37 protein-coding genes are annotated in these 41,966 nt (G+C 73.1%); 26 read left to right on the plus strand and 11 right to left on the minus strand.

Going from position 1 to position 41,966, the window contains the following annotated elements:
* Positions 1-230 precede the first annotated feature (230 nt).
* The 5 genes from AB0P06_RS30940 (at position 231) to AB0P06_RS30960 (ending at position 4,952) form a co-directional block, all read left to right on the plus strand.
* Positions 231-716, plus strand: coding sequence for a DUF1453 domain-containing protein (locus AB0P06_RS30940; RefSeq protein ID WP_363613163.1), 486 nt, complete (start codon positions 231-233; stop codon positions 714-716).
* 34 nt (positions 717-750) lie between these two features.
* Entirely contained in the window at positions 751-1,941 is a 1,191-nt protein-coding gene (locus AB0P06_RS30945; protein ID WP_363613165.1) for a histidine kinase, read from the plus strand.
* A gap of 45 nt (positions 1,942-1,986) precedes the next feature.
* The gene (locus tag AB0P06_RS30950) at positions 1,987-2,703 is read left to right on the plus strand and encodes a response regulator transcription factor (protein ID WP_363613167.1); all 717 of its coding nucleotides are present in this window, start codon (positions 1,987-1,989) and stop codon (positions 2,701-2,703) included.
* Positions 2,704-2,826: 123 nt separating this feature from the next.
* Positions 2,827-3,285, plus strand: a complete 459-nt coding sequence (locus AB0P06_RS30955) for a DUF485 domain-containing protein (protein WP_363613169.1) — start codon at positions 2,827-2,829, stop codon at positions 3,283-3,285.
* Positions 3,282-4,952, plus strand: coding sequence for a cation acetate symporter (locus AB0P06_RS30960; RefSeq protein ID WP_363613171.1), 1,671 nt, complete (start codon positions 3,282-3,284; stop codon positions 4,950-4,952). The genes AB0P06_RS30955 and AB0P06_RS30960 overlap by 4 nt, the downstream gene beginning before the upstream one ends.
* 77 nt (positions 4,953-5,029) lie before the next feature.
* Here the strand turns inward: AB0P06_RS30960 and AB0P06_RS30965 are convergent, their stop codons facing one another.
* Positions 5,030-5,719 carry a response regulator gene (locus tag AB0P06_RS30965; protein ID WP_363613173.1) on the minus strand — a complete coding sequence of 230 codons (690 nt, stop codon included), beginning with the start codon at positions 5,717-5,719 and terminating at the stop codon, positions 5,030-5,032.
* Positions 5,719-7,290 carry a sensor histidine kinase gene (locus tag AB0P06_RS30970; RefSeq protein WP_363613175.1) on the minus strand — a complete coding sequence of 524 codons (1,572 nt, stop codon included), beginning with the start codon at positions 7,288-7,290 and terminating at the stop codon, positions 5,719-5,721. Before AB0P06_RS30970 ends, AB0P06_RS30965 begins: the two co-directional genes overlap by 1 nt.
* Before the next feature lie 339 nt (positions 7,291-7,629).
* Between AB0P06_RS30970 and AB0P06_RS30975 the strand changes: the two genes are divergently transcribed.
* From AB0P06_RS30975 to AB0P06_RS30985, 3 genes are read left to right on the plus strand one after another with little or no spacing between them, the layout of a single operon-like run.
* Positions 7,630-8,466, plus strand: a complete 837-nt coding sequence (locus tag AB0P06_RS30975; protein ID WP_363613177.1) for an ABC transporter ATP-binding protein — start codon at positions 7,630-7,632, stop codon at positions 8,464-8,466.
* Positions 8,456-9,334 (plus strand): ABC transporter permease, encoded by an 879-nt coding sequence (locus AB0P06_RS30980; RefSeq protein ID WP_363613179.1) that lies wholly within the window; start codon positions 8,456-8,458, stop codon positions 9,332-9,334. The genes AB0P06_RS30975 and AB0P06_RS30980 overlap by 11 nt, the downstream gene beginning before the upstream one ends.
* A gap of 35 nt (positions 9,335-9,369) precedes the next feature.
* The gene (locus tag AB0P06_RS30985; RefSeq protein WP_363613181.1) at positions 9,370-10,443 is read left to right on the plus strand and encodes an ABC transporter substrate-binding protein; all 1,074 of its coding nucleotides are present in this window, start codon (positions 9,370-9,372) and stop codon (positions 10,441-10,443) included.
* Positions 10,444-10,533: 90 nt separating this feature from the next.
* On the opposite strand, the gene AB0P06_RS30990 is transcribed toward AB0P06_RS30985, so the two are convergent.
* Together AB0P06_RS30990 and AB0P06_RS30995 are read right to left on the minus strand one after the other, a co-directional pair.
* Positions 10,534-11,436: a sucrase ferredoxin gene (locus AB0P06_RS30990; protein WP_363613183.1), complete on the minus strand. Its 903-nt coding sequence runs from the start codon at positions 11,434-11,436 to the stop codon at positions 10,534-10,536.
* Positions 11,437-11,649: 213 nt separating this feature from the next.
* Positions 11,650-14,100: a DNA topoisomerase IV subunit A gene (locus AB0P06_RS30995; protein WP_363613224.1), complete on the minus strand. Its 2,451-nt coding sequence runs from the start codon at positions 14,098-14,100 to the stop codon at positions 11,650-11,652.
* A gap of 227 nt (positions 14,101-14,327) precedes the next feature.
* Between AB0P06_RS30995 and AB0P06_RS31000 the strand changes: the two genes are divergently transcribed.
* The 3 genes from AB0P06_RS31000 (at position 14,328) to AB0P06_RS31010 (ending at position 18,585) form a co-directional block, all read left to right on the plus strand.
* The gene (locus tag AB0P06_RS31000; RefSeq protein ID WP_363613185.1) at positions 14,328-15,689 is read left to right on the plus strand and encodes a pitrilysin family protein; all 1,362 of its coding nucleotides are present in this window, start codon (positions 14,328-14,330) and stop codon (positions 15,687-15,689) included.
* Entirely contained in the window at positions 15,686-17,077 is a 1,392-nt protein-coding gene (locus AB0P06_RS31005) for a pitrilysin family protein (RefSeq protein WP_363613187.1), read from the plus strand. Before AB0P06_RS31000 ends, AB0P06_RS31005 begins: the two co-directional genes overlap by 4 nt.
* A 314-nt stretch (positions 17,078-17,391) precedes the next feature.
* A complete protein-coding gene (locus AB0P06_RS31010; protein ID WP_363613189.1) occupies positions 17,392-18,585 on the plus strand; it encodes an RtcB family protein in 1,194 nt (397 codons plus the stop codon).
* 141 nt (positions 18,586-18,726) lie between these two features.
* Here the strand turns inward: AB0P06_RS31010 and AB0P06_RS31015 are convergent, their stop codons facing one another.
* Entirely contained in the window at positions 18,727-19,008 is a 282-nt protein-coding gene (locus AB0P06_RS31015) for an HPr family phosphocarrier protein (RefSeq protein WP_363613191.1), read from the minus strand.
* A gap of 301 nt (positions 19,009-19,309) precedes the next feature.
* Here AB0P06_RS31015 and AB0P06_RS31020 point away from each other — a divergent pair, with 301 nt between their 5' ends.
* The 4 genes from AB0P06_RS31020 (at position 19,310) to AB0P06_RS31035 (ending at position 24,827) form a co-directional block, all read left to right on the plus strand.
* Positions 19,310-22,186 (plus strand): GNAT family N-acetyltransferase, encoded by a 2,877-nt coding sequence (locus tag AB0P06_RS31020; RefSeq protein ID WP_363613226.1) that lies wholly within the window; start codon positions 19,310-19,312, stop codon positions 22,184-22,186.
* A 94-nt stretch (positions 22,187-22,280) separates the two neighbouring features.
* Positions 22,281-22,880, plus strand: a complete 600-nt coding sequence (locus tag AB0P06_RS31025; protein ID WP_363613193.1) for a DUF5998 family protein — start codon at positions 22,281-22,283, stop codon at positions 22,878-22,880.
* Between the two features lie 41 nt (positions 22,881-22,921).
* On the plus strand, positions 22,922-24,109 hold the full coding sequence (locus AB0P06_RS31030; protein ID WP_363613195.1) for a nucleotide pyrophosphatase/phosphodiesterase family protein: 1,188 nt from the start codon (positions 22,922-22,924) through the stop codon (positions 24,107-24,109).
* Positions 24,110-24,170: 61 nt separating this feature from the next.
* Positions 24,171-24,827, plus strand: coding sequence for a thymidine kinase (locus AB0P06_RS31035; RefSeq protein ID WP_363613197.1), 657 nt, complete (start codon positions 24,171-24,173; stop codon positions 24,825-24,827).
* 3 nt (positions 24,828-24,830) lie between these two features.
* Here the strand turns inward: AB0P06_RS31035 and AB0P06_RS31040 are convergent, their stop codons facing one another.
* Positions 24,831-25,580 (minus strand): VOC family protein, encoded by a 750-nt coding sequence (locus AB0P06_RS31040; RefSeq protein ID WP_363613199.1) that lies wholly within the window; start codon positions 25,578-25,580, stop codon positions 24,831-24,833.
* A 153-nt stretch (positions 25,581-25,733) separates the two neighbouring features.
* On the opposite strand from AB0P06_RS31040, the gene AB0P06_RS31045 reads away from it, so the two are divergent.
* Entirely contained in the window at positions 25,734-26,594 is an 861-nt protein-coding gene (locus tag AB0P06_RS31045; protein WP_363613201.1) for a sulfurtransferase, read from the plus strand.
* 77 nt (positions 26,595-26,671) lie between these two features.
* On the opposite strand, the gene sepH is transcribed toward AB0P06_RS31045, so the two are convergent.
* Positions 26,672-27,745 carry a septation protein SepH gene (sepH, locus tag AB0P06_RS31050; RefSeq protein ID WP_363613202.1) on the minus strand — a complete coding sequence of 358 codons (1,074 nt, stop codon included), beginning with the start codon at positions 27,743-27,745 and terminating at the stop codon, positions 26,672-26,674.
* 624 nt (positions 27,746-28,369) lie between these two features.
* Here sepH and AB0P06_RS31055 point away from each other — a divergent pair.
* Entirely contained in the window at positions 28,370-29,140 is a 771-nt protein-coding gene (locus tag AB0P06_RS31055) for a hypothetical protein (protein WP_363613204.1), read from the plus strand.
* 34 nt (positions 29,141-29,174) lie between these two features.
* On the opposite strand, the gene AB0P06_RS31060 is transcribed toward AB0P06_RS31055, so the two are convergent.
* Positions 29,175-30,497: a D-arabinono-1,4-lactone oxidase gene (locus AB0P06_RS31060; protein ID WP_363613206.1), complete on the minus strand. Its 1,323-nt coding sequence runs from the start codon at positions 30,495-30,497 to the stop codon at positions 29,175-29,177.
* Positions 30,498-30,600: 103 nt separating this feature from the next.
* On the minus strand, positions 30,601-31,866 hold the full coding sequence (locus AB0P06_RS31065) for an MFS transporter (protein ID WP_363613208.1): 1,266 nt from the start codon (positions 31,864-31,866) through the stop codon (positions 30,601-30,603).
* A gap of 129 nt (positions 31,867-31,995) precedes the next feature.
* On the opposite strand from AB0P06_RS31065, the gene AB0P06_RS31070 reads away from it, so the two are divergent.
* Together AB0P06_RS31070 and AB0P06_RS31075 are read left to right on the plus strand one after the other, a co-directional pair.
* A complete protein-coding gene (locus AB0P06_RS31070; RefSeq protein ID WP_363613210.1) occupies positions 31,996-33,153 on the plus strand; it encodes a ferrochelatase in 1,158 nt (385 codons plus the stop codon).
* A gap of 21 nt (positions 33,154-33,174) precedes the next feature.
* Complete coding sequence (locus tag AB0P06_RS31075; protein WP_363613212.1) at positions 33,175-33,984, plus strand: inositol monophosphatase family protein; 810 nt, start codon at positions 33,175-33,177, stop codon at positions 33,982-33,984.
* 152 nt (positions 33,985-34,136) lie between these two features.
* Here AB0P06_RS31075 and AB0P06_RS31080 read toward each other — a convergent pair whose 3' ends face one another.
* Complete coding sequence (locus AB0P06_RS31080; protein ID WP_363613213.1) at positions 34,137-34,322, minus strand: hypothetical protein; 186 nt, start codon at positions 34,320-34,322, stop codon at positions 34,137-34,139.
* A 443-nt stretch (positions 34,323-34,765) separates the two neighbouring features.
* On the opposite strand from AB0P06_RS31080, the gene AB0P06_RS31085 reads away from it, so the two are divergent.
* The 4 genes from AB0P06_RS31085 (at position 34,766) to AB0P06_RS31100 (ending at position 38,937) form a co-directional block, all read left to right on the plus strand.
* Positions 34,766-35,419, plus strand: a complete 654-nt coding sequence (locus tag AB0P06_RS31085) for a response regulator transcription factor (RefSeq protein ID WP_363613214.1) — start codon at positions 34,766-34,768, stop codon at positions 35,417-35,419.
* A 221-nt stretch (positions 35,420-35,640) separates the two neighbouring features.
* The gene (locus AB0P06_RS31090; RefSeq protein WP_363613228.1) at positions 35,641-36,801 is read left to right on the plus strand and encodes a HAMP domain-containing sensor histidine kinase; all 1,161 of its coding nucleotides are present in this window, start codon (positions 35,641-35,643) and stop codon (positions 36,799-36,801) included.
* A gap of 242 nt (positions 36,802-37,043) precedes the next feature.
* A complete protein-coding gene (locus AB0P06_RS31095) occupies positions 37,044-38,027 on the plus strand; it encodes an acyl-ACP desaturase (protein WP_363613216.1) in 984 nt (327 codons plus the stop codon).
* 610 nt (positions 38,028-38,637) lie between these two features.
* Positions 38,638-38,937 carry a DUF4193 domain-containing protein gene (locus AB0P06_RS31100; RefSeq protein ID WP_148642658.1) on the plus strand — a complete coding sequence of 100 codons (300 nt, stop codon included), beginning with the start codon at positions 38,638-38,640 and terminating at the stop codon, positions 38,935-38,937.
* 281 nt (positions 38,938-39,218) lie between these two features.
* Here AB0P06_RS31100 and AB0P06_RS31105 read toward each other — a convergent pair whose 3' ends face one another.
* A complete protein-coding gene (locus AB0P06_RS31105) occupies positions 39,219-39,668 on the minus strand; it encodes a DUF3093 domain-containing protein (protein ID WP_363613218.1) in 450 nt (149 codons plus the stop codon).
* Between the two features lie 144 nt (positions 39,669-39,812).
* Here AB0P06_RS31105 and AB0P06_RS31110 point away from each other — a divergent pair, with 144 nt between their 5' ends.
* The 3 genes from AB0P06_RS31110 (at position 39,813) to AB0P06_RS31120 (ending at position 41,734) form a co-directional block, all read left to right on the plus strand.
* Positions 39,813-40,397 (plus strand): PaaI family thioesterase, encoded by a 585-nt coding sequence (locus AB0P06_RS31110; RefSeq protein ID WP_363613230.1) that lies wholly within the window; start codon positions 39,813-39,815, stop codon positions 40,395-40,397.
* Positions 40,394-40,861 carry a dUTP diphosphatase gene (gene dut / locus AB0P06_RS31115; protein ID WP_363613220.1) on the plus strand — a complete coding sequence of 156 codons (468 nt, stop codon included), beginning with the start codon at positions 40,394-40,396 and terminating at the stop codon, positions 40,859-40,861. Before AB0P06_RS31110 ends, dut begins: the two co-directional genes overlap by 4 nt.
* A 69-nt stretch (positions 40,862-40,930) precedes the next feature.
* Positions 40,931-41,734, plus strand: a complete 804-nt coding sequence (locus AB0P06_RS31120; RefSeq protein WP_363613222.1) for a DUF3710 domain-containing protein — start codon at positions 40,931-40,933, stop codon at positions 41,732-41,734.
* Positions 41,735-41,966 lie beyond the last annotated feature (232 nt).

The following is a 41,966-nucleotide window of genomic DNA, read 5'->3' on the forward strand; positions in this document are numbered from 1 at the left end:
TCGGGGAAGCTCAGGATGGCAACAGGGCCGAAGAGTGCAGCGTGAACGTCAGATTCCTCCGGCAGGACCTGGACGTTGATGTTCGGCTGTTCGGCCCTCCACCCCTGGGTGGAGGGCCCGCGCGCTGCCGGTTCCACCCCCGGTCCACCCCGGCTCCGATCACCGGGCGGCGCCGGATCCGTAGCGTCGGAGAGGTCAGCCCAGCCCTTCCCGTCGGGACGGAGAGTCCGATGACCGGCCTCGTCAACGTACTTGTGATCATCGCGGTGATCGCCCTGGTGGCCCGCCGCCAGCTGCGCGCCCAGCGTCTGGACACCGAACGCCGCTTCTGGCTGCTGCCGGTGATCCTGGCCGTGCTCGCGCTGCGCGACCCGCGGCTGGTCGACCAGGCGCACCCCGGCCTCTCGGTGGCGCTGCTGGCCGCCTCGCTGCTGGCCGTGCTCGCGATGGGCTGCGTCTGGGGCTGGACCGTCCGGCTCTGGCACGGCAAGGACGGCGCGGTCTGGGCGCAGGGCACCAGGGCCACCGTGGCCGCCTGGGCCGGCCTGATCGCCATCCGGCTGGGCCTGTACGGCCTCGGAGCCGCGCTGCACGTCCACCAGGGCGCCAACGCGCTGCTGCTCGGCCTGGCGGTCCTGCTGCTGGTCAGGGCCGGCGTGGTGAACTGGAGGGCACGGACCCTGGAGAGCCCGCACCGCGTCGGCCTGGCCGGCTGAACCGCCGCCGTCCACCGGTCGGTCCGATGAGCCGATGAGCCGCCGAATCCAGGAGGAGGTACCCGTGCCCGGGTGGAACCGGACCCGCTGGCCGTCCCGCGAGGGGCTGGAACGGGAGCCCGAGAGCCCGGCCCGGCGGACCCTCTCGCTGATCGGGCGGACCGTGCTGGTCGCCACCGTGGTCTGGGGGACGTATTCCGGGGGCGGGTACAGCGGCTGGGGCGCGGTCGCGGTCGGGGCCGGACTGGTCGCGACGGTCGCGCAGGCGGCGGCCTTCCTGCGGGTCAGCCGCGAGCAGCTGCTCCGGCCCACGCTCGCGCTGGCCGTCACCCTGGTCGGCAGCGGCTGGCTCGCCGAGTGGGGGCGGGCCCACCTGCTGGCCGACTTCGTCTGGGGCGGGCTGGCGCTCACCGCGCTGGTCCGGCTGCCGTCCGTCGCCGCGCTCGGCACGGCGGTGGCGGGCTTCGGCTCCTACACGGTGGCCGGCTGGGAGAACTGGCTGGGCATCACGGCCACGGTCGGCGGGCTCGGGCTGCTGGGCTACCTGCTGCGGATGGACACCGAGGCGCGCGGCACGGCCCGCCGGCTGCTGGCCCAGGAGCGCGCCGCCCGGGCCGCCGAGGCGGAGAGCGCGGCGCTCGCCGAACGGGCCAGGATCGCCCGGGAGATCCACGACGTCCTGGCCCACAGCCTCTCCGCGCAGCTCGTCCACCTGGAGGCGGCCCGGCTGATGCTGGACGCCGGGACCGACCGGGAGCAGATCCGGGAGCGGGTGGTGGCGGCCCGGCGGATGGCGCAGGACGGCCTGGCCGAGACCAGACAGGCGCTCTCGGCGCTGCGTGGCGAGTTCACCCCGGTGGGGGAGTTCCTGGTGGAACTGACGGGCCGGGAGCGGGCCGCGCTCACCGTCACCGGCACACCGCGCCCGCTCGCCGCCGAGGCCGGGCTGGCGGTTCGGCGCACGGCGCAGGAGGCGCTGACCAACGTCCGCAAGCACGCGCCGGGCGCGCGGTGCACGGTCGAACTGCGCTATCTGCCGGGGGCGGTGGAGCTGGAGGTGCGCAACGTCCGTGCCCCGCGCGGCGAATCGCCCGGTGAGCTGGCGGCCAGTGGCAGCGGGTACGGTCTGCTGGGGATGCGCGAACGTGCGGAACTGCTCGGCGGCACCCTGCTGGCGGGCCCGGAGGAGGGCGGCTGGCGGGTGCTGCTGCGGCTGCCGGGGTGAGCGGGCGGTACGAGGCGGATGAGCGCGGATGAGCGAGGTGGACACGTGAACGGGGAGCGGCCGACCAGGGTGCTGGTCGCGGACGACCAGACGGTGGTGCGCGAGGGCATCGTGATGCTGCTCGGGCTGCTGCCGGGCATCGAGGTGGTCGGCGCCGCCGCCGACGGCGAGGAGGCCGTCGCCCTGGTGGAACGGCACCACCCCGACGTGGTCCTGATGGACCTGCGGATGCCGCGCTGCGACGGCGTCGAGGCCACCCGCCGGATCCGGGCCGCCCACCCGGAGACCGAGGTGGTGGTGCTCACCACGTACGCCGACGACGACTCGCTGTTCCCGGCGTTGCGGGCCGGCGCGCGCGGCTACCTCACCAAGGACGCGGGCGGCGAGGAGATCGCCCGGGCCATCGCGGACGTCCGCTCGGGTGCGGCCGGGCTCTCGCCGCAGGTGCAACTGCGCCTGCTGGAGCGGCTGGCGGACGCCGGACCGGTGGCCCCGGCCGCTCCCGGGGCTTCGGCGGGCGCCGGGGCGTCGGCCGCCGCCGACCGGGGCGAGCTGCCCGACGGGCTGACCGCCCGGGAGGCCGAGGTCCTGGCGCTGATCGCCGAGGGCCTCTCCAACACCGAGATCGCCCAGCGGCTGTTCGTCAGCCCGGCCACCGTGAAGACGCACATCAACAACCTGTTCGCCAAGACCGCCGTCCGCGACCGGGCGCAGGCCGTCGCGTACGCCTTCCGACACGGAATCACGAGTACGCAGCAGTAGTCGGATGAGTGCCAGTCGGATGATCGATCACCTCATTGAGTGAACGTATCTGTATCCGGCGTTGGCGGTGCCCGGGGGCGCCCATCATGGTGTCGGTCAGACGACCCCGGCTCAGGAGCAGTAGTGCCACAGCAGCAGACGAGCAGCCCGGAGCAAGGGCGGCGATTGGACTCGTGGGCCGCTCAGGCCGCCGCCCCCGGCCAATCGGCCCAATCCGCCCCGCCCGTCCCCACCCGGTCGGCGCAGTCCGCCCCCGGCCGGGCCGCCGACAGCAGCGCGGTGTACCGCGCCGTCCAGGGCAGCGAGGCCTTCCAGGAGATCCGGCGCAGCTACCGGTCCTTCGTCTTCCCGGCCTGTGGGGCCTTCCTGGGCTGGTACCTGCTGTACGTCGCGGCCCAGGCGGGCGCGCCCGGTGTGATGCGCCGTCCGGTGGCCGGTCCGATCAATGTGGCGTGGCTGCTGGGCCTGCTCCAGTTCGCCTCCACCTTCCTGCTCACCTGGCTCTACGCCCGCCACGCGCGCACCCGGCGCGACCGGGCCGCCCTGGAGCTCCGCTGGGACACCCAGGACCAGCTGCGATGACGACCGCCACCCCGCCTCCCGTCGCCGCCACCGGCGACCACCACGACCTGGCCATCGTGCTGTTCGCCGTCATCGTCCTGGTCACCCTGGGGATCACCCTCTGGGTGGGCCGCCGGGGCGGCGCCGCCGAGGACTTCTACGTCGGAGGGCGCGACTTCACCCCGCTGCAGAACGGCTTCGCGCTCTCCGGGGACTACCTCTCCGCCGCCTCCTTCCTCGGTGTCGCCGGGCTGATCGCGCTGTACGGCTACGACGGCGCGCTCTACAGCATCGGCTTCCTGGTCGCCTGGCTGGTGGTGCTGATGCTGGTCGCCGAACTGGTCCGCAACGCCGGCCGGTACACCCTGGCGGACGTGCTGGCGCTGCGGCTGCGCCGCCGCAAGGTCCGGGCGGCGGCCGGCGGGGCCAGCGTGGTCGTGACCCTGCTCTACCTGGTCGCCCAGATGGTCGGCGCGGGCAGCCTGGTCGCCCTGCTGCTCGGCACCAGCAGTGCCCAGGCCCGGACATGGACCATCGTGGCGGTCGGCGGTCTGATGATCATCTATGTCACGGTCGGCGGGATGCGGGCCACCACCTGGATCCAGATCGTCAAGGCGTTCCTGCTGATCGCCGGATCGGTTCTGCTCACCGTGCTGCTGCTGATCCGGTTCCACGGGGACGTGGCCGAGCTGATGCGCCAGGCGGCCCAGCACAGCGGCGCCGGACAGCGCTACCTGGAGCCGGGGCTCAAGTACGGCGGGAGCTTCACCAGCCGGCTGGACTTCTTCAGCCTGGGCCTGGCCCTGGTGCTGGGCACCGCCGGTCTGCCGCACATCCTCTCCCGCTTCTACACCGTGCCGACCGCCCGGGCCGCCCGCCGCTCCACGATGTGGGCGATCGGGCTGGTCGGGAGCTTCTACCTGATGGCCATCGCGCTCGGCCTGGGCGCCACCGCACTGGTCGGCTCCGGCGAGGTCCGGCACGCCAACGCGGCGGGCAACACGGCCGTTCCGCTGCTGGCCCTGGTCCTCGGCGGCGGCAACGGCAGCACCGGCGGGGTCGTGCTGTTCGCGCTGATCTCGGCGATCGCCTTCGCCACCATCCTCGCCGTGGTCGCCGGGCTGACCCTGGCCTCCTCGGCGGCCTTCGCCCACGACATCTGGGCGGGCGCCTGGCGCGGCCGTCCGCGCCGCGGACAGGGCGCGGTTCCGGCCTCCCGGCAGTCGGACGGGGAGGCCGTCGAGCACGAGGAGGTCGGCGTCGCCCGGATCGCGGCGGTGGGGATCGGGGCGATCGCGATCGTGCTCAGCCTCTTCGCCCAGCAGCTGAACGTCGCCTTCCTGGTCGGTCTGGCCTTCGCCGTCGCGGCCTCCGCCAATCTGCCGGTGCTGCTCTACAGCCTGTTCTGGCGGCGGTTCACCGCCCGGGGCGCGGTCTGGTCGGTGTACGGCGGGCTGATTCCGGCGGTGCTGCTGGTGGTCTTCTCACCGGTGGTCTCCGGCACCAGGACGGCGCTCTTCCCCGGGATGGACTTCCACTGGTTCCCGCTGGAGAACCCGGGAGTGGTCTCCATCCCGCTCGGCTTCCTGGCCGGCTGGATCGGGACGATGACCTCGGCCGAGCCGGCCGATCCGGACCGCTACGCCGAGCTGGAGGTCCGCGCCCTGACCGGCGCCGGTGCCGCCTGAGAAGCCGCTCCGCACCGAACGGCGACGGTGAACCCCGGTGGGGCCTCGGGCCCGCCGGGGTTCACCACGTCCGGGTCTCACGCCCTGACGGCCAGTCCGTAGCGGTGCTCGGGCCGCCCGGTGTCGCCGTACCGGAGGGTGAGCCGCAGCCGGCTGTCGCGTTCCAGTTGCTTGAGGTAGCGCTGCGCGGTGGACCGGCTCAGCCCGGTGGCGTCGGCGACCTCCTGCGCCGAGAGCGGCTGGGCGGCCCGGCGGAGCACCCCGAGCACCAGGTCGGTGGTGGGCGCCGAGTGCCCCTTGGGCAGGGCGGTGGCCGGGGAGGCGGTACCGCGCAGGGTCGCGAAGAGCCCGTCCACCTCGTCCTGCCCGGCCTCGCGTGCGGCCGGCCCGGCCAGCGCGTGCCGCAGCTGCGCGTACGCCACCAGCTTCTCCCGCAGCCCGCCGAAGGTGAACGGTTTGACCAGGTACTGCAACGCGCCGTGCTGCATCGCCGCGTGCACGGTGGAGACGTCGCGGGCGGCCGTCACCATCATCACGTCGCAGCTCACCTGCCGTTCGCGCAGCCGCCGTACCAGGGCGAGCCCGGTCTCGTCCGGCAGATGGTGGTCGAGCAGCAGGAGGTCCACCGGGCGGCGCTCCAGCGCGGCCAGCGCCTCGCCGGCCGAGTGCGCCGTGCCGGTCACCCGGAAGCCGGGCACCTTGGCCACGTACGCGGCGTGCACATCGGCGACCCGGAAGTCGTCGTCCACCACGAGTACGTCGATCATCACGCCTCCACGAGCGGTGCGGCGGGCAGGGCCCCGGTGCGCAGGGCCTCGGGCAGTTCCACGGTGAACCGGGCGCCGCCGAGCGGTCCGGTGTCGAGCACGATCCGGCCGCCGGTCCGTTCGACCAGCCGCCGGACCATCGCCAGCCCCAGCCCGCGCGGCCGGTGCGCCGGCGCGTCCTTGCTGCTCCACCCCTCCTCGAAGACCTGCTCACGCAGACGCTCCGGAACGCCCGGTCCGCTGTCCGCGACCTCGACCAGCAGGGTGGAGCCGGCCGCCGCCAGCGTCACCGCCACCTGCCCGCCCCCGCCGGGCGCCAGCGCGTCCACGGCGTTGTCGACCAGATTGCCGAGCACGGTGACCAGCGTCCGGGCGTCCACCACCGCGTCCGGCAGATGCGCGGCCGGGGCGACCACCAACCGGACCCCGCGCTCGCCCGCCACCGCGGACTTCCCGGCCAGCAGCGCCGCGACGTGCGGGTCCTGCACCTGTTCGGCGATCCGCGCCGCGACCGCCGCGTGCGAACCGGACTGCTCCGAGATGAACTCCACCGCCTGCTCGTGCCGGCCCAGTTCCAGCAGCCCCAGCAGGGTGTGCATCCGGTTGGCGTGCTCGTGGTCCTGCGCCCGCAGCGCCTCGGTGAGACTGCGGGTGGTGTCCAGCTCCCGGACCAGCGACTCCAGCTCGGTCCGGTCGCGCAGCGTCACCACCGCGCCGCCCTCGGCCGTCGCCATCCGGTTCACCACCAGCACCCGGTCGTCCCGGACGGCCGGCAGATCGGCGCCGGTGATCCGCCCGGTCAGGACATCGGCCAGCCGCCCGGCCGGCAGCACCTCGTCGATCGGCCGGCCGGCGCAGTCGTCGGGCAGGCCGAGCAGCCGGCCCGCCTCGTCGTTGGCCAGCCGGATCCGGCCCCCTTCGTCCAGCGCCACCATGCCCTCACGGATCCCGTGCAGCATCGCCTCGCGCTCGACCAGCAGCGCCGAGATGTCCGCCAGCGCGATGTTGTGGGTGCGGCGCTTCAGCCGTCGGGCCAGCGCCAGGGTGGCGACGGTGCCCGCGGTGAGGCCCGCGCCCGCGCAGAGCAGGATCCCGGTGAGCATCTTCAGCAGCCGGCGCCGGATCGAGTCGTCGCTGATGCCCACCGACACCTCGCCGACGATCCGCCCGTCGGCGACCCGCAGCGGCACCTTGCCGCGCGCGGTGCGCCCCAACGTGCCCTCCTGGATGGCGGTGATGCTGCGCCCGCTCAGCGCGGGCTCGGGATCGGTGCTGACCCGGTGGCCGATCCGGACCGGGTCGGTGTGCGAGAGCCGGATCCCGTCCAGGTCGGTGACCACGACGAAGCTGGCGCCGGTGGCCAGCCGGATCTGCTCGGCGTTGCGCTGGGCGGCGGCGGAGTCGCGGTCCTCGGCGGCCCGGGCGATCGTCTCGTCGGCGGCGGTGGCCTGGGCGATCGACAGCGCGCGCTGCATCGCGTCGTGGTCCAGCTCGGAGCTGACCGGTGCGAGGAACAGTCCGGCGGTGACGATGGTGACGCCGACGGTGACCACCGTCTGGCCGAGCAGCAACTGGGCGAAGACCCGGCGGGGCCATCGGGGACGGTGGGTCAGGCGGGGCCGATGGGACGGACGAGGCCCGTGTGGGCGGTGGGGGCGGTGGGGGCGCGACATCCGGGCCTCCTCTCGGCAGCGGACGGGCGGGTGGTGCGGCTGGTGCGCGCGGCAGGGGTGGTGGCACACCCTATGTTTCCGACGTGTTTCTGTCAGCCGCGCCCCCCGTTGTTGTAGCGGAAGCAAAACGAGCAGAACACCCCTCAACGCGGAGAACCCGCAGTACGCCGAGAAGCCTCCCGCCACCCCCCGGGCCACTCCTAGCCTCCCGGAGCAAGCACAGACCCGGGAGGTCATATGAGCACAACCCCGGCGCCGGTCCCGGCGATCGAGCTGACCGGCGCGACCAAGCGGTTCCGCACCCCCTCCGGGGCCCTGCACACCGCCGTCCGCGATCTCGGCCTCACCGTCGCCGAGGGCGAGTTCGTCGCCGTCGTCGGCCCCACCGGCTGCGGCAAGTCCACCACGCTGACCCTGGTCAGCGGCCTGGAGGAGCCCACCGAGGGAGAGGTCCGGGTGTACGGCGAGCCGGTCGACGGGATCAACCCGCAGGTCGGCTTCGTCTTCCAGCAGGACGCCGTGTTCCCCTGGCGGACCGTTCTGTCGAACGTCACGGCCGGCCCGCGCTTTCGCGATGTTCCCGCCACCGAGGCCCGGGAACGGGCCCGGGACTGGCTGGCCCGGGTGGGCCTGGGCGCGTTCGAGGACCGCTATCCGCACCAGCTGTCCGGCGGTATGCGCAAGCGCGTCGCGCTCGCCCAGACCTTCGTCAACGAGCCGAAGATCCTGCTGATGGACGAGCCCTTCTCGGCGCTGGACGTGCAGACCCGCGCCCTGATGTCCGACCAGCTGCTGGAGCTGTGGGCCGGTGCGGGCACCGCCGGCAACGCGGCCTCGGTCGTCTTCGTCACGCACGACCTGGACGAGGCGATCGCGCTCGCCGACCGGGTCGTGGTGATGACGGCCGGCCCGGCCACCGTCAAGGAGATCTTCACCGTCGACCTGCCGCGCCCGCGCACCGTGGAGGCCGTCCGGCTGGAGCCGAGGTTCGTCGAGCTGTACCGCGAGATCTGGGCCTCGCTCGGCGAAGAGGTGCGCATCACCCGGGAGAGAGGAGCGGGTCGTGCCGCTTGAGACCGCTTCGACCGCCGCCGTCGCCGGGAAGCCCCCGGCCGTCGCCGCCAGCAGAACCGAGGCCCGCCAACGGGCCGCCCGCAACCGGAGACTGGGGGTGTACGGGGCCCGGGGCGCGGTGCTCGTCGCCTTCCTCGGCCTCTGGGAGCTCTGCGCCCGGGCCGAGGTCGTCGACCCGTTCAACTTCTCGCAGCCGTCGAAGATCTGGGCGCAGATCTGGCAGTGGACCACCCACGGCACGGCGCAGGGCTCGCTGGGCGAGCAGATCGGCTACACCCTCTACGAGGCCCTCACCGGCTGGGTGATCGGCGTCACCGGCGGTGTGCTGCTGGGCATCGCGCTCGGCCGGATCCGCTTCCTGGCCGATGTGTTCGGGCCCTACATCAAGGTGCTGAACGCCATTCCGCGGATCGTGCTGGCCCCGATCTTCCTGATCTGGTTCGGTCTCGGCCCGGCCTCCAAGGTGGCCTCGGCGGTGGTCCTGGTGTTCTTCCCGGTGTTCTTCAACGCCTTCCAGGGCGCCCGCGAGGTGGACCGCAACCTCGTCGCCAACGCCCGCATCCTGGGCGCCGACAACCGCAAGGTCACCCTTCAGGTGGTCATCCCCGCAGCCACCACCTGGATCTTCACCAGCCTGCACGTCAGCTTCGGCTTCGCGCTGATCGGCGCCATCGTCGGCGAGTACATCGGCGCGACCAAGGGTCTCGGCCTGCTGGTCGCGGCCGCCCAGGGCACCTTCAACGCGGCCGGTGTGTACGCCGCCATGACGATCCTCGCGGTCGTCGCGCTGCTCACCGAGGGGCTGCTGACCTTCGCCGAGAAGAAGCTGTTCCGCTGGAAGCCCGCCGACTCCGGCGACGGCCGCTGACCCCCACCCCCGTTCCGTAGAGAGGCACCCCACCCATGCGCCGCAACCCGATCGGCAGAACCACCGCAGCCGCCCTCGCCGCCGTCCTCCTCCTCCCGCTCGCCGCCTGCGCCAACGACGCCGCCTCCTCGCACAACGGCGCGGCCCCGGCCGGCCGGCAGGTCGACGGGCCCAAGGTCAAGATCATGGTCGGTGGCCTGGACAAGGTCATCTACCTGCCCGCCATGCTCACCCAGCGCCTCGGCTTCTTCGCCGACGCCGGTGTCAACGTCGAGCTGATGAGCGAGCCCGCCGGCGTCAACGCCACCACCGCGCTGCTCGCCGGGGACGTCCAGGGCACGGTCGGCTTCTACGACCACACCATCGACCTCCAGGCCAAGGGCAAGAACGTCGAGTCCGTGGTCCAGTTCTCCCAGGCCCCGGGCGAGGTCGAGCTCGTCTCCACCAAGCAGGCCGAGGCCATCAGGTCCGGTGCGGACTTCAAGGGCAAGAAGCTCGGCGTGACCAGCGTCGGTTCCTCCACCGACTTCCTCACCAAGTACCTCGCCGTCAAGAACGGCACCGCGGTGGCCGAGTTCAGCCCGATCGCGGTCGGCGCCGGCCAGACCTTCATCGCCGCCCTCCAACAGGGCAGCATCGACGCCGGTATGACGACGGACCCGACGGTCGCGACCGTCCTCGACAAGGGCCTCGGCAAGATCCTCTACGACATGCGGACCCCCGAGGGCTCGCGCGAGGCGCTCGGCGGCCTCTACCCCTCGTCCTCGCTCTACATGAACACCGACTGGGTGGAGAAGAACAAGGACACCACCCAGAAGCTCGCCAACGCGTTCGTGAAGACCCTCAAGTGGATGTCCACCCACACCCCCGCGGAGATCGCCGAGAAGATGCCCGCCGACTACGCGCAGGGCGGGGCCGAGCAGTACGCGGCGGCGATCAAGGCGACCCTGCCGATGTTCACCACGGACGGCGTGATGCCGGCCGACGGCCCGAAGACGGTGCTCGCCGTGCTCGCGGCCTTCCACCCGGACGTCAAGGGCAAGGAGGGCTCGATCGACCTCGCCCGCACCTACACCACCGAGTTCGTCAGCAAGGCCGCCACGGGCTGACCACCGCGCCGACGGTCCCGCGTCCACCCCCACGGGCGCGGGGCCGTCACCGTGCCGGAAGCAGCGGGAGCCGGCGACGGGGGAGGGCCGTCACCGCGCCCGGACGACCGTCACGTCCATCCGCGACGGCGTGCCCGCCGCCTTGCCACAGCTCTCCGGGCGCGGCGGCTCGCTCGCCCCCTCCACGACCTCGACCTCCCAGGCCCGGCCGTCCTCGTGCACCACGTCCACCAGCCAGCGCCCCTCGCCCGCCGGCGACTGGGCCAGGGTCAGCGCGTCCACCCTGGTCTCCCCGGTGGCCAGCCGCACCGCGTGGTCGGCCGCCTGGCCCGGGCGGTCCCAGCCCGAGCAGCCCCGCGACCACTCCGGCACCATGTGTCCGGAGGCCGTCGCGGCCAGTACCTCCTTGGCGCTCTCCGGCGTCAGCCGCCCGTAGGCGTAGCCGTACGGCAGCACCAGCATGGTGGGGGAGAAGCGGTGCCCGCCCAGGTGCGTCACCTCCCACACCTCGCTGTGCCCGGCCGCCGCCAGCTCGGCCGCCAGCGGACGCCCCAGCAGCGCGCAGCAGCGGTCCCGCCGGCCGTTGGTGCACACCAGGGCGACGGGACCGCCGACGTGCGCCGTGCCGAAGCCTCCGTGGTCGCCCGCCCCGAGCGCGCCGAAGTCCAGCCCGAGCAGCTCCGCCGGGTCGGCCACCGTGGCCCGGCGCACCCAGCCCCGGCCCGGCACGGTGTGCGCCACGATCACCTCGTGCCGGGCGGTCGGCAGGCAGTCCGCGTGCCGCCCGGGCCGGCGGATCAGTGCCACCCGCACCCCGGTTCCCGCCGCGGCCGCGTCCAGGGCCCGGCCCACGGCGGCGTCCAGATGGCTCTCACCGAGCGCCTTCGCCCCCCACGGTCCGTTCTGCTCGACCAGCAGCCAGGTGGTGGCGGTCGCCGCCGTGGCGGCCAGTGGTTCGGACAGTTCACGCGACACGGTCGCACAGGTGCTCACGCAGGCAAGGCTACCCTTGGCGCCTCGGCCGACGGCGGCCCCGGCCCGGGGCGCCGCCGTGGGCTCCCGGGGCCCCGCCCTGGACCGGGGGCCTGGCCCGACCCCGCTTCCACCGGGACCCGTACCGCGGCCGGTCTCCCGGCACAGGCCCGGAACGACGAAAACGGGGGCGGGGAACCGGCCTCCGGTGCCCCGCCCCCGCCCCGGACCCTGCTACGCCGGGCCCGCCACCACGGCGATCGGCGCCGTCACCGGAGTGCCCGAGCCGTCACGGCGCGGGTCGCGCTCGGGGAGGTCGACCGGGGCCGCCTTGGCCGTCGCGGCACGGGCCGGGGCCGCGCCCGCCCAGGCGAAGGCGAGGGCGTCCTCACCGCGGAGGAAGCGCTGGCAGCGCACGCCGCCCGTCGCCCGCCCCTTGCGCGGGTACTGCTCGAACGGCGTCACCTTCCAGGAGCTCTGCTCCTCGCCGGCCAGCGTGCCCGTGGTGCCCGCCACCGTGACCACCACCGCGTCCGCCGCCGGGTCCACCGCGGTGAACGACAGCACCCGGGCGCCGTCCGACAGCTTGATGCCGGCCATGCCGCCCGCCGGGCGGCCCTGCGGACGGACCTGGCCCGCCGGGTAGCGCAGCAGCTGCGCGTCCGAGGCGATGAAGACCAAGTCCTCCTCGCCGGTACGCAGTTCGACCGCACCGACCAGCTCGTCACCCTCCTTGAGGGCGATCACCTCGAACTCGTCCTTGTTCGCCGGCCACTCCGGCACCACCCGCTTCACCACGCCCTGCGCCGTGCCCAGCGCCAGACCCGGCGAGGACTCGTCGAGCGTGGTCAGCGCCAGCGCCCGCTCGCCCGCCTCCAGCCGCAGGAACTCGCCCACCGCGGCGCCGCCCGCCAGCGTCGGCGACGGCGTCGGCGGCAGCGCCGGCAGGTCGATCACCGGCAGCCGCAGCACCCGGCCCGCCGAGGTGACGACACCCACGTCCGCCCGCGCGGTGGCAGGCACCGCCGACACGATCACGTCGTGCTTGGCGCGCTTCTCCGACAGCTCGAACGGCTCGCCGTCCGCCGTCCGCGCCAGCAGGCCCGTCGAGGACAGCAGCACCCGGCACGGGTCGTCCGCCACCTCCAGCGGCACCGACAGCGCCGCCGACGGCGCCGCGCCCGCCTCCAGCAGGACCGTCCGCCGCTCGGTACCGAACTGCTTGGCCACCGCGGCCAGTTCGCCCGACACCACACTGCGCAGCCGGGTGTCCGACTCCAGGATCTCGGTCAGCTCCGCGATCTCGGAGTTGAGCTTGGCCTGCTCCTCCTCCAGCTCCACCCGGTCGAAACGGGTCAGCCGGCGCAGCGGGGTGTCCAGGATGTACGCCGTCTGCGTCTCCGACAGCGAGAAGCGCTCCATCAGGCGCTCCTTCGCCTGCGCCGCGTTGTCGCTGGACCGGATGATCGCGATGACCTCGTCGATGTCGACCAGCGCCACCAGCAGACCCTCGACCAGGTGCAGCCGCTCCTGACGCTTGCGCCGACGGAAGTCGCTGCGCCGGCGGACCACCGAGAAGCGGTGGTCGACGTAGACCTCCAGCAGCTCCTTCAGGCCCAGCGTCAGCGGCTGGCCGTCCACCAGCGCCACGTTGTTGATGCCGAAGGTCTCCTCCATCGGCGTCAGCTTGTACAGCTGCTCCAGCAGCGCCTCCGGCACGAAGCCGTTCTTCACCTCGATCACCAGCCGCAGCCCGTGCGCGCGGTCGGTCAGGTCCTTGACGTCCGCGATGCCCTGCAGCTTCTTCGCGTTGACCAGGTCCTTGATCTTCGAGATGACCTTCTCCGGGCCGACGTTGTACGGCAGCTCGGTGACCACGATGCCCTTGCGGCGGGCCGTGACGCTCTCGATCGACGTGGTCGCGCGGATCTTGAAGGTGCCGCGCCCCGACTCGTACGCGTCCCGGATGCCCGACAGACCGACGATCCGGCCGCCGGTCGGCAGGTCCGGACCGGGGACGAACCGCATCAGCGTGTCCAGGTCCGCGTTCGGGTGCTTGATCAGATGCCGGGCGGCCGCGACCACCTCGGACAGGTTGTGCGGCGGCATGTTGGTCGCCATGCCGACCGCGATCCCGGTCGCGCCGTTCACCAGCAGGTTGGGGAAGGCGGCCGGCAGCACCATCGGCTCCTGCTCGCTGCCGTCGTAGTTCGGGCCGAAGTCGACGGTGTCCTCGTGGATCGACTCCACCAGCGCCATCGACGCCGCCGTCAGCCGCGACTCGGTGTACCGCATCGCGGCCGGCGGGTCGTCGTTGCCCAGCGAACCGAAGTTGCCGTGGCCGTCGATCAGCGGCAGACGCATCGAGAACGGCTGCGCCATCCGGACGACCGAGTCGTAGATGGAGGCGTCACCGTGCGGGTGCAGCCGGCCCATCACCTCGCCCACCAGGCGGGCGCACTTGACGTGTCCGCGGTCCGGCCGCAGGCCCATCTCGTTGGCCTGGTAAAGGATCCGCCGGTGCACCGGCTTCAGACCGTCCCGCGCGTCGGGCAGCGCACGCGAGTAGATCACCGAGTAGGCGTACTCCAGGAAGGAGCCCTGCATCTCGTCCACGACGTCGACGTCGAGGATCCGCTCCTCGAAGTCTTCGGGCGGCGGGGTCTGCGAACTGCGGCGGGCCATCGCGGCGGGGCTCCCTTGCGTCTCGTCTGCGTCTGTCATCGGCTGGTCGTCAACAGGGCTCAGCGCCCCCATTGTGGACCCTCACGCCGACACTCCCAGCCAGCGCCCCTCTTCCGCCCCTGGCGAACGCCCTGTCCGCGCGGACACATCCGCGCCCCCCGTGCGTTGCACCACAATGGGGGACGCCACACGAACCCCGACATCGACGACGGGAAGGACCCGAGCGCATGGCCAACCCGGCCCCCGCATCAGCCTCCACCGGAGGAACTGGCGCTGCCATCGCCATCACCGAGCACCGCCTGGCCAACGGCCTGCGTGTCGTCCTCTCCGAGGACCACCTCACCCCGGTCGCCGCCGTCTGCCTCTGGTACGACGTCGGCTCCCGCCACGAGGTGAAGGGCCGCACCGGGCTGGCCCACCTGTTCGAGCACCTCATGTTCCAGGGCTCCGCCAACGTCTCCAACAACGGCCACTTCGAACTGGTCCAGGGCGCCGGCGGCTCCCTCAACGGCACCACCAGCTTCGAGCGGACCAACTACTTCGAGACCATGCCCGCCCACCAGTTGGAGCTCGCGCTCTGGCTGGAGGCCGACCGGATGGGCTCGCTGCTCGCCGCCCTCGACGAGACGTCGATGGAGAACCAGCGCGACGTCGTCAAGAACGAGCGCCGCCAGCGCTACGACAACGTCCCGTACGGCACCGCCTTCGAGAAGCTCACCGCACTCTCCTTCCCCGACGGCCACCCGTACCACCACACCCCGATCGGCTCCATGGCCGACCTGGACGCGGCCACGCTGGAGGACGCCCGCGCGTTCTTCCGCACCTACTACGCGCCCAACAACGCCGTCATCTCCGTCGTCGGCGACATCGACCCCGAGCAGACCATCGCCTGGGTCGAGAAGTACTTCGGCAGCATCCCCGCCCACGACGGCAAGCAGCCCCCGCGCGACGGCACCCTGCCCGACACCATCGGCCGTGAGATCCGCGAGCTGATCCGCGAGGACGTCCCGTCCCGCGCCCTGATGGCCGCCTACCGCCTCCCGCACGACGGCACCCGCGAGGCCGACGCCGCCGACCTGGCCCTGACCATCATCGGCAGCGGCGAGTCCAGCCGCCTCTACAACCGCCTGGTCCGTCGTGACCGCTCCGCCGTCGCGGCCGGCTTCGGCCTGCTCCGCCTCGCCGGCGCACCCAGCCTCGGCTGGCTCGACGTCAAGACCTCCGGTGACGCCACCATCGAGCAGATCGACAGGGCCGTCGACGAGGAGCTCGCCCGGTTCGCCGCCGAGGGCCCCACCCCGGCCGAACTCGAGCGCGCCCAGGCCCAGATCGAGCGCGAATGGCTCGACCGTCTCACCACCGTCGCCGGCCGCGCCGACGAACTCTGCCGTTTCGCCGTCCTGTTCGGCGACCCGAAGCTGGTGAACGAAGCCCTCCCCAAGGTCCTCGACATCACCGCCGAGGAGGTCCAGGCCGTCGCCAAGACCCGGCTGAACCCCGAGAACCGGGCCGTCCTCGTCTACGAGCCCACCGCCGACGACGAGACCGCCGCCACCGCCGAGACCGACGAGGAGGGCGCTGCCGCATGAGCACCGACTACGTCCCCGCCATGACGTTCCACCCCCAGCCCCAGCCCGGCACCCCCAGCCCGTGGGCGTTCCCCGCCCCCGAGCGCACCGCCCTCGGCAACGGCATCACCGTCCTGCACTGCCACCGTCCCGGCCAGCAGCTGGTCGCCGTCGACGTCCTCGTCGACGCCCCGCTCGCCGCCGAGCCCGAGGGCCTCGACGGCATCGCCGGCATCCTCGCCCGCGCCCTCAACGAGGGCACCGATACCCTCAGCGCCGAGGAGTTCGCCGCCGAGCTGGAGCGCGCCGGAGCCACCCTCGACGCGCACGCCGACCACCCGTGCATCCGGGTCTCGCTGGAGGTCCCCGCCTCCCGCCTGGCCCGCGGCCTCGGCCTGCTCGCGGACGCGCTGCGCGCCCCCGCGCTGCCCGAGGACGAGATCGAGCGGCTGGTCGCCAACCGCCTCGACGAGATCGTCCACGAGCAGGCCAACCCGGCCCGCCGCGCCGCCAAGGCCCTGTACGCCGAGCTCTTCGACGGCGCCGACCGCCTCTCCCGCCCCCGCGGCGGCACCGCGGAGACGGTCAAGTCCATCGACCGGGCCGCCGTCAGGGCCTTCTACGAGGCCCACATCCGCCCCGCCACCACCACCGTCGTCGTGGTCGGCGACCTCACCGGCGCCGACCTGCCCGCGCTGCTGGAGGCCACCCTCGGCACCTGGACCGGCTCCGCCGCCGCGCCCAGCGTCCACGCCCCGGTCACCGGCGACGACACCGGCCGCGTCGTCATCGTCGACCGTCCCGGCTCGGTGCAGACCCAGCTGCTCATCGGGCGCATCGGCCCCGACCGGCACGACCCCGCCTGGGCCGCTCAGATCCTCGGCACCTACTGCCTCGGCGGCACCCTCACCTCCCGCCTGGACCGCGTCCTGCGCGAGGAGAAGGGCTACACCTACGGCGTCCGGGCGTTCGCCCAGCCGCTGCGCTCCTCGGCCGACGGCAGCGGCCGCTCGCTGCTCGCGATCAGCGGCTCGGTGGACACCGCCTCCACCGCCCCGGCGCTCGCCGACACCTGGACCATCCTGCGCACCCTCGCCGCCGAGGGCCTCACCGACGCCGAGCGCGACGAGGCCGTGCGGTTCCTGGTCGGCGTCGCCCCGCTGAAGTACGAGACCGCGGGCTCGGTCGCCGGCACCCTGGCGGACCAGGTGGAGCAGCATCTGCCGGACGACTACCAGGCGGAGGTCTACCGGCAGCTGGCGGAGCTGCCGACGGCCGCCGCCACCGAGGCCGTCGTGGCGGCCTTCCCGCCGGAGCGCCTGGTCACGGTCCTCGTCGGCGACGCCGCCACGATCGCCGGCCCGGTGCGCGAGCTCGGCATCGGCGAGGTCACCGTGGTCAGCGCCTGACGTCCGGCGCCCGAACCCCGGCACCCGGCGTGCCGAACGGGGCCCGGTGGAGTGTTTCGCTCCGCCGGGCCCCGTCGCGTTAATTCCCTTGCGGGGGCTGTTCGCCGCATGGGTAGATATCCCCTGGCACACACGGACGAAAGGAGGCGGTCACATGCGGGTCGAGCAAGCCATACGGCGCTCCCCGAGGCCGTCCTCCCGATGTGCCCTGGGCGCCTGAGCGCCCTCCCACGCTTCTCCCGAGCCGCACCGGGCTTCTCCGTGCGGCACCCCGCCTAGGCTTGAACCAACCGACCTTTGGAGGTCGTTCCGCCATGCCGTACACCGAGGTACCCGGCGTCCGGGTTCCGATCCGGATGTGGACCGACCCGGCCACCGTCGAGGGCCAGGCCATGCAGCAACTGCGCAACATCAGCTCGCTGCCCTGGCTGCACGGCCTCGCCGTGATGCCCGACGTCCACCTGGGCAAGGGCGCCACGGTCGGCTCCGTGATCGCCATGAAGGGCGCCGTCTGCCCGGCGGCGGTCGGGGTGGACATCGGCTGCGGGATGAGCGCGGTGAAGACCTCGCTCACCGCCAAGGACCTGCCGGACGACCTCTCCCGCCTCCGCTCCAAGATCGAGGAGGCCATCCCGGTGGGTCGCGGTCTGCACACCGACCCGGTCGACCCGCGCAAGCTGCACGGCTTCGCCACGGTGGGCTGGGACGACTTCTGGCAGCGCTTCGACGGCGTGGCCCAGGAGGTCAAGTGGCGCCGCGAGCGGGCCGCGCAGCAGATGGCGACCCTGGGCGGCGGTAATCATTTCATCGAGTTGTGTGTTGATGACACCGGCGCCGTCTGGCTGATGCTGCACTCCGGTTCTCGCAACATCGGCAAGGAGCTGGCGGAGCACCACATGGGCGTCGCCCGTTCGCTGCCGCACAACCAGGGGCTGATCGACCGTGATCTCGCGGTCTTCATCGCGGACACCCCGCAGATGGCCGCCTACCGCCAGGACCTCTTCTGGGCCCAGGAGTACGCCAAGAACAACCGGGCCCTGATGATGGCGCTCTTCCAGGACGTGGTCCGCCGTGAGTTCCGCCGGGCGAAGGTCACCTTCGACGAGGTGATCAGCTGCCACCACAACTACGTCAGCGAGGAGCGCTACGACGGTGTCGACCTGCTGGTGACCCGCAAGGGCGCGATCAAGGCCGGCTCCGGTGACTTCGGCATCATCCCGGGCTCGATGGGCACCGGCTCGTACATCGTCCGCGGCCTGGGCAACGAGGCGGCGTTCAACTCCGCCTCGCACGGCGCTGGCCGCAAGATGAGCCGGACGGCGGCGAAGAAGCGGTTCACCACGCATGACCTGGCCGAGCAGACCAAGGGCGTGGAATGCCGCAAGGACAGCGGGGTGGTGGACGAGATCCCCGGCGCCTACAAGCCGATCGAGAAGGTCATCGCCCAGCAGAAGGACCTCGTCGAGGTCGTGGCGCACCTGAAGCAGGTGGTCTGCGTCAAGGGCTGACGCGGGTGGCGCGGCCCCTCTGATGACTCCCGGGGTGGCCCGGCGACGGCGGCGGGGCCGTGCGGCCACCGGCCGTGTCGGGAGCCGGTCATGCCGCGAGGGGTGCACCGCGATGGCGGTGCACCCCTCGTGTGACGGTGCTCAGGCGGCGGCCGGCAGCTCGTCGAGGCCCTCCTGGACCAGCTTGGCGAGGCGGTCCAGGGCCTGGTCGGCGCCCTCGGCGTCGGAGGCGAGGACGACCTCCTCGCCGCCCTGGGCGCCGAGGCCGAGCAGCCCGAGCATGGAGGCGGCGTTGACCGGGTTGCCGCCGGGCTTGGCGATGGTGACGGGCACGCCGGTGGCCGTGACGGCCCGGACGAAGATGGAGGCGGGACGGGCGTGCAGGCCCTCGGCCCAACCGATGGTGACGCGGCGCTCAGCCATGAGACGTGCCTTTCCGGTGAAGCTGTCACGGCCGTGCTCGGGGTGGCGGCCATGTTGTCTAGACCAGTGTTGCACGCAGGTGACCCCTCCGAGCCGCCGCGTTCGGGACTTGTGATTGTTTCTTTCGGGGGCATAAGCCCCGGCCAGTGGCCCTGTCCACCCTGCCGCGAGCACACACCCGACGCCATTCGGCTCGCCGCCGGATAACCTGACGAATGTGGACGACTCCGCGGCACCGCGCCCCCAGCAGGACCCCGGCCAGACCCCCCGTCGGGACCTCGTACAGGCCTCCCGAACGGACCTGAAGCGGGACCCGCAGGACACCGAACCGGACTACCCGCAGCACTGGGAAGCCGACATCCTGTTGCGCGACGGCGGCACGGCGCGGATCCGGCCGATCACACCCGCGGACGCGGGCCGGCTGGTCGAGTTCTACGAACAGGTCTCGGACCAGTCCAAGTACTTCCGCTTCTTCGCGCCCTACCCCCGGCTCTCCGACAAGGACGTCCGCCGCTTCACCCACCACGACTTCGTGAACCGGGTCGGCCTCGCCGTCGTGATCCGCGACCGCTTCATCGCCACCGTCCGCTACGACCGGATCGACGCCGACGGCCGGCCCTCCATCACCGGCACCGACGCCGAGGTGGCGTTCCTGGTGCAGGACGCCCACCAGGGCCGCGGCGTGGCCTCGGCCCTGCTGGAGCACATCGCGGCGGTGGCGCAGGAGCGCGGCATCCGCCGCTTCCAGGCCGAGGTGCTGCCGGAGAACCGCAAGATGGTGAAGGTCTTCACCGACGCCGGCTACACCCAGCACCGCAGCTTCGCCGACGGCGTGGTGCACCTGGAGTTCGACCTGGAGCCGACCGCCGCCTCACTCGCCGTCATGCGGGCGCGCGAGCACCGTGCCGAGGCGCGGTCCGTGCAGCGGCTGCTCACCCCGCGCTCGGTGGCGGTGCTCGGCGTCTCGCGCAATCCGCAGACCGTCGGCCGGGCGATCCTGCGCGACCTGCTCGGCGACTTCACCGCCAAGAACCGCGACTCCACCGCGGATGACGGCGACGGCACCGCCCGGGACGGCGACCCCACCACCGGAGACGGCCGCACGGTCTACGCGGTGAACCGCAACGCCCCGCCCGGCACCGAGCTGGACGGCGTCCCGGTGCACCGCTCGATCCTGGAGATCCCCGGGCCGGTCGACCTCGCGGTGATCGCCGTCCCCGCCGCCGCCGTCCCCGCCGCCGTCGCCGAGTGCGGCGCGCACGGCGTGCAGGGCCTCGTGGTGGTCACCGCCGGGTACGCCGAGACCGGCCCGGAGGGCCGCGACCGCCAGCGCGCCCTGGTCCGCCAGGCCCGCGCGGCCGGCATGCGGGTGATCGGCCCGAACGCCTTCGGCCTGATCAACACCGACCCCGACCGGCCGCTCAACGCCTCGCTCGCCCCCGTCCTGCCCGAGCGCGGTGGCTTCGGCATCTTCTGCCAGTCCGGCGCGATCGGCGTCGCCCTGCTGGAGGCCGCCCACCGGCGTGGCCTGGGCGTCTCCTCCTTCGCCTCGGTCGGCAACCGGTCCGACGTCTCCGGCAACGACTTCCTCCAGTACTGGGCGGAGGACCCGGCCACCGACGTGGTGCTGCTCTACCTGGAGTCCTTCGGCAACCCCCGCAAGTTCACCCGGATCGCCCGCCGGCTCGCCACCGCCAAGCCGATCGTGGTCGTCAAGGGCGCCCGCCACACCGGCAGCCTGCCGCCCGGCCATGCCGTCCCGGCCACCGCCACCGGACTGCGCGACGCCACCGTGGACGCGCTGTTCCAGCAGGCCGGGGTGACCAGGGTGGAGACCATCACCGAGCTGTACGACACCGGCGAGCTGCTCGCCCAGCAGCCGCTGCCGGCCGGCGGCCGGGTCGCCGTCGTCGGCAACTCCGACTCGCTCGGCCTGCTCACCCACGACGCCTGCCTCAGCGCCGGCCTGCGCCCCCGGACGCCCGTCGACCTGACCACCGCCGCGACCGGCGAGAACTTCCGGATCGCCCTGGACGTGGCGCTCGGCGACCCGGCGGTGGACGCGGTGATCGCCGTCGCCATCCCGCCGATCGGCACCTCCGCCCACGCCTTCATGGGCGGCCGGCTGACCGGCCCGGACGACCCCGAGATGGGCTCGGACGACCCGGAGATCGCCGCCGCCCTGCTCGACGCCGGCCGGCGCGCCCAGGAGCTGGGCAAGCCGCTGCTGCTGGCCCACCTGGCGCTGACCGACCTGCCGGCCCGGCTGCGCCCGGGCGGCATCCCCGCCTACCCCGCGCCCGAGCGGGCCGTCCGTGCCCTCGCGCACGCCGTCCACTACGCCGAGTGGCGCCGCCGGATGGCCGAGGCGGAGGAGACCGCCCGCGTACCCGAGCTGGACCGGATCGACGAGGGCGGCGCCCGCGCCCTGGTCGAGGCCGCGCTCAGCACCCGCACCGCGATCGCCGCCCGCACCCAGCCCGGCGGCGCCCGGATCACCCTGCCGGACGCGGACACCGCCGGGCTGCTCGCCCACTACGGCATCGACGTCCACCCCACCCTGCCCGCGCCCGACGAGGAGACCGCCGTCCGGGCGGCCGCCACCCTCGGCTACCCGGTCGCGCTCAAGGCCACCGCCCCGCACCTGCGCCACCGGCCCGACCTCGGCAGCGTCCGCCTCGACCTGACCGGCGAACCGGGGCTGCGCCGGGCCCACCGCGAGCTGGACGCGCTGCTCGGCGGCGCCGCCCAGGCCGAGCTGGTGGTGCAACGGCTGGCCCCGCGCGGTGTGGACACCGTGATCGGCGCCACCGTGGACCCGGCGGTCGGCGCGATCCTCTCCTTCGGCCTCGCCGGCGCCCCCGCGGAACTGCTCGGCGATGTCGCCCACCGCCTGGTGCCCGCGACCGACCAGGACGTGGCCGGGCTGATCCGGGAGGTCCGGGCGGCGCCGCTGCTGTTCGGCTGGCGCGGCGCCGAGGCGGTGGACACCGGTGCCCTGGAGGAACTGCTGCTGCGGGTCTCCCGACTGGTCGACGACATTCCCGAGGTCGCCTCGGTGGACCTCGAACCGGTGGTCGTCGCCCCGCACGGCCTGGCGATCCTGGGGGCGCGGGTGCGTATAGCACCTCTGCCCGTCCGAAGCGATCTGGGCCCGCGCGCCATGAGCACGCTGTAACCTTCCTTGGTTGCGCCCTGCTCGGGGGCGCTGTCGTCCGGAAGCTCGGCGCCGCGCCGCCCGCTTCGTCGGCGGACCATGCCAGGATGGAGTTATGGCGAAGACCGGTACCACCACCACTCAGGACCTGCGCTCGGCGATCGAGCGCAGTGGCTACTACCCGGCCCTGGTGTCCGAGGCGGTCGAGTCCGCGGTGGGCCCGGAGCCGATCAGCTCCTACCTGGTGCACCAGGAGACCACTTTCGACGCCAACGAGGTCCGCCGGCATGTCACGGTGCTGGTCCTGACCCCGACCCGGTTCGTGGTGAGCCACACCGACGAGCAGACCGGCGACGGGGCCGGCCCCGCCGTGCCGTACGCGACCACCTCCACCGAGAGCGTGCGTCTCGACCGGATCGGTTCGGTCGTGGTGAGCCGGATGGTCGCCAACCCGGAGACGTACACCCCGGGCACCCTGCCGCGCGAGGTCGTGCTGACCATCGGCTGGGGCGCCGTGCAGCGCCTGGACCTGGAGCCGGCCGGCTGCTCGGACCCGAACTGCGAGGCGGACCACGGCTACACCGGTTCGGCCACCGCCGACGACCTGTCACTTCGGGTCAGCGAGGCGGGGGACGGCCCGGAGACGGTCGCCCAGGCGCTGGTGTTCGCCCGCGCGCTCTCCGACGCGACGATCAGCACCGCCCCGCGGGCCTGAGCGGCGACGGACCGGAAAGCCAGGGAACCAGACCCACCGATATGTCCTTCGCACCCGCCGACGGTTACGACGCCTTCGAGATCCTCGACCCTGCCGGAGCCCCCGCGCCCCCGTACGGCAGCGGTTCGCTCTGCGACCTGCTCCCCTCCGTGGCGGCCGGGCTCGGCGTCCCCGGCTTCACCGCCACCCTGCCGATCGCGCCCGCCGACCGGGCGGTGGTCTTCCTGGTCGACGGTCTCGGCTGGGAGCTGCTGCTGCGCCATCCCGAGTACGCGCCGTTCCTCTCCTCGCTGGTCGGCAGCTCGCTGGGCGGCACCGGGCGCCCGTTGACGGCCGGCTTCCCGTCCACCACCGCGACCTCGCTGGCCTCGGTGGGCACCGGCACCCCGCCGGGCCTGCACGGCCTGGTCGGATACACCGTGGCGGTGCCCGGCGCCGGGTACCTGATGAACCAGCTGCGCTGGCAGCCGCCGACCGACCCCGGCACCTGGCAGCCGTACCCGACGGTCTTCGAACAGACCCACGCCGCCGGGGTGGCGACCGCGCAGGTCTCCTCGCCGCTGTTCGCGCAGACCCCGCTGACCCGGGTGGCGCTCTCCGGCGGCACCTTCCTCGGCCGCACCACCGGCGAGGAGCGGATGGACCAGACCGCCCGCTGGCTGGCCGAGCACGACCGGGCCCTCGTCTACACCTACGTCAGCGAGCTGGACGGCGCGGGGCACCGCTTCGGCGTGGACTCCGACGAGTGGCGGATGACGCTGGACGCGGTGGACCGCCTGGCCCGGCGTCTGGCCGAGCAGCTGCCGCCGCGCTCGGCGATGTACGTCACCGCCGACCACGGCATGATCGACATCGCGCCGGAGGACCGGATCGACTTCGACGAGGACTGGGAGCTCGGCGCGGGCGTCGCCCTGCTCGGCGGCGAGGGCCGGGCCCGGCACGTGTACGCGGTGCCGGGGGCGGCCGCCGATGTGTACACGGTCTGGAGCGAGGTGCTCGGCGACCGGATGTGGGTGGCCACCCGGGACGAGGCGATCGCGGCCGGCTGGTTCGGCCCGTCCGTGGACGACCGGGTCTACCAGCGGATCGGCGACGTGGTCGCCGCCGCCCGGGACGACATCGCGATCACCGCCTCCCGCAACGAGCCCGGCGAGTCCGCGATGATCGGCCTGCACGGCTCGATGACCCCGGTGGAGCAGTTCGTGCCCCTGCTCGAAGTCCGCCGGTAGGAGGTCTGTTCGATGAACCAGGCCCCCAACTCCCTTGATGTGAAAGGCCTCTGCACCACCCATGGCTGAACTGGTGTTCTTCTCGGGCACGATGGACTGCGGGAAGTCGACGCTCGCGCTCCAGATGGACCACAACCACGCCGCCCGCGGCCGGCAGGGGATCATCCTCACCCGCAACGACCGGGCCGGCGCGGCCACCGTCTCCAGCCGGCTCGGCCTGCGTACCGAGGCGGTCGAGGTGACGGACGACTTCGACTTCCACGCCCATGTCGTGCACCGGCTCTCGGCCGGCGGCCGGGTGGACTACCTGATCTGCGACGAGGCCCAGTTCTTCGCCGCCGAGCAGGTCGACCAGCTGGCCCGGGTGGTGGACGAACTCGGCATCGACGTCTTCACCTTCGGTATCGCCACCGATTTCCGCACCCGGCTCTTCCCCGGCTCACAGCGGCTGATCGAACTCGCCGACCGGGTCGAGGTGCTCCAGGTCGAGGCCCTGTGCTGGTGCGGCGCGCGGGCCACCCACAACGCCCGTACGGTCGGCGGCGTGATGGTGGTCGAGGGCGCCCAGGTCGTGATCGGCGACATCTCGGTGCGCGAGGACGAGGTCGGTTACGAGGTGCTCTGCCGCCGTCACCACCGCCGCCGGCTGACGGCCGCCACCGCCCGTGCCTCGGTGCTCTCCCCGGACGTCCTGCCCTTCGAGGAACAGCAGGCCTGAGCCCTATCCGGTCTGCAGGACCGAGAAGTGGCCGCCCTGCGGGTCGGCCAGCCGGGCGACCCGGCCGCGTTCGGTCTCCTGCGGCTCCACGAGCACCCCGCCCCCCAGCTCGACCGCCCGACCGGCCGTCAGCGCGGCGTCCCGGACGGCGAAGTGGACCCGCCAGCGCGGCGGATGCCCGCGCAGCTCACCGCTGTGCCGGATGCCCGCCACCGGCCGGCCGTTCACCAGCAGTGCGGACCCGCCGGCCGAGGACTCCACCGGCCGGCCGAGCACCGCGCCGTAGAAGGCGGCGGAGCCCGGTTCGTCCGGGGTGAGCAGCTCGGCCCAGGCCGGGCCGCCGGGCTCGGGCCCCGCCTCCCGGCCGAGGTGTTCCCCGCCCTCCCAGAGCCCGAAGACGGCGCCGGACACGTCGGCCGCGATCGCCAGCCGCCCGGCCTGCTCCGCCTGGAGCGGTCCGACCGCGACCGTGCCACCGCACTCGCGCACCTGCTGGGCCGTCCGGTCGGCGCTGTCCACCGCGAAGTACGTGGTCCACTGCACCGGGAAGCCCGTCACGGAGGAGACCCCGAGACCGGCGACGGGTGTGCCGCCCAGCTCCGCCCGGACGTACGCGCCGAGCTGGCCGGGGCCCGGGGTGTACGTCCAGCCGAGCAGCCCGCCGTAGAAGGCGCGGGCACCGGCCAGGTCGTCGGTCATCAGGCTGACCCAGCACGGTGTGCCCTGGGCCAGCCGGAGTTTCACCGCGGGCATGCGGGCCTCCTCAGGGGCGGTTGGCGCACGAAGGCGCGCACGTGAGGGTGATGGTTCCACCCTGGCGCGCGTCGAACCCTCGGGCCGCGCGGAAAGTCCGGCAAAGACCGCACAAAGAGCCTCGCGGCGGTCGCGCTGCGCGAGAATGACCGCATGACCACCAATAACGACGGGTCCCCGCTGATCTCGGCGGCCGGTCTGCGGGAGGCGCTCGCCTCCGACCGTCCGCCGGTCCTGCTCGATGTGCGCTGGCAGCTCGGCGGCCCGCCCGGCATCGAGGACTACACGCTCGGCCATCTGCCCGGCGCCCACTTCGTCGCCCTGGACCAGGACCTCGCCGCCCCGGCCGGCCCGCCCGGGCGCGGTGGGCGCCACCCGCTGCCCGACCCCGAGGAGTTCGGTGCCGCGCTGCGCCGCTCCGGTGTCTCGGCCGGGCGCCCGGTGGTGGTGTACGACGGCGCGACCTCGCTGGCGGCGGCGCGGGCCTGGTGGCTGCTGCGCTGGGCCGGCCACCCGGAGGTCCGGGTGCTGGACGGCGGATTCGCGGCCTGGCAGGCGGCCGGCCTGCCGGTGACCGCCGAGGTGCCGGAGCCGGCGGAGGGCGACTTCAAGCCGGTGCCCGGGCAGCTGCCGACGGCGGACGGGGACGGCGCCGCCGCGCTGGCCCGCACCGGTCTGCTGCTGGACGCCCGCGCGGGGGAGCGCTACCGGGGTGAGAGCGAGCCGATCGACCCGCGCGCCGGCCACATCCCGGGGGCGCTCTCCGCGCCGACCACCGAGAACGTCGGCCCGGACGGGCGGTTCCGGCCGGCCGCCGAACTGGCCGAGCGGTTCCGGGCGCTGGGCGCGGGCGAGCGGGAGACCGCGGTCTACTGCGGTTCGGGCGTGACGGCGGCTCACCAGATCCTGGCGCTGGCGGTGGCGGGCCTGCCGGCCGCGCTGTACCCGGGCTCGTGGAGCGAGTGGTCGAGCGACGCCACCCGCCCGGTGGCGGTCACCGGGCAGCCGGGCTGATCCCGGCACGACGAACACGACGAACACGCGAAGGAGGGGGCGCCGACCTGGTCGGCGCCCCCTCCTTCGTCATGCGTCTACTCCTGCTTCTTGCGCCGGCTGCCGAAGACGATCTCGTCCCAGCTCGGCACGGTGGCCCGGCGGCCGGGCCGTACGCCGTCCGCCTCGGCCTGCCGGTCGGTCGTGCCGACCAGACGCTCCCGGTGCGGGGCGACGGCGCGCGGCATCAGGATGTCCGCGTACGCCGAGCCCGCGCCGACCGCGGGTGCGGCGGCGGCCGGCTCCTCGGTCTCCTCGGCGACCTCGGCGGCCACCGGCTCGATCGGGGCGGGGCCGACCGCGAGGTCGCCCCGGAAGGCCGGGACGACGTCGAGCAGGCTGGTCAGTGAGTCGCGGGACTCCGCCGTGGCCTCACGGGACTCACGCACCTCGCGGGACGACATGATGCGGTCGGCCGAGGGCCGGTCGATCATCGGGCGCGGCGGCCGCTCCTGGGGGAGCCGGGCGATGCGCGGGATGAACGGGAAGACCGACTCCTCCTCGCGCTCGACGTTCTCGCCGATCAGCGCGCGGGCCTCGTCGTCGTTCGGCTGGACCAGGCGCCGGGGCGGGTCGTACGTCCAGGAGGCGCTGCGGCCCTCGCCGTCGGCCCGGTAGGAGAGGATGACCTCCCAGGTGCCGTCGTCGCGCCGCCAGGAGTCCCAGCGTTCGGTGTCCTTCTCGGCGCCGCGCAGCGCGAGCCGCTCGGCGACGGCCTCGCCCAACTGCGGTCCGGTGGACTCGCCGTGCCGGCGGATCGCGGTCTTGCGGGCCCGCTCGGCCATGAAGGCTCGCTCGGCCAGCACCGGTCCCTCGAAGCGGCGGACCCGGTCGACGGAGATGCCGGCCGCCTGCGCGACCTCCTCAGCGGAGGCACCGGCTCGTATCCGCGCCTGGATGTCACGGGGGCGGAGATGGCTCTCCACCTCGATCTCGATCTGGCCGAGGCGCGGACGGTCACCACGGATGGCGGCGCGCAGCCGCTCATCGATGGGAAGGGTGTACTCCGTGCTGTCGGCGGCCTTGAGCACCAGCCGTGTGCCGTCGTTGCTGACGGCCACAACCCGCAGTTCGGGCACGGTTACCTCCCGGGTGGTGCCTGCCGACGTCACCTGCGTCGCTGCTCCCGTACTGAGTGTGGCCTGCCCACTCGCGACTGGCCACAACCTTGCTGAGTTCCCCGGCGTGTCGGGCTTACGCCCGGGAACGCCACTGTGGCACGGTTGCCTTTTTGCCACGTCATCCATCGACGTCGCGTCTGGGTGTCCCGGCCGTCCTCGCACGAGCAGTGACGCGACGATCCGGGACGGGCGTCGCCGTGCGTGCCTGCGCCGTGGCTCTTTGTCCAGCTGCCGGTTGAGGGGCAGTCGACAAGTCGACCCAAGGCTCAGGCTTTACGAACAGTACTCCATTCGTGGCATCCAAAGGGGCGGCTCGCCGCTCAAGTCTCCCGCGATTTACGGGAATCTCAAGAGCGTGCCCCTCCAATGGCCGACGACCGATCGGGGAACGGTGATCATCTTCACATATATCGACCGCGGAGAACCGCATTTTCGACCCTTGTGTCCTTCTTTGTGCAAGATGGAGTGACTTGTTCGAGGAACAGTCGTACGGACCGAGGGATGTTGATGCCGGAGCGGAAGGCCGTCGAGGAGGGCGGCAAGGAAGGTCTCAAGCGAATTGATCTGAGTGTGGCTCAGGTCGCGGCAAGCGCACTGGCAACCGTGGTGGGGGCCTTGCTGGCTTCCGAACTCGGGGTGTACGGAACGATTCTGGGCGCGGCGGTGGTCAGCATCGGCGCGACCACCGGTGGCGCGGTGTTCCAGCACATCTTCAAACGCACCGGTGAGCAGCTGCGCGAGGCGGTGGACCGGACCGGTCCCGGGCCGGCGGTGAACGGGCTGCGCCAGGTGCCGGCCGACTCCCCGTCCGCTCCGGTCACCCGGCCGCGGCTCTCCGAGGAGTGGAACGAACCGCGGACGGTCCGGGCGCGTCGGCGGTGGAGCTGGAAGACGTACGCGGCGGTCTCCTCGCTGGTGTTCGTCCTGGCGATGGTGCCGATCCTGGCCTTCGAGCTGGCGACCGGGCAGCCGGTGTCGGCGACGGTGAAGGGGGAGTCGGGCAACGGCACCTCGCTGGGCGGCACGGTCGGCACGAAGCCGTCGAGCCCGCCGGCTGACGCTCCGTCGCACGGTCCGTCGAGTCCGCCGTCCACGGGCGGGCGCGCCCCGGAGGCCTCGCCGTCCGCCGGCGGTGGCGCCTCGGCGCCGACGCCCTCCAAACCCGGTCCGGACCAGGGCTCCAGCCCGGGTGCGGGGACCGACGGCGGCGGCAAGGCCTCGCCCTCGGCGGGCCCGAGCGCGACGCCGTCCGCCCAACCGACCCCGTCGGGTGGCACCGGTGCGAAGCCGTCCGGCGCGGCGAGCCCGCAGCCGCCCGTTCCCAGCGGTGCGGCCGCCGGGGTCTCCCCGCCGCCCGCCGCCCCGACCGGAGAGCCGGCGCCGTAGGGCGGGATCCGCCCCGGGAACCGCCGGAGCGGCCCTACGCCCCGAGCACCCGCCGCAGATAGTCGTTGCCGAAGACGCGCCGCGGGTCGAGTTCGTCGCGCAGTGCGGTGAACTCGGCGAAGTGCGGGTACACCTCGCGGAGGTAGCCGGCGTCCCGGGTGTGCAGCTTGCCCCAGTGGGGGCGGCCCCGGTGGGCGGTCATCAGGCGTTCGACCTCGGTGAAGTAGCCCTGGTCGGCGGTGCCCCGGTAGAGGTGGACGGCGATGTAGGCGGTGTCCCGGCCGCCGGCGGTGGAGAGCCAGAGGTCGTCGGCCGGGGCGAAGCGCACCTCGACCGGGAAGCTGATCCTCCAGTCGGAGCGCTCGATCAGGGCCCTGAGCTCGCGCAGCACCCCGGCGGCCGCCTCGCGCGGCACCGCGTACTCCATCTCGACGAAGCGGACCTTGCGCGGGCTGGTGAACACCCGGTACGCGGTGTCGGTGTAACTGCGGTCCGACCAGGCGCGGCTGGCCAGGGAGGCGATGGCGGGGACGGACCGGGGGAAGCGCCGGCCGACCCGGCAGGCGCCCTCCCAGACGGTGTTGGAGAGGAAGTCGTCCTCCAGCCACTCCCTGAACCGGGGCAGTGGGGCGGCCGGACCCTGGCTGCGGTTGTTGCGCTTGGTGGAGCAGCGGTCGGTGTGCGGGAACCAGTAGAACTCGAAGTGCTCGTTGACGGCGGTGAGGTCGTCGAGCCGGTCCAGCACCTCGTCGAAGCGCATCGGCTGCTCGTGGGCGGTGAGCAGGAAGGCGGGCTCGACCGCGAGGGTGAGCGCGGTGATCACGCCGAGCGCGCCGAGACCGAGCCGGGCGCCCTGGAAGAGCCGCGGGCTCTCGGTGGGGGAACAGCGGTGGACGCTGCCGTCGGCCAGGACGATCTCCAGTGCCCGGATCTGGGCGGCGAGCGAGCCGGAGTCCCGTCCGGTGCCGTGGGTGCCGGTGCTGGTCGCCCCGGCGACGGTCTGCACCTCGATGTCGCCCATGTTGGTGAGCGAGAGGCCGGCCGCGGCGAGCAGCCGGTTGAGCCTGGCCAGCGGCAGGCCGGCCTCGACGGTGACGGTGCCGGCCGCGCGGTCGATCTCCCGGACGGCGGTCATCGCGTAGGGGCGGACCAGGACGCCGTCACCGGCCGAGGCGATCGAGGTGAAGGAGTGGCCGGAGCCGACGGCCTTGACCGTCCGGCCCTGCTCGGCGGCGCGCAGGATCTCCCTGGCCAGCTCCTCCGCCGTCCCCGGGGTGACCACCTTGGCGGGCCGGGCACTCTGGTTGCCGGCCCAGTTGGTCCAGCGGGTCCGGGGGGCGGTACTGGCCTGGGGCATGCGGTGCCTCCTGCTCCGTGGCCGAACGGTGTCGGCGCGCTCAGGGGCGGCCCGGCCGCCCTACCCGCGGGTAGACCCGCGAGTAGGGAGGAGAGTAGTCAGTTCACCGTTCGAGGTCTACGGTCTGCGCGGGGGTCTCGACGGCCTCGCCGGCCGCAGCGGTGGAGAGCCCGCCGCGCAGCCGGGGCAGGCCGATCAGAGCGGTGACGGCGCCGAACACCCCTGCCGTCAGCGGCACCCAGTAACCGGCGGCGGCCCCGGACGCGTCGATCACCCAGCCGCCGGCCGAGGAGCCGAGGGCGACGCCGAGCGCCAGCCCGGTGGTGGTCCAGGTCATGCCCTCGGTCAGCTTGGCGGCCGGGACGAGCCGCTCGACCAGGGCCATCGCGGTGATCAGGGTGGGGGAGATGGCGATACCGGCCACCAGCAGCGCGGCGCCGACCGCGACCAGCCCGCCGACCCCGTGCACCCACTCGGCGACCAGCAGCAGCGGCAGCATGCTGAGCGCCATCAGCACGACGCCGCCGAAGAAGCGTCCGGCCATCGAGCCGTTGAGCTTGAGGGTGCCGAACACCACGCCCGCCAGGCAGGAACCGAGGGCCCAGAGCGCGAGCACCACGCTGGCGACGGCCTTGTGGCCCTGCTCGTCGGCGAAGGCCACGGTGACGACCTCCACCGAGCCGAAGATCGCGCCGGTGGCGATGAAGGTGAGGACCAGCACGACGAGCCCGCCGTTGAAGATCGCGCTGCCGCCGCTCTGCGCGGCCGCCGGGTGGACCGGGGGCTCGGTGCGGCGCTGCGCGGTGAACATCACGATGCCCACCGCCAGGGCGACGCCGGCCAGCATGACGCCCGACTCCGGGAAGACCGTGGTCGCCAGGCCGACGGCGAGGATCGGGCCGACGATGAAGCAGACCTCGTCGACCACGGCCTCGAAGGAGTACGCGGTGTGCAGTCTGGGCGCGTCGTCCCGGTAGAGGTGCGCCCAGCGGGCCCGGACCATCGCGCCGGTGCTCGGCATCACGCCCATGCCGGCGGCGAAGACGAACAGCGTCCAGACCGGCGCGTTGTAGTGGGCGCAGAGCAGCAGCCCGGTCGCGGCGACGACGGTGATCGCGGCAGCCGGCAGGGCGACCCGGCGCTGTCCGTGGCGGTCCACCAGCCAGGAGACCAGCGGTCCCAGGACCGCGGCGGACAGTGCCAGCACCGCCGATACCAGGCCCGCCACCCCGTAGGAGCCGCGCAGCTGGGAGAGCATGGTGACGATGCCGATGCCGGTCATGGAGATCGGCAAGCGGGCTATGAAGCCGGTGGAGGAGAAGGCCAGACTGCCGGGGGCGGCGAATATCTGGCGGTAGCTGGACAGCACGGGAGCTCCGTCGAGGGTAAGGAACGAGGCTGGCCCAGACAGCTTACGTACCTTGGCAAACCGTATTTTCCGGACACCCTACGCGGCCCCGCCGACGTCACCGGCCCCCGCAGTGGCAGGATCGGTCGCATGTCCGACGTGCGCAATCCCTCGCCTTCCGGCACCGCTCAGGCTGGGGCCCAGCCCTACGACGCGCTGCTGCTGCTCTCCTTCGGCGGTCCCGAGGCCCCCGAGGACGTCGTCCCGTTCCTGGAGAACGTCACCAGGGGCCGGGGCATCCCGAAGGAGCGGCTGAAGGAGGTGGGCAAGCACTACTTCCTGTTCGGCGGGGTGAGCCCGATCAACGAACAGAACCGCGAGCTGCTGGCCGCGCTGCGCAAGGACTTCGCCGAGCACGGCCTGGACCTGCCGGTCTACTGGGGCAACCGGAACTGGGCCCCCTACCTGGTGGACACCCTGCGCGAGATCGTCGCCGACGGGCACCGCCGGGTCGCCGTCCTCGCGACGAGCGCCTACGCCGGCTACTCCGGCTGCCGCCAGTACCGCGAGAACCTCGCCGACGCGCTGGCCGCGCTCGCCGCGGAGGGGCTGCCCGGGCTCCGGGTGGACAAGCTGCGGCACTTCTACAACCACCCGGGCTTCGTCCAGCCGATGATCGAGGCCACCCTGGCCGCCCTGGAGCGGCTGCCCGCCGGGGCCCGCCCCGGCGCCCGGCTGGCGTTCACCACCCACTCCATCCCGGACACCATGGCCGAGACCTCCGGCGCCCCGGACGACCCGGCGCGCGGCCGCCCCGGCGGCGCGTACGTGGCCCAGCACCTCGACGTCGCCCGGCTGATCGCCGAGGCCGTCGCCGAGCGCACCGGCGTGACCGACCGCCCCTGGGAGCTCGTCTTCCAGAGCCGCAGCGGCGCCCCGCACATCCCGTGGCTGGAACCCGACATCTGCGACCACCTGGAGGCCCAGCACGCCGACGGCGCGCCCGCCGTGGTGATGGTCCCGATCGGCTTCGTCTCCGACCACATGGAGGTCAAGTACGACCTGGACACCGAGGCCGCGGCCAAGGCCGCCGAACTCGGCCTGCCGGTCGCCCGCGCCGCGACCGTCGGCGCCGACCCCCGCTTCACCGCCGCCGTGCGCGACCTCGTGCTGGAGCGGGCCGCCACCGAGCGCGGCGAGACCGTGACCCGCTGCGCCCTCGGCACGCTCGGCCCCAGCCATGACGTGTGCGCGGTGGCCTGCTGCCCCAACCCGCGCGCCCCCCGCCCGGCCGTCGCCGAGCGCTGACCCCTTCCCGAGGAGACCCCCGTGCCCAGCCCGAGCCCCGAACTGCTCGACGAACTGCTCGATGTCGCCCTGGACGCCGCCCGGCAGGCGGGCGCCCTGCTGCGGGACGGCCGGCCCGCCGACCTCGGCGTGGCGGGCACCAAGAGCAGCCCGGTGGACGTGGTCACCGAGATGGACCTCGCCTCCGAGAAGCTCGTCCTGGAGCTGATCTCCGACCGCCGCCCGGACGACGGCTACCTCGGGGAGGAAGGCGCCGAGCGGCCCGGCACCAGCGGGGTGCGCTGGGTGGTCGATCCCCTCGACGGCACGGTCAACTACCTGTACGGACTGCCCTCGTGGGCCGTCAGCGTGGCCGCCGAGCTGGACGGCGAGGCGGTCGTCGGCGTGGTGTACGCGCCGGCCCGCGGCGAGCTGTTCCACGCGGTGCTCGGCCGTGGCGCCCACCTGGACGGCCGGCCGATCGCCGCCCGGCAGGCCCCGCCGTGGGGGCAGGCGCTGATCGGCACCGGCTTCAACTACGTGCAGCCGGTGCGGGTCCGGCAGGCCGAGGTGCTGCTCGCGCTGATGCCCGAGGTGCGTGACATCCGCCGGGGCGGGGCCGCCGCCGTGGACCTCTGTGACGTCGCCGCGGGCCGGCTGGACGGCTACTACGAGCGCGGGCTGGCGCCCTGGGACCGCGCCGCCGGCTGCCTGATCGCCGCCGAGGCGGGCGCCCAGGTCGGTGGCCGCCCCGGGCAGGGCCCCGACGGCGAGCTGACCGTCGCCGCCGCGCCCGGTGTCTACCAGCCGCTCCAGGAACGGCTGGCCGAACTGCGCGCCTGGGCCGACTGAGTGGCGGCCCGGGTTCCGGGCCGGCCCCTCTCCCGGGCGGGCGCGGAACCCGGGCAGCGAAGAGCCCTGGCATACGGGGAATGCCAGGGCTTGAGGTTTCGCACGGCCCCCGCAGGGCCGCTGGTGCCGGAGGTCCGGCGCGGGTGGACGGGTCAGGCGGCGGTGCGGTGCCGCCCGAGCACCGTGTCCACGCCGTGTTCGGCGGCGAGCCGGCGGAGATCGTCCAGCTCGGACTGCTCCACCTCGGCCAGGAATTCGTCCCCGGCCTCGATCGCGCGGTGCAGGTCCTGCTCGGCGTTGGCTATGCGCTGCAGGATTCCGGCGGTGAAGGCGTCCATACGGGCCCCCTTACTGTGTCGGACGTGCACGTTCGTGCGTCCCCCGCCCCAGGGTGATGGTGGCCGGCGGAAGCGTCCGAGCCGGCAGGTCGGAATCTCCGGTCGGGCGCGGAGACGGCCTTCGGCCGCTCCCGGCGACGCCCCAGCCCCAGGGCCGGCGCGGATGAACGCACGGCGGGTGGGTGCGATCGGCCAGTGGCCAGATCGCGGGTGTGCAGCACTCCTCCCCCCGCCCGGGCCGGGGAAACCTCCCGGGGCGAGAAAGTTGCCTGTGTCACAGTCCAAGCGGAGTGTTCCCGACACGAATCGTGACCGGCGGCCCCGCGCGGGGCCCTGCCTCCGGGGCAGCTTATCGCTGCTTTACCGCTGGACCAGGCAGGATGGAGGCACCGTCGGAGCCGTGCGTCCGCTTCCGGGGCCGGCCTGGAGAAGGGACAACCACCGTGCGGGTTCTCGTCGTCGAGGACGAGCAGCTGCTCGCCGAGGCCGTCGCCACCGGCCTGCGCCGCGAGGCGATGGCCGTCGACGTGGTGTACGACGGGGAGGCCGCGCTCCAGCGCATCGCGGTCAACGACTACGACGTGGTCGTGCTCGACCGGGACCTGCCGCTGGTCCACGGGGACGACGTCTGCCGCAGTGTGGTCGACCAGGGCCTGGCCACCCGGGTGATCATGCTGACCGCCTCCGGCGACATCAGCGACCGGGTCGAGGGCCTGGAGATCGGTGCGGACGACTACCTTCCGAAACCGTTCGCCTTCAGTGAACTCGTCGCCCGGGTCAGGGCACTGGGCCGCCGGGCGACCGTCCCGCTGCCGCCGGTGCTGGAGCGGGCCGGCATCTCGCTCGACCCCGGCCGCCGCGAGGTGATCCGCGAGGGGCGGACCGTCCAGCTCGCCCCCAAGGAGTTCGCCGTTCTGGAGGTGCTGATGCGGGCCGGCGGCGCCGTCGTCTCCGCCGAGCAGCTGCTGGAGAAGGCCTGGGACGAGCACACCGACCCGTTCACCAACGTGGTGCGCGTCACCGTGATGACGCTGCGCCGCAAGCTCGGCGATCCGCCGGTGATCGTTACGGTTCCCGGCTCCGGCTACCGGATCTGACCGGACCACTTCACTTCTGAACCGGATCCCTTCGGGTCCGACTGTCACGCGCCCGCCCCGGCGGACGCTCCGAGAGGACGATCATGACCACCCCGCCCCCGGCCGGCGGGCCCTCCGGTGCGCCTGCCGGCGGCCGCGCCGTACCGCCCAAGCCCGTGCACCCGCCGCGCGCCCCGCGCCTGCGCACCGCCCCGCACGACGGCTACGTCCCCGGCGACGGCATGCTCGCCTGGCTGCCCTTCCGCCCCACCATCCGCATCCGGCTCACCCTGCTCTACGGCGGGATGTTCCTGATGGCGGGGGTCGTCCTGCTGCTGCTGATGTACTTCTTCGTCGGGCAGGCCCTGAGCATCCTCCAGCCGCCGCCGTTCAACTTCGGGCCGGACGGCGCCGTGGTCAACGGCGTCCGGATGAGCAGCGACCAGTTCAACCAGGCCCTCGCCCACCAGTTCGACGGCAACTCCAACGCGGCGCTCAACACCCTGCTCCGCAAGTCCCTCACGGTGCTGGTCTGCCTCGCCGTGATCGCCTTCGCCACCGGGTACGCGATGGCCGGCCGGGTCCTGCACCCGCTCGGCCGGATCACCCGCACCGCCCGTGAGGTGGCCAGCTCCGACCTGCACCGCCGGATCGAGCTGGACGGGCCGGACGACGAGCTCAAGGAACTCGCCGACACCTTCGACGACATGCTGGACCGCCTGGACCGCTCCTTCGACTCCCAGCGCCGTTTCGTCGCCAACGCCTCGCACGAGCTGCGCACCCCGCTGGCGATCAACCGGACCCTGCTGGAGGTCCAGCTCTCCGATCCGGGCGCCTCGGCCGATCTCCAGCATCTCGGCAAGATCCTGCTGGCCACCAACGAGCGCAGCGAGCAGCTGGTGGAGGGCCTGCTGCTGCTCGCCCGCAGCGACAACAACCTCACCGACCGCCGCCCGGTGGAGCTGTCCGAGGTGGCCACCAGGGCGCTGGAGCAGACCCGGGCCGAGGCCACCAAGCGCGAGGTGGAACTGCGTTCGACGCTGGACCCGGCCGTCGTGTCGGGCAACGGCGTGCTGCTGGAGCGGATCGCGCTCAACCTGCTGCAGAACGCCGTGCGCTACAACGTCGCGGACGGCTGGGTCGAGATCTCCACCGCCGCGGTGCCCGGCGGCGGCGAGCTGGTGGTCTCCAACACCGGCCCGGTCGTGCCGGGGTACGAACTGGAGCACATCTTCGAACCGTTCCGCCGGGTCAAGGGCGCCGACCGCACCCGCAGCGACAAGGGCGTCGGGCTCGGCCTCTCCATCGTCCGGTCGGTGGTCCGGGCCCACGGAGGTGTCATCGAGGCCATTCCGCGCACCGGTGGCGGCCTCACCATGCGGGTCCGCCTCCCGGCCGCCTGACCGGCCCCCTGGGCCCGTCCGTGCCCCACTGTGCCACCCGGGCGTCACCGCTTCGCGCGCCGACCGTTTCCAGCCGCCCCCGCCAGGTCTGTCAAGACGACATAAGGCCTGGCGGGGGCGGCTTGTCATTTCCGGCCCGAGCAACTTACGGTGTCGTAACCTACGCAACCGTAAGTGCGTTTTCCGACGTGTCCGCCCAACGCGCCCGTCCCGCGCGTGCCCGTCCCTCAGGAGCAAGACTCGTGACCATCGCCCCCGTGCAGCGCACCGCTTCTCCCGGTTCGAGCGCCTGGACCGACGCGCGGCTGATCATGGCCCTCGAAGAGGTGGTGGAGAAGGAGCTCGACCGCCACCTGAAGGTCGCCAAGGACTGGATGCCCCACGAGTTCGTCCCGTGGAGCCAGGGCCGTGACTTCGACGGCGTACTGGGCGGCGAGGCCTGGGCGGTGGAGCAGTCGCAGGTCACCCCGCTCGGCCGGGTGTCGCTCGTGGTCAACCTGCTGACCGAGGACAACCTCCCCAGCTACCACCACGAGATCGCCACCATGTTCGGCCGCGAGGGTGCCTGGGGCACCTGGGTGCACCGCTGGACCGCCGAGGAGGGCCGGCACGGCATCGCGATCCGTGACTTCCTGCTCGCCACCCGGGCCGTCGACCCGAACGAGCTGGAGCGGGCCCGGATGAGCCACATGTCGGAGGGCTTCGAGTCCGACAACGCGCACAGCATGCTGCACTCGGTCGCCTACGTGGCCTTCCAGGAGCTCGCGACCCGCATCTCGCACCGCAACACCGGCCACTTCGCCGGGGACCCGCTCTGCGACCAGCTGCTCGCGAAGATCGCCAACGACGAGAACCTGCACATGATCTTCTACCGGAACCTGCTGAAGGCGGCTCTGGAGATAGCCCCTGACCAGGCCATGCGGGCCATCGCCGACGTGATCATCAACTTCCGGATGCCCGGCCACGGCATCCCCGGTTTCGAGCGGGCCGCCGCCCAGATCGCCATCGGCGGCGTCTACAACCTGCGGATCCACCACGACGACGTGCTGCAGCCGGTGCTGCGACACCTCAAGGTCATGGAGATCGGCGGGCTCGGCCCGGAGGGCCTGCAGGCCCAGGACGAGCTCGGCGCCTTCCTCGGCGGGCTGGACGCGCAGGCGTCCAAGTTCGCCGAGCGGCAGGCCGCGCTGCTGGCCCGCCGGGCCGCCCGCGTGGCCGCCCGGTAGCGGACGGCAGGCCCGGACGCGAGGCCCGGACGCGAGGCCGTCGGAGGGAGCACGCCCGGTCGGGGGCGTGCGGCCCGTTCGGGGAGCGCGCGGCCGGGCCGCACGAGCGGCGGGGCACGAACCGCGCGGCCGGCCGACCCGGGGATCCACCCGCTCCGCTTGGGTGGATTTTCCGTGGTTTGCCCCGGAAGATTCAGAACGTGAGCAAGCTCACACAAAGTCGCCCCGAGCGTTGGAGCGACCCCGGAGAGTGATCATGTCGACGGGCGCCCCGGTCGCCGTCCGTGAGGAGCCGGGTGGCCGGTGGCGCTCGGGCGGGTTGACGGGCGTCCCTGGTGGGCAAGGGAATTGGCAGGCCTCCGCAGGGCTTATGATCACCGTGAGTGTCCGCCGGGCGGGCCCCGTCCCAGATCGGCGATGGCCCAGCGTGAGGCCCTCAGCGCCCGACCGGATCACCCCAACGGACCCCCGGCTGAGTGTCGATTGAGTAACAGGGCTTGAAGTAAGGCAAAATCTCCGCCTCGGGTCGGGCACAAGACCGACCCCCCATGCGTTACGTGCGCTGGAGATACCGCACACACCGCACAAACCCGGAGGGGGAGAGCGAAAAATGGCAACGGACTACGACACCCCACGCAAGACCGATGACGACCTCAACGAGGACAGCATCGAGGAACTGAAGGCTCGGCGGAACGAGAAGACCGGTAGCTCGGTCGACGTCGACGAGTTCGAGGCGGCCGAGGGCCTGGAGCTCCCGGGCGCGGACCTCTCGAACGAGGAGCTCTCGGTCCGGGTGCTGCCCCGGCAGGCCGACGAGTTCACCTGCATGAGCTGCTTCCTGGTGCACCACCGCAGCCAGCTGTACAGCGAGAAGAACGGCAACCCGATCTGCCGGGACTGCGGCGCCTGAGCGCCAGGGCGGCCATGGTCCGGGCCTCGCGGCTCCCGCGAGACCGGCACACCGCCCCTTCCGGCCCCGGGCAGCGGGGCCGGACGGCAGTTCCGGCGGCCGTCGAGGCGGACGCACCGGCAGTACGGGGTCAGGTCATACCGGCGCAGTACCTCGTACCGCGCTTTTCTGTGCAGCACGGAGAGATTTGGGACGGTCCCGCATCGCGGAACCGTCCCTCTCCGTTTTCCGGGTCTTCTTTCCGGGTCTTCGCGCGGCCCCGGCCGGGACCGGCCGGACGCTCAGGCCCGGGCGCCGCGGCGGGCCTCTTCCAGGGCCTCGGCCAGCTTCATCGGCGAGCGGGTCGACAGATACAGGTACGGCGTGGGATCGGCCGGGTCGCTGACCTCGACGCGCAGTGCGGTCGGGACGTAGCTGCGCAGCAGCATGAAGGCGCGCGGATCGGCCTTCGGCCCGCGCCAGGCGACCGCCTCGGCCGGGCTGAGCGGGTGCGCGGCGCCGAGGGCGTCGACCGGGATCCGGGCCGGGCCGGCCACCAGCGAGCCCTGCACCACCCGGATCCGGGCCGAGCCGTAGCTGCTGATCGCGGCCGCGCCGGCCGCGATGCCGACCACCAGCCCGACCAGCGCGCCCACCGCGCTGAAACGCAGCAGGATCATCGCGAGCGTGAGCCCGATCGCGACCGGGAGCAACCACCAGGAGCGCGGCACGGTGAGGCGTTCGTCGTACATGCCCCCATTGTGATCGCCGTGACGGACGGAGCGGGACGGCACCCCCGCTTCCCGGCTTCCTACCGCTGGGTAGGGTTGGTCGCCGTGACCGGTTCCATAGCTTCTCCGTCCGCAGCCTCCCCGTCCGCGCAGTCGTCCGCGCACCTGCCCGCCGTCCTGTCGCCGACCACGCCGCCCCCGGACGCCGTGCTGCCGCCCCGGGCCCCGCAGGCGCCGGCCCCGGGCACCCGGCTCGGCTCGCACTACGAGCACTGCTTCGGCTGCGGCCCGCAGCACCCCGGCGGCCTGCGGATCGACGCGGTGGCCGGCGAGGGACTGGACGTCACCGCCGAGTTCACCGTCGGCCAGGCCCACCAGGGCGGCCCGGGCCTGGCCCACGGCGGCCTGCTGACCACCGCCATGGACGAGACCCTCGGCACGCTGAACTGGCTGCTGCACGCCCCCGCCGTCACCGGCCGGCTGGAGACCGATTTCGTCGCCCCGGTGCCGGTCGGTTCCGTGCTGCACCTGCGGGCCTGGATCACCGGCGTGCACGGCCGGAAGATCTACAGCGCCGGCGAGGCGCGGATCGGCGGCCCGGACGGACCGGTCGCGGTGCGTGCGCAGGCGCTCTTCATTCAGGTGAAGCTGGAACACTTCACCAAGAACGGTCGACCCGAGGACATCGAGAAGGTTCTCGACGACCCCGACCTGATGAAGCGCGCCCGAGCCTTTGAGGTGAACCCTTGAGCAGCACCCCCCGTCCGCCGGTAGACGTCCTGATCAGGCGAATCGACCCCGACCTGCCGCTGCCCGCGTACGCGCAGCCCGGCGACGCGGGCGCCGATCTGCGGACCACCGTCGACGCCGAGCTGGCCCCCGGCGAGCGGGTCGTCCTCCCCACCGGCGTGGCCATCGCCCTGCCCGACGGCTACGCGGCGTTCGTCCACCCCCGCTCCGGGCTCGCAGCTCGTTGCGGAGTTGCTCTGGTGAACGCCCCAGGGACGGTCGATGCCGGGTACCGTGGAGAGATCAAGGTGATCGTCGTCAATCTGGACCCGCGCGAGGGGGTCAGCTTCCGCCGAGGGGACCGGATCGCCCAGCTGGTCGTCCAGCAGGTCGAGAAGGCCCGCTTCCACGAGGTGGCCGAGCTGCCGGGGTCGGCACGCGCCGAGGGCGGGTTCGGGTCGACCGGCGGCCACGCCGCGGTCTAGCATGCCCGCGGCCTCGCAGGAAGCCGAGCAGGTATTCGCATCGGTCTTGGACCGGGAAGGACAGTGACCGTGTTCCGTCGTCGCCAGAAGAGCGAGGACGCTGTCGAGCAGCTCGCCGACGACGCCATCAGCGCCGACGAGACGGCCGATGACGTCGAAGGTTCCGCCGAGAGCGAGAACGTGACCGAGCTGGACCCGACGGACCGGGTCGGGCTGCCGCCGGCCCCGCGTCCGGACGGTCCGTGGGACCACTCCGAGCTGGAGAAGCCGGAGGAGGGCCGGGTGGACCTCGGGGGTCTGCTGGTCCCCGGTGTCGAGGGGATGGAACTGCGCGTCGAGGTGGCCGGCGAGTCGATCGTGGCCGCGACGCTGGTCCTCGGCAACAGCGCCATCCAGCTCCAGGCCTTCGCGGCTCCCAAGTCCGAGGGCATCTGGGGCGAGGTCCGCGAGGAGATCGCCAGTGGCATCACCTCGCAGGGCGGCATCGTGGACGAGGAGGAGGGCCCGCTCGGCTGGCACCTCCGCGCCCAGGTCCCCGTGCAGCTGCCGGACGGCACGCAGGGTGTGCAGCTGGTGCGCTTCGTCGGCTGCGACGGGCCGCGCTGGTTCCTCCGGGGTGTGATCTCCGGCCAGGCCGCCGTGCAGCCCGAGATGGCCGGAATCCTGGAGCAGGTCTTCCAGCAGACGGTCGTCGTCCGTGGTGAGAGCCCGATGGCGCCTCGCGACCCGATCGTGCTGAAGCTTCCGGAGGACGCCCAGATGGTCGCCGACGGTGGCGCCACCGCGGCGGCCGGCGGCGAGGGCGAGAACCGCTTCGGTGGCACCGCGCTCGATCCGTTCGCCCGCGGCCCGGAGATCACCGAGGTCCGCTGAGCACGTCGATCGCCCCCGCCCGGGAAGCCCGGGCGGGGGCGATTTGCATGTGGCGTGCCCGGGCCCGTACAGTTCCGGAGTCGCACCGAGAGGGGCGGCGGAAAGCGAATCCGATGAATGAAACTCCGGAAAACGGAGCGGAAAACATCTGATAAGCTGAGAACACGAAAGAACGAAGCGCCCGGAGGGCCCGCTGGAAGGCGGTCCGAAGGAAGTGTCCGTTCCTTGAGAA

This window comes from Kitasatospora sp. NPDC088351, assembly GCF_040685575.1.
Lineage (GTDB): Bacteria > Actinomycetota > Actinomycetes > Streptomycetales > Streptomycetaceae > Kitasatospora.

Bases quoted from the DNA above. Each gene is read 5' to 3' on its own strand.
- AB0P06_RS31005 (WP_363613187.1), top strand. From the start codon at position 15,686: ATGAGCACCGACTACGTCCCCGCCATGACGTTCCACCCCCAGCCCCAG.
- AB0P06_RS31105 (WP_363613218.1), bottom strand. From the start codon at position 39,668: ATGTACGACGAACGCCTCACCGTGCCGCGCTCCTGGTGGTTGCTCCCG.
- AB0P06_RS30965 (WP_363613173.1), bottom strand. From the start codon at position 5,719: ATGATCGACGTACTCGTGGTGGACGACGACTTCCGGGTCGCCGATGTG.
- AB0P06_RS30960 (WP_363613171.1), top strand. From the start codon at position 3,282: ATGACGACCGCCACCCCGCCTCCCGTCGCCGCCACCGGCGACCACCAC.
- AB0P06_RS30940 (WP_363613163.1), top strand. From the start codon at position 231: ATGACCGGCCTCGTCAACGTACTTGTGATCATCGCGGTGATCGCCCTG.
- AB0P06_RS31040 (WP_363613199.1), bottom strand. From the start codon at position 25,580: ATGCCCGCGGTGAAACTCCGGCTGGCCCAGGGCACACCGTGCTGGGTC.
- AB0P06_RS30975 (WP_363613177.1), top strand. From the start codon at position 7,630: ATGAGCACAACCCCGGCGCCGGTCCCGGCGATCGAGCTGACCGGCGCG.
- AB0P06_RS31045 (WP_363613201.1), top strand. From the start codon at position 25,734: ATGACCACCAATAACGACGGGTCCCCGCTGATCTCGGCGGCCGGTCTG.
- AB0P06_RS31000 (WP_363613185.1), top strand. From the start codon at position 14,328: ATGGCCAACCCGGCCCCCGCATCAGCCTCCACCGGAGGAACTGGCGCT.
- AB0P06_RS31080 (WP_363613213.1), bottom strand. From the start codon at position 34,322: ATGGACGCCTTCACCGCCGGAATCCTGCAGCGCATAGCCAACGCCGAG.
- AB0P06_RS31070 (WP_363613210.1), top strand. From the start codon at position 31,996: ATGTCCGACGTGCGCAATCCCTCGCCTTCCGGCACCGCTCAGGCTGGG.
- AB0P06_RS30945 (WP_363613165.1), top strand. From the start codon at position 751: ATGAGCCGCCGAATCCAGGAGGAGGTACCCGTGCCCGGGTGGAACCGG.
- AB0P06_RS31010 (WP_363613189.1), top strand. From the start codon at position 17,392: ATGCCGTACACCGAGGTACCCGGCGTCCGGGTTCCGATCCGGATGTGG.
- AB0P06_RS31025 (WP_363613193.1), top strand. From the start codon at position 22,281: ATGGCGAAGACCGGTACCACCACCACTCAGGACCTGCGCTCGGCGATC.
- AB0P06_RS30985 (WP_363613181.1), top strand. From the start codon at position 9,370: ATGCGCCGCAACCCGATCGGCAGAACCACCGCAGCCGCCCTCGCCGCC.
- AB0P06_RS31015 (WP_363613191.1), bottom strand. From the start codon at position 19,008: ATGGCTGAGCGCCGCGTCACCATCGGTTGGGCCGAGGGCCTGCACGCC.
- AB0P06_RS31035 (WP_363613197.1), top strand. From the start codon at position 24,171: ATGGCTGAACTGGTGTTCTTCTCGGGCACGATGGACTGCGGGAAGTCG.
- AB0P06_RS31060 (WP_363613206.1), bottom strand. From the start codon at position 30,497: ATGCCCCAGGCCAGTACCGCCCCCCGGACCCGCTGGACCAACTGGGCC.
- AB0P06_RS30995 (WP_363613224.1), bottom strand. From the start codon at position 14,100: ATGGCCCGCCGCAGTTCGCAGACCCCGCCGCCCGAAGACTTCGAGGAG.
- AB0P06_RS31090 (WP_363613228.1), top strand. From the start codon at position 35,641: ATGCTCGCCTGGCTGCCCTTCCGCCCCACCATCCGCATCCGGCTCACC.
- AB0P06_RS31100 (WP_148642658.1), top strand. From the start codon at position 38,638: ATGGCAACGGACTACGACACCCCACGCAAGACCGATGACGACCTCAAC.
- AB0P06_RS31030 (WP_363613195.1), top strand. From the start codon at position 22,922: ATGTCCTTCGCACCCGCCGACGGTTACGACGCCTTCGAGATCCTCGAC.